57 protein-coding genes (2 of these 57 only partly in view) are annotated in these 57,337 nt (G+C 40.6%); 34 read left to right on the top strand and 23 right to left on the bottom strand.

The window, feature by feature from the left end:
- Window positions 1-173, top strand: partial view of a LytR/AlgR family response regulator transcription factor gene (locus tag CLV32_RS00570; RefSeq protein WP_133551386.1) — the final stretch only. Its footprint begins 508 nt before the window's first position; only the last 173 of its 681 coding nucleotides appear in the window; the start codon falls outside the window, past its left edge; it ends in the stop codon at window positions 171-173.
- Window positions 174-198: 25 nt separating this feature from the next.
- Here CLV32_RS00570 and CLV32_RS00565 read toward each other — a convergent pair whose 3' ends face one another.
- A complete protein-coding gene (locus tag CLV32_RS00565; RefSeq protein WP_208110929.1) occupies window positions 199-780 on the bottom strand; it encodes an LOG family protein in 582 nt (193 codons plus the stop codon).
- 199 nt (window positions 781-979) lie between these two features.
- Between CLV32_RS00565 and CLV32_RS00560 the strand changes: the two genes are divergently transcribed.
- Window positions 980-1,480, top strand: a complete 501-nt coding sequence (locus tag CLV32_RS00560; protein ID WP_133551384.1) for a GNAT family N-acetyltransferase — start codon at window positions 980-982, stop codon at window positions 1,478-1,480.
- Between the two features lie 9 nt (window positions 1,481-1,489).
- Complete coding sequence (locus CLV32_RS00555; protein ID WP_133551383.1) at window positions 1,490-1,972, top strand: MarR family winged helix-turn-helix transcriptional regulator; 483 nt, start codon at window positions 1,490-1,492, stop codon at window positions 1,970-1,972.
- A 23-nt stretch (window positions 1,973-1,995) separates the two neighbouring features.
- Here the strand turns inward: CLV32_RS00555 and CLV32_RS00550 are convergent, their stop codons facing one another.
- Window positions 1,996-2,400 (bottom strand): winged helix-turn-helix transcriptional regulator, encoded by a 405-nt coding sequence (locus CLV32_RS00550; protein WP_133551382.1) that lies wholly within the window; start codon window positions 2,398-2,400, stop codon window positions 1,996-1,998.
- Between the two features lie 69 nt (window positions 2,401-2,469).
- On the opposite strand from CLV32_RS00550, the gene CLV32_RS00545 reads away from it, so the two are divergent.
- Window positions 2,470-3,285, top strand: coding sequence for an SDR family oxidoreductase (locus tag CLV32_RS00545; RefSeq protein WP_133551381.1), 816 nt, complete (start codon window positions 2,470-2,472; stop codon window positions 3,283-3,285).
- A gap of 10 nt (window positions 3,286-3,295) precedes the next feature.
- On the opposite strand, the gene CLV32_RS00540 is transcribed toward CLV32_RS00545, so the two are convergent.
- On the bottom strand, window positions 3,296-4,699 hold the full coding sequence (locus tag CLV32_RS00540) for a serine hydrolase (protein ID WP_133551380.1): 1,404 nt from the start codon (window positions 4,697-4,699) through the stop codon (window positions 3,296-3,298).
- A 446-nt stretch (window positions 4,700-5,145) separates the two neighbouring features.
- Window positions 5,146-6,303 (bottom strand): hypothetical protein, encoded by a 1,158-nt coding sequence (locus CLV32_RS00535; protein ID WP_133551379.1) that lies wholly within the window; start codon window positions 6,301-6,303, stop codon window positions 5,146-5,148.
- 541 nt (window positions 6,304-6,844) lie between these two features.
- Here CLV32_RS00535 and CLV32_RS00530 point away from each other — a divergent pair.
- From CLV32_RS00530 to CLV32_RS00515, 4 genes are all read left to right on the top strand, one after another.
- Window positions 6,845-9,901, top strand: coding sequence for a SusC/RagA family TonB-linked outer membrane protein (locus CLV32_RS00530; RefSeq protein WP_133551378.1), 3,057 nt, complete (start codon window positions 6,845-6,847; stop codon window positions 9,899-9,901).
- Window positions 9,902-9,917: 16 nt separating this feature from the next.
- Window positions 9,918-11,699, top strand: a complete 1,782-nt coding sequence (locus CLV32_RS00525) for a RagB/SusD family nutrient uptake outer membrane protein (RefSeq protein ID WP_133551377.1) — start codon at window positions 9,918-9,920, stop codon at window positions 11,697-11,699.
- 111 nt (window positions 11,700-11,810) lie between these two features.
- Window positions 11,811-13,052 (top strand): C4-dicarboxylate transporter DctA, encoded by a 1,242-nt coding sequence (gene dctA / locus CLV32_RS00520; protein ID WP_133551376.1) that lies wholly within the window; start codon window positions 11,811-11,813, stop codon window positions 13,050-13,052.
- Between the two features lie 70 nt (window positions 13,053-13,122).
- A complete protein-coding gene (locus CLV32_RS00515; protein ID WP_133551375.1) occupies window positions 13,123-14,049 on the top strand; it encodes an alpha/beta hydrolase in 927 nt (308 codons plus the stop codon).
- 80 nt (window positions 14,050-14,129) lie between these two features.
- Here CLV32_RS00515 and CLV32_RS00510 read toward each other — a convergent pair whose 3' ends face one another.
- Entirely contained in the window at window positions 14,130-16,556 is a 2,427-nt protein-coding gene (locus CLV32_RS00510) for a TonB-dependent receptor (protein WP_133551374.1), read from the bottom strand.
- Between the two features lie 169 nt (window positions 16,557-16,725).
- Here CLV32_RS00510 and CLV32_RS00505 point away from each other — a divergent pair, with 169 nt between their 5' ends.
- From CLV32_RS00505 to CLV32_RS00495, 3 genes are all read left to right on the top strand, one after another.
- Window positions 16,726-17,916, top strand: a complete 1,191-nt coding sequence (locus CLV32_RS00505; protein ID WP_133551373.1) for a hypothetical protein — start codon at window positions 16,726-16,728, stop codon at window positions 17,914-17,916.
- 156 nt (window positions 17,917-18,072) lie between these two features.
- Complete coding sequence (locus CLV32_RS00500) at window positions 18,073-18,870, top strand: SDR family oxidoreductase (protein ID WP_133551372.1); 798 nt, start codon at window positions 18,073-18,075, stop codon at window positions 18,868-18,870.
- Between the two features lie 79 nt (window positions 18,871-18,949).
- Window positions 18,950-19,864, top strand: coding sequence for a helix-turn-helix domain-containing protein (locus CLV32_RS00495; protein WP_133551371.1), 915 nt, complete (start codon window positions 18,950-18,952; stop codon window positions 19,862-19,864).
- A 105-nt stretch (window positions 19,865-19,969) separates the two neighbouring features.
- Here the strand turns inward: CLV32_RS00495 and CLV32_RS00490 are convergent, their stop codons facing one another.
- Both CLV32_RS00490 and CLV32_RS00485 read right to left on the bottom strand, forming a co-directional pair.
- Window positions 19,970-20,173, bottom strand: coding sequence for a hypothetical protein (locus CLV32_RS00490; RefSeq protein WP_133551370.1), 204 nt, complete (start codon window positions 20,171-20,173; stop codon window positions 19,970-19,972).
- A 28-nt stretch (window positions 20,174-20,201) separates the two neighbouring features.
- Window positions 20,202-21,209 carry an SDR family oxidoreductase gene (locus tag CLV32_RS00485; RefSeq protein WP_133551369.1) on the bottom strand — a complete coding sequence of 336 codons (1,008 nt, stop codon included), beginning with the start codon at window positions 21,207-21,209 and terminating at the stop codon, window positions 20,202-20,204.
- A gap of 319 nt (window positions 21,210-21,528) precedes the next feature.
- Here CLV32_RS00485 and CLV32_RS00480 point away from each other — a divergent pair, with 319 nt between their 5' ends.
- Window positions 21,529-22,689 (top strand): peroxiredoxin family protein, encoded by a 1,161-nt coding sequence (locus CLV32_RS00480; RefSeq protein WP_166641847.1) that lies wholly within the window; start codon window positions 21,529-21,531, stop codon window positions 22,687-22,689.
- 47 nt (window positions 22,690-22,736) lie between these two features.
- Here CLV32_RS00480 and CLV32_RS00475 read toward each other — a convergent pair whose 3' ends face one another.
- Window positions 22,737-23,438, bottom strand: coding sequence for a DUF3667 domain-containing protein (locus CLV32_RS00475; RefSeq protein ID WP_166641846.1), 702 nt, complete (start codon window positions 23,436-23,438; stop codon window positions 22,737-22,739).
- 367 nt (window positions 23,439-23,805) lie between these two features.
- Between CLV32_RS00475 and CLV32_RS00470 the strand changes: the two genes are divergently transcribed.
- From CLV32_RS00470 to CLV32_RS00450, 5 genes are all read left to right on the top strand, one after another.
- The gene (locus tag CLV32_RS00470; RefSeq protein ID WP_133551366.1) at window positions 23,806-24,612 is read left to right on the top strand and encodes an SDR family oxidoreductase; all 807 of its coding nucleotides are present in this window, start codon (window positions 23,806-23,808) and stop codon (window positions 24,610-24,612) included.
- A gap of 75 nt (window positions 24,613-24,687) precedes the next feature.
- Window positions 24,688-25,599 (top strand): helix-turn-helix domain-containing protein, encoded by a 912-nt coding sequence (locus tag CLV32_RS00465; protein ID WP_133551365.1) that lies wholly within the window; start codon window positions 24,688-24,690, stop codon window positions 25,597-25,599.
- Window positions 25,600-25,646: 47 nt separating this feature from the next.
- Window positions 25,647-25,985: a nuclear transport factor 2 family protein gene (locus CLV32_RS00460; protein ID WP_133551364.1), complete on the top strand. Its 339-nt coding sequence runs from the start codon at window positions 25,647-25,649 to the stop codon at window positions 25,983-25,985.
- 12 nt (window positions 25,986-25,997) lie between these two features.
- Window positions 25,998-26,318, top strand: a complete 321-nt coding sequence (locus CLV32_RS00455) for a nucleoside triphosphate pyrophosphohydrolase family protein (protein ID WP_133551363.1) — start codon at window positions 25,998-26,000, stop codon at window positions 26,316-26,318.
- Window positions 26,319-26,479: 161 nt separating this feature from the next.
- Entirely contained in the window at window positions 26,480-28,222 is a 1,743-nt protein-coding gene (locus CLV32_RS00450; RefSeq protein WP_133551362.1) for an ABC transporter ATP-binding protein, read from the top strand.
- A 29-nt stretch (window positions 28,223-28,251) separates the two neighbouring features.
- Here CLV32_RS00450 and CLV32_RS00445 read toward each other — a convergent pair whose 3' ends face one another.
- Window positions 28,252-29,193 carry a helix-turn-helix transcriptional regulator gene (locus tag CLV32_RS00445; protein WP_133551361.1) on the bottom strand — a complete coding sequence of 314 codons (942 nt, stop codon included), beginning with the start codon at window positions 29,191-29,193 and terminating at the stop codon, window positions 28,252-28,254.
- 79 nt (window positions 29,194-29,272) lie between these two features.
- Between CLV32_RS00445 and CLV32_RS00440 the strand changes: the two genes are divergently transcribed.
- Window positions 29,273-30,397 carry an FAD-dependent oxidoreductase gene (locus CLV32_RS00440; protein ID WP_133551360.1) on the top strand — a complete coding sequence of 375 codons (1,125 nt, stop codon included), beginning with the start codon at window positions 29,273-29,275 and terminating at the stop codon, window positions 30,395-30,397.
- Between the two features lie 7 nt (window positions 30,398-30,404).
- Here the strand turns inward: CLV32_RS00440 and CLV32_RS00435 are convergent, their stop codons facing one another.
- Window positions 30,405-31,103: a DUF1826 domain-containing protein gene (locus tag CLV32_RS00435; RefSeq protein WP_133551359.1), complete on the bottom strand. Its 699-nt coding sequence runs from the start codon at window positions 31,101-31,103 to the stop codon at window positions 30,405-30,407.
- On the bottom strand, window positions 31,093-31,989 hold the full coding sequence (locus CLV32_RS00430; RefSeq protein WP_133551358.1) for a winged helix-turn-helix domain-containing protein: 897 nt from the start codon (window positions 31,987-31,989) through the stop codon (window positions 31,093-31,095). The genes CLV32_RS00435 and CLV32_RS00430 overlap by 11 nt, the downstream gene beginning before the upstream one ends.
- Window positions 31,990-32,161: 172 nt before the next feature.
- On the opposite strand from CLV32_RS00430, the gene CLV32_RS00425 reads away from it, so the two are divergent.
- The 3 genes from CLV32_RS00425 (at window position 32,162) to CLV32_RS00415 (ending at window position 34,308) form a co-directional block, all read left to right on the top strand.
- A complete protein-coding gene (locus tag CLV32_RS00425; protein ID WP_133551357.1) occupies window positions 32,162-33,169 on the top strand; it encodes a ligand-binding sensor domain-containing protein in 1,008 nt (335 codons plus the stop codon).
- 196 nt (window positions 33,170-33,365) lie between these two features.
- Window positions 33,366-33,716, top strand: a complete 351-nt coding sequence (locus CLV32_RS00420) for a DUF1330 domain-containing protein (protein ID WP_133551356.1) — start codon at window positions 33,366-33,368, stop codon at window positions 33,714-33,716.
- A gap of 16 nt (window positions 33,717-33,732) precedes the next feature.
- Window positions 33,733-34,308 (top strand): Crp/Fnr family transcriptional regulator, encoded by a 576-nt coding sequence (locus tag CLV32_RS00415; protein ID WP_133551355.1) that lies wholly within the window; start codon window positions 33,733-33,735, stop codon window positions 34,306-34,308.
- Here the strand turns inward: CLV32_RS00415 and arsB are convergent.
- Genes arsB through CLV32_RS00395 form a run of 4 tightly spaced genes read right to left on the bottom strand, consistent with a single transcriptional unit; the run spans window position 34,305 to window position 36,758 of the window.
- A complete protein-coding gene (gene arsB, locus CLV32_RS00410) occupies window positions 34,305-35,387 on the bottom strand; it encodes an ACR3 family arsenite efflux transporter (RefSeq protein WP_133551354.1) in 1,083 nt (360 codons plus the stop codon). The two genes, CLV32_RS00415 and arsB, sit on opposite strands and share 4 nt — an antisense overlap.
- The gene (locus tag CLV32_RS00405; protein WP_133551353.1) at window positions 35,384-35,806 is read right to left on the bottom strand and encodes an arsenate reductase ArsC; all 423 of its coding nucleotides are present in this window, start codon (window positions 35,804-35,806) and stop codon (window positions 35,384-35,386) included. The genes arsB and CLV32_RS00405 overlap by 4 nt, the downstream gene beginning before the upstream one ends.
- Window positions 35,807-35,823: 17 nt before the next feature.
- Complete coding sequence (locus tag CLV32_RS00400) at window positions 35,824-36,393, bottom strand: DUF6428 family protein (protein WP_133551352.1); 570 nt, start codon at window positions 36,391-36,393, stop codon at window positions 35,824-35,826.
- A 35-nt stretch (window positions 36,394-36,428) separates the two neighbouring features.
- Entirely contained in the window at window positions 36,429-36,758 is a 330-nt protein-coding gene (locus CLV32_RS00395) for an ArsR/SmtB family transcription factor (RefSeq protein WP_133551351.1), read from the bottom strand.
- 267 nt (window positions 36,759-37,025) lie between these two features.
- Here CLV32_RS00395 and CLV32_RS00390 point away from each other — a divergent pair, with 267 nt between their 5' ends.
- From CLV32_RS00390 to CLV32_RS00360, 7 genes are all read left to right on the top strand, one after another.
- The gene (locus CLV32_RS00390) at window positions 37,026-37,772 is read left to right on the top strand and encodes a DUF6630 family protein (RefSeq protein ID WP_133551350.1); all 747 of its coding nucleotides are present in this window, start codon (window positions 37,026-37,028) and stop codon (window positions 37,770-37,772) included.
- A gap of 4 nt (window positions 37,773-37,776) precedes the next feature.
- Complete coding sequence (locus CLV32_RS00385) at window positions 37,777-38,433, top strand: hypothetical protein (protein ID WP_133551349.1); 657 nt, start codon at window positions 37,777-37,779, stop codon at window positions 38,431-38,433.
- Window positions 38,434-38,647: 214 nt separating this feature from the next.
- Window positions 38,648-39,274: a DUF2306 domain-containing protein gene (locus CLV32_RS00380; protein ID WP_133551348.1), complete on the top strand. Its 627-nt coding sequence runs from the start codon at window positions 38,648-38,650 to the stop codon at window positions 39,272-39,274.
- A gap of 60 nt (window positions 39,275-39,334) precedes the next feature.
- Window positions 39,335-39,715 carry a DoxX-like family protein gene (locus CLV32_RS00375; protein ID WP_133551347.1) on the top strand — a complete coding sequence of 127 codons (381 nt, stop codon included), beginning with the start codon at window positions 39,335-39,337 and terminating at the stop codon, window positions 39,713-39,715.
- Between the two features lie 8 nt (window positions 39,716-39,723).
- Window positions 39,724-40,458: a DUF2071 domain-containing protein gene (locus CLV32_RS00370; protein WP_133551346.1), complete on the top strand. Its 735-nt coding sequence runs from the start codon at window positions 39,724-39,726 to the stop codon at window positions 40,456-40,458.
- On the top strand, window positions 40,449-41,210 hold the full coding sequence (locus tag CLV32_RS00365) for a class I SAM-dependent methyltransferase (RefSeq protein WP_133551345.1): 762 nt from the start codon (window positions 40,449-40,451) through the stop codon (window positions 41,208-41,210). The genes CLV32_RS00370 and CLV32_RS00365 overlap by 10 nt, the downstream gene beginning before the upstream one ends.
- 11 nt (window positions 41,211-41,221) lie before the next feature.
- Window positions 41,222-41,617 carry a hypothetical protein gene (locus CLV32_RS00360; protein WP_133551344.1) on the top strand — a complete coding sequence of 132 codons (396 nt, stop codon included), beginning with the start codon at window positions 41,222-41,224 and terminating at the stop codon, window positions 41,615-41,617.
- A 3-nt stretch (window positions 41,618-41,620) separates the two neighbouring features.
- Here the strand turns inward: CLV32_RS00360 and CLV32_RS00355 are convergent, their stop codons facing one another.
- The 5 genes from CLV32_RS00355 to CLV32_RS00335 all read right to left on the bottom strand — a co-directional run bounded on the left by CLV32_RS00355 (window position 41,621) and on the right by CLV32_RS00335 (window position 46,768).
- Complete coding sequence (locus tag CLV32_RS00355) at window positions 41,621-42,913, bottom strand: DKNYY domain-containing protein (protein ID WP_166641845.1); 1,293 nt, start codon at window positions 42,911-42,913, stop codon at window positions 41,621-41,623.
- Between the two features lie 47 nt (window positions 42,914-42,960).
- Window positions 42,961-43,740 carry a hypothetical protein gene (locus tag CLV32_RS00350; RefSeq protein WP_133551342.1) on the bottom strand — a complete coding sequence of 260 codons (780 nt, stop codon included), beginning with the start codon at window positions 43,738-43,740 and terminating at the stop codon, window positions 42,961-42,963.
- Between the two features lie 237 nt (window positions 43,741-43,977).
- Window positions 43,978-44,904 (bottom strand): helix-turn-helix domain-containing protein, encoded by a 927-nt coding sequence (locus tag CLV32_RS00345; protein ID WP_133551341.1) that lies wholly within the window; start codon window positions 44,902-44,904, stop codon window positions 43,978-43,980.
- A gap of 8 nt (window positions 44,905-44,912) precedes the next feature.
- Window positions 44,913-45,836, bottom strand: coding sequence for an SDR family oxidoreductase (locus tag CLV32_RS00340; protein ID WP_133551340.1), 924 nt, complete (start codon window positions 45,834-45,836; stop codon window positions 44,913-44,915).
- A gap of 128 nt (window positions 45,837-45,964) precedes the next feature.
- Window positions 45,965-46,768, bottom strand: a complete 804-nt coding sequence (locus CLV32_RS00335) for a hypothetical protein (protein WP_133551339.1) — start codon at window positions 46,766-46,768, stop codon at window positions 45,965-45,967.
- A gap of 221 nt (window positions 46,769-46,989) precedes the next feature.
- On the opposite strand from CLV32_RS00335, the gene CLV32_RS00330 reads away from it, so the two are divergent.
- Complete coding sequence (locus tag CLV32_RS00330) at window positions 46,990-47,373, top strand: hypothetical protein (RefSeq protein WP_208110928.1); 384 nt, start codon at window positions 46,990-46,992, stop codon at window positions 47,371-47,373.
- 79 nt (window positions 47,374-47,452) lie between these two features.
- Here the strand turns inward: CLV32_RS00330 and CLV32_RS00325 are convergent, their stop codons facing one another.
- On the bottom strand, window positions 47,453-48,784 hold the full coding sequence (locus CLV32_RS00325; RefSeq protein WP_133551337.1) for a Gfo/Idh/MocA family protein: 1,332 nt from the start codon (window positions 48,782-48,784) through the stop codon (window positions 47,453-47,455).
- Between the two features lie 281 nt (window positions 48,785-49,065).
- Between CLV32_RS00325 and CLV32_RS00320 the strand changes: the two genes are divergently transcribed.
- The 5 genes from CLV32_RS00320 to CLV32_RS00295 all read left to right on the top strand — a co-directional run bounded on the left by CLV32_RS00320 (window position 49,066) and on the right by CLV32_RS00295 (window position 56,022).
- Window positions 49,066-49,428 (top strand): BlaI/MecI/CopY family transcriptional regulator, encoded by a 363-nt coding sequence (locus CLV32_RS00320; protein ID WP_133551336.1) that lies wholly within the window; start codon window positions 49,066-49,068, stop codon window positions 49,426-49,428.
- 1 nt (window position 49,429) lies between these two features.
- A complete protein-coding gene (locus CLV32_RS00315; RefSeq protein ID WP_133551335.1) occupies window positions 49,430-50,869 on the top strand; it encodes an N-acetylmuramoyl-L-alanine amidase in 1,440 nt (479 codons plus the stop codon).
- A gap of 32 nt (window positions 50,870-50,901) precedes the next feature.
- The gene (locus tag CLV32_RS00310) at window positions 50,902-53,277 is read left to right on the top strand and encodes an outer membrane beta-barrel family protein (protein ID WP_133551334.1); all 2,376 of its coding nucleotides are present in this window, start codon (window positions 50,902-50,904) and stop codon (window positions 53,275-53,277) included.
- Between the two features lie 671 nt (window positions 53,278-53,948).
- Window positions 53,949-54,581, top strand: a complete 633-nt coding sequence (locus CLV32_RS00300) for a TetR/AcrR family transcriptional regulator (protein WP_133551332.1) — start codon at window positions 53,949-53,951, stop codon at window positions 54,579-54,581.
- 394 nt (window positions 54,582-54,975) lie between these two features.
- Window positions 54,976-56,022 (top strand): hypothetical protein, encoded by a 1,047-nt coding sequence (locus CLV32_RS00295; RefSeq protein WP_133551331.1) that lies wholly within the window; start codon window positions 54,976-54,978, stop codon window positions 56,020-56,022.
- A gap of 52 nt (window positions 56,023-56,074) precedes the next feature.
- On the opposite strand, the gene CLV32_RS00290 is transcribed toward CLV32_RS00295, so the two are convergent.
- Together CLV32_RS00290 and CLV32_RS00285 are read right to left on the bottom strand one after the other, a co-directional pair.
- Complete coding sequence (locus CLV32_RS00290) at window positions 56,075-56,788, bottom strand: class I SAM-dependent methyltransferase (RefSeq protein ID WP_133551330.1); 714 nt, start codon at window positions 56,786-56,788, stop codon at window positions 56,075-56,077.
- Between the two features lie 82 nt (window positions 56,789-56,870).
- Window positions 56,871-57,337, bottom strand: partial view of a YceI family protein gene (locus tag CLV32_RS00285; RefSeq protein WP_133551329.1) — the 3' portion only. It continues 190 nt past the right edge of the window; only the last 467 of its 657 coding nucleotides appear in the window; its start codon lies beyond the right edge, outside the window; its stop codon occupies window positions 56,871-56,873.

The raw sequence follows: 57,337 nt of genomic DNA, 5'->3' as shown, positions 1-57,337 counted from the left end.
TTACGATCAACGAAATGGTAGACCTCCTGCCAAGCTGGCAATTTGTGCGCACACACCGGGCATTTATCATATCAAAAGATAAGATCAGCAAGTATGATCGGGTACAGGTGTGGATTGGTAATCAGGTTATCCCAATCGGTAGCACGTACAGTGATTGCTTGAAAGAATTGTGATCGCCGTCTGGTAAAACGCTTAACACTATACCTCTTCCTTTGATATCCATTTCCCAACTGCCGGGGCTATGTAATTGCTCATTTTAGCAAGTAATTCGTCAATGTTATCACTAACTAACACCATATCCTTGTTGACTAACTTCAAGAAACCTTTGGACACCATTGTATCTAGTAAGGCCAGCATTTCATCATAAAACCCGCCAATGTTTAAAATTCCAATTGGCTTTTTATGCAGGCCTAGCTGAGCCCAGGTCAGCATTTCAAAAAACTCTTCCAACGTTCCGAATCCTCCCGGTAAAGTAATTACGCCATCGGTAAGGTCGTTCATTTTGGTTTTTCGCTCATGCATGGTTTCCACCAAAATCAGCTCAGTTAATCCGTTATGGGCTATCTCTTTGTTTTGTAAAAAATGAGGCAGCACGCCAATTACTTCTCCGTTATTTTCTATCGCGCCATTTGCAACAGCACCCATCAGTCCAACATTTGCACCACCGTATACTAAACCAATAGCTCTTTCGGCTAAGGTTTTGCCTAATAAGTAGGCCTGCTCTTCATATTCCTTTTCGGTTCCAAAGCTAGAGCCACAAAATATTGTTATCCGTTTCATTAATCTTAAAATTTATCCGCTCAATGAGTTGTTTCATCATTCAACCCATACTCATGCCCCCAAATCTACACATTTATTTTTTTGCGGTATTTTCCGTCATTCCGATCAATTTACAAGTGAGATTATTTTTTAAAAATGGTTTTTTATTATTATATATGTAGTCAACTACGTATATTTGAACATAAATTAGATCACCTTTATGGAACCTATAAATTTAACTATCAAGCCAATATTTAACGACGATTGCCAACACGTAATTGATCTGGTATTACCAATTCAACAAATTGAATTTAACGTCCCCGTAACCATTGAGGATCAACCCGATCTGCTTGATATTGAAACTTATTATCAGAAGGAGGGTGGCAATTTTTGGGGTGCTAAGATTAATGGTGAATTGGTGGGTACAATCGCTCTGCTAAATATCGGACACAATGCAGGAGCCCTCCGAAAGATGTTTGTCAAGAAAGAATTCAGGGGCAGGGATTATGGTATAGCACAACAACTGCTGAAGACTTTGATCGCTTACTGTAATTCAGAAAATATAACTGACATTTATCTAGGTACGGTGGATGTGCTGAAAGCGGCGCATCGGTTTTATGAAAAAAACGCCTTTAACCCTGTAGCAGTTGCTAACCTCCCGGCTTATTTTCCAAGGATGACGGCCGACAATAGATTTTATCACTTACATTTAGATGTTTAAAGAAACGCTATGAATGTAATTGATGAATCGGGCATCCTGGCAATTTCTACGAGGTTACAGCGTTTGAGCGAACAGATCCGGAAAGATGGTTTTCTGGTTTACAAGGCCAATGGAATCAACTTTGAGCCAAAGTGGTTCCCTGTGATTTACACCTTGCACCTGAAACCCGTATTAAGCGTGGTTGAGCTTGCTGTGGAAATCGGATATACACATCCTTCAACCATTACTTTATTAAAGGAACTGGAAAAGGAGAAGCTGATCCGGTCGAAAAAGGATAAACATGATGAACGTAAGCGATTGCTGCAACTGTCGGATAAAGGGAAAAAGCTGGTTGAACAAATGCAGCCGGTTTGGGCTATAATTATGGAGGCAATTACCGAGCTTACCGATACTCAAAATAACCTGATGAAGGCTGTTGTTGAAGTTGAGCAACAGTTAGCGCAAAAGAGTTTTTTTGAAAGGGCTAAAGCAATCATGACGAAAACCGCTTAGTCTGAATAGCATAATCTAATGCGTTAAGAAGTTTCGTCAATCTGTATAGATTTTTCAGTTCGTGTCTTGATTATCTCTTCTCTATGTCCTTTTCCCCATTTGATCATTTCCAGGATGATATTCCCGAATGTCTTACAGTAGGAGGTCGAATTATATTCTACTAATACTGGTGGTCCCTCAAAAACGGTGCGTTTAATCAATCTATTCAATTCAAGATCTTTTAGCTCCCTAGATAGCATACGGGTAGTTATCCCAGGGATGCTGCGTTCTATCTCACGGAATCTTTTGTTTCCGTTACAAATAGAATTGATGATTGGCAGACGCCATTTGCCACCTACTACATAAATGCAGTCTTGTAGCGCCTGTATTTCTTCGGCCTGGTTACGTGGGTTAGAGAGTATGCTCGCTGCTTTTTTCACTGGTATCATCTGTTATACTGGTTACAAAGTTATATCATTTAATCTTTAGTTTTGCTTCATAATTTAAAATTTCAAGAAATGAAAAAGACAATATTTATTACAGGTACAAGCTCTGGGCTTGGAAAACTTACCGCTAAATATTTTGCTGAGCAAGGATGGAATGTAGCTGCGACCATGCGTAGCCCAGAGAGAGAAACAGAACTGAATGCTTACGAGAATATCAAAATATTTAAGCTAGATGTCACGAAGAAAGATGAGGTAGAAACAGCAATAGCGGACGCGCTGAAAACGTTTGATAAGATCGATGTTGTAGTTAATAACGCTGGAATGGGAACTTACGGAGCACTTGAACTGGCCAATGAGGATGATATTGACTGGCAGTTTGCTGTAAATGTCCGCGGACCGATCAATGTAATACGGGCAATCTTGCCGCACTTTCGCGAGATTGGTGGAGGTAAGATCATCAATATCAGTTCATGGATGGGACTTACAACAGCCGTTCCTGTCGGATCGCTCTATAACATGTCGAAATTCGCATTAGAAGGGTTAACAGAAGGTCTTTATTATGAACTCAAACCATTAAACATTGATCTGCATCTGATAGAGCAGGGGGGATCTTCCGATAACAACTTTCAACATAATATAACCTGGAACACCAATCCGTCAATTAACGCTTATGATGCCATCGTTAACAAGGTTAAAGAGGTGTTTGCCAATTCGGATCGCGGTTTGGATGACCCTATGGATATCGTCAGCGTGATTTACAGCCTGGCTACCGGCGAAAACAAGAAGTTCAGAAACGTCATCGGGAAAATGGGCAATGATCTGCTCGCCATGCGCAGCGCTTTACCAATTGAGCAGTATTTGGAAAATATCGCTTCTAACTATGGTTAATCATAGGCTATTATTGCAAAAACTTCAGGATTGCACTCCCAACTTTATCGGGGCCGTTTTCCGATGCCGAATTTGTTAATACCACGACACCGATTTTTTTATCTTTAAGGTAACCTATATAACTGGTAAAGCCACCTGTACCGCCATTGTGCCAAACCAATGTGTCTCCATTTTTGGTAGTTGGCATAAACCAATTAAGGCCAGTTATTTCATTAGCTTCTTTAAAAGTTTCCCTGTGTGATAAAGCTATTGCAGGTAAAACTTCCCTTATGTTGGCGGTCAGATACGCTACCATATCATTCAGGGTAGATCTGATCCCGCCAGCCGGGCTAGAGCTTGCAAGATTCCAATGTGGAGCTTCGGCTCCATTATTGTAACCCGTGGCAAAATTAGTCAGCTGTTTTTCCGGTATTTCTATATAGGTATTGCTCATTTTTAGCGGAGCTGTTATGTATTTTTTCAACAGTTGGGTGTAAGTCTGTCCATATACCTTTTCTAAAATAATGCCCAGCACGGCAACACCTGTATTGCTGTATTCCTGAATTTTGCCGGGAACAGATGCTAGTTTTACCCGCGCCAGATAGTCATAGTACATTTCTTTGCTATAGTGTTTGTAGGGATCTTTTTCATTATAGCCAGGCGTTGAGCGTAAATCATCAGGTAATCTCGGTAATCCTGAAGTATGGTTAGAAAGTTGTTTGACAAGAATAGGCTTACCTTCAAGCTGTAAACCTGAGCACTTAGCTGGAAGGTACTTACGGATATCGTCGTCTAATTTTATTTTACCGTCTAAAACTGCCTGTGCCAATATGATACCTGTGAAAGTTTTAGATATAGATCCAATTTCAAAAATAGTTTTGTTATCGGGTAACTTCGCGGATTGTTTGTCAGTTTCTCCATAATGGTAGTAATAAACTTCAGCACCTTTAATAACCGCCACAACAGTTCCCGCGATATCTGGATCGCTCATCAATCCGCTGACGGCTTTATCAACCTCTTGATCTAACTCAGTGCCTTTTTTATTATCGTTTGCCACAGGAACTGATCGCAGCGCTTTGGCTTTAAACGGCCTGAAGGCAAAACCATCTATCTGTGATTTTTCGTTACATGCTATAAGCATACTCAATATGCCTTTTTCGAAAGTAGTTTTATAAACCTTGAAACCGTCACTATCCCCAGTATATTTGGTTAATGTGATGTTTCCAAGAGCAGCTGTACGAGCCAGGAAAGCGGTAAAGTCTTTTTGATTGATATTAGTCTTAAATTCAGGAGAGAGGAGGTTGTAAACAGAAGTATAATCGGCACTATTAAATCCCTTAGTCAAGTCAGAAATAACATGCTCATATATAGATTTGTCTTGTGCCTTAGCAGTTAACGTTGCAAAGAATAAAAAGAAGCATATATATGTTTTCATGTGCAAAGACGTATTTATCTATAAATGTATACAATTTGCTTTGTAATAGAAATAATCATTGTCACATCTATAATTTTTAGCCCATTAAGAATTTTTAAAGGTCTGAAAGCGGACATTTTTAGACGACTTTCGGCCATTTCCGTACAACTTCAGGTCGTTATTCGTCATTGATATGCGGTATCTATATATTTAATTCATGAGATAAAATAACCGATAAATAGATTAGATTAATCATAGCAACAACACCGAAAAAATTATGGAATAGGGTCAAAATTGGATCTAAAATCAGATGTTCACATGATAGCCACCTGATGCCGGTCTTGTCCGCACATCGTTCGGCCAGATCCGAAAAAATCACCAAGAAAGTGGTCTGGAAACTGAGCACCTAATTACTAAGTAAATTAAGTGTTTTGGGCTGAAAGTTATTTAGTCAGGACGGTCACGCACTAGTTAAACAACACGATTGTGGAATCTGGATTCCTTAAAAGAATGCTTTTCTCATCCAGAAGCTTTCGCAGTTTTTGATCAGGTAACGAATCCAAAAGCACGTTTTTGAGGTAGTATTTTTTGTTCCTTGCACCCTGCATCAGGTTTACAATTTTACATTTGCAACTGCTGTTTTCAATTGTGTTCAGCACTTCTTTGGTTTCTGCCTGGTCGGCTATTTTCATGTAGACTTCCCTGATACCGATCACATCGTTGTATTCGCCGGTATCAAAGTTCCATGATGCAGAAATCACACTAGTATACTTGTTGTCCGAATTTAACCGCATCAACGAAAGCCTTGGAGATTCGATCTCATCTCTTTCATTGCTCACATAAGAATGGATAGATACAACATCCCTATTTTCATACTGCATGAAACCTTCATGGTTGAAATTTGCCCCATACCGCTTAAATAGGAAATAACCGTCTTTGAAACGAACATCAATAATATTGGTAACAATCTGATGGTACCTGTTTTTCTCCGACCGGCGGGCCTGTGGACTCCCAATATACACAAGCCATGTCCCTACCAGTTTATTAATCTCTGGCGGAGTTGGTTTATATACTCCAATTTTCATATCATGCGTTAGCACCTCTATTTTATTACTGATTTTATAACTGTAATAAGATAACGTTATACAGCATATCAACAATAAGAGGGTTGCAATCCTCCAGAATTTAGGTTTGAAATAGAATGAGGTGTGCGTAGGTGCTGGTTCGTTACACTGTGCCTCAACCAGCGCTTGATCGACAGGCTGCTGCTCAAATGCTTTTCTCCCTATCCCATATAAATAGATATAACAAGCGTCTACCAGAAATGGACGCGGATTAGACACCATTCCATTCCAGGCGTCTTTGATCTGCCCACCCGTAATGTCATACTTCAAGTTTGGGTAGGTCGAATTTTTTGAATGGCGGTCAGGAGAATAAGGATCATGTCCCAACGTCTCTGAAGTTTCAGGCAGGCGGTTACTAATCTCGCTAAGTACCCTGGCGAGCTCCTCGTAATTTTTGCGGTTGGTATTCCGTTTCACTTCAATACCAGTAAGTTTTTCATACTTTGCAAAAACTTGAGTAAGCAGGTATACGATCTCTTCTTTGCCTGTCTTAAGACTCATTTCTAAAATTCATTGAATTGTCCAATATCAAAGTTAATAAACATTAGCAAAAAGAAGTTTTTTAGCAGATATTTCTAGAGATACGCCTTGGCAATAATTTTATCTGTTTTTGATTTATATGATAAACGTAAAATCTTGATATTTATATTTTTATATATTTTTCGGAAATATGTGTTTAATTTCAGAAATCACATTTCACATTTCTAAATCTGGATTTGTAGCTAATTGTAAAAAATCCCTCTTTAATTAGTAAACCAAATTAACAGAGACTCGCAGTGCCGGTCAAAGACCTTGAGATTAAGAAATTTCAACCTATCGATGCAGCGTGACATCCATTAATTGGCAATAACCAAAATATAAACTTATTGATTTTTGTATGAGCAGAATTAATTCCAGCTAGGCTGATGCGTTCCCGATCGGGTTGAAGTCCTGACGAACCTTAAGCCCCCAATCTATCAAATCAGCTTTAACAATTGGAGAACGCGTTCGAGCATTCCCAACAATGGAGTACGATCTAATACCTAACCATTTATAACCAAATATGAACAAACCATACTTTTTTAAAAAGATGTATTCGGGTTTTTTGAGTAGCCACAGGTATCTCATACTCGTTTTACTCGTATTAATAACTCTCGTTACCCGGGCTTCAGCACAACAAGCAGTCACGGGTACCGTCAGGGACTTTACCACTAAAGAACCCCTTAGTGGAGTAGTTGTGAAAATTAAAGGGAACAGCAAGGCCTCCGTGACTAATAACGACGGCAAATTCAGTATCGTGGCACAGCCCTCCGAAACACTTGTTTTCTCCTATATCGGCTATACCCAAAAGGAAATCACTGTCGGACAGGATAGAATCATAAACGTGATGATTGAATCCAATACTGCTACGCTAAATGATGTTGTGGTAGTTGGTTATGGAACTCAGCGGAAATCTGACCTCACCGGAGCAGTTTCTAAGATTGATATGAAAGTCTTAGATGAGCGTCCACAAACAAACATCGTCAATGCCTTACAGGGCGCAGTGCCGGGACTTAATATTGCAATTACAGGTTCAAATGCTGAAGGAAGTTCCTCCACCACAAGAATCAGGGGAGACAAATCAATTACGGCAGATGCAAGGCCGTTGATCATATTAGATGGAATTCCATTTGACGGTGCATTTTCTGAACTCAATCCAAATGATATCCAGTCCATAGAAATATTGAAAGACGCTTCTTCTTCAGCTATCTACGGTGCAAGAGGTGCAAACGGGGTAATCATTATTACCACAAAAAAGGGAAGTGAAGGAAAACTAAGCATTACCTATGATGGCTTTGTATCTTTTGACAGAACTATAAATATTCCTTCTTTGATGGATGGCGAAACGTTCTGGAAATATAAGATCGAAGCTTTAAAGGCTGCCAATACGACTACGCCAACAACAGCAAATCCAGAACCATGGCTGGGAACCATTACCCCAACTGAGTTAAGAATGCATAATGCAGGACAATCTACAAATTGGATTGATGTAGCCACACAAGATGGATTAAAACAACAACATAATCTCTCTTTTAGCGGTGGAAGTAAAGGAACTAAATATTTCGTGTCATTCAACCACTCAAATATTGAGGGTATCGCATTGAATGATGAATTTACGAGAGACAATTTCCGGGTTAATTTAGACCAGGCACTAACATCATGGCTCAAGTTTTCTACCAATACACAGATGGGGAGATACGTAAGGGATGGCTTTCCGCCTGAGTTTGGAAGGGCCTTCAGAATGAATCCACTCTCTGAAGCATACGATGCCAGCGGTAAAATCAGGCTTTCTTCCTGGGAAGATTCCAGTGTAGCATTTGCGAAGAACCCTTTAAGTGCTATTAACGAGGTGAATAGCGATAAAACGATTAAGGTAATTACGAATAACTCATTGGATGTAACGCTTCCATTTATCCCTGGATTAAGTTATAAATTAAATACCGGATTCACTTTCCAAACCAACAATTACAAGAATTATCGGGGCAGGAATACCTATGAGGGAGCCCAGTCGAACGGAGAACTGAATACAAGCAACTCGGAGAACAACGATTGGATTCTTGAGAATATCTTAACCTATAAACGTGATTTCGGCAAGCATCGTGTTTTTATTACTGGTTTGTATTCATCTCAAAGTAAAACAAATGACAATAACGCCGTTACGGGTAAGGACTTTCCTAATGACGTACTTACATACTACCAGGCATCTAAAGCTGGCACACTTGCAGGAACTTCCAGCTATTCAAAGCTAAATCACGAATCTCAAATGTTAAGGGCTAACTATTCCTACGATAGCAGATACCTGCTTACAGCTACCGTTCGTCGCGATGGGTTTTCAGCATTTGGCTCAAATACCAAGTTCGGAACTTTTCCATCCGTAGCCCTGGGGTGGAATGTCTCTAACGAAGGTTTCTTCAAAAACTCTGCTGTTTCTAATGTGCTTTCCAACTTGAAATATCGGTTATCCTGGGGTAAAAATGGTAATGAGGCCGTAAATGCCTACGTTACCTTGCCTAATCTCGCCACGTTTAACTATTTAAGTGATGATCACAAAGCTTTATATGGTTTCTACCCTTCACAACTAGCGTCACCAAACCTCGGTTGGGAAACTACAACTTCAACGAACACAGGACTGGATTTCGAACTGCTGAAGGGTAAAATTACAGGTACCGTTGATGCCTACTGGTCAAATACATCAGACCTGCTGCTGAGCAGAACAATTCCTTCCATCAATGGAACCAGTTCAATTACCGAAAACATTGGCAAAACTTCAAATTCGGGATATGAAGTTCAGTTGACTTTCAATATCATGCAGAGAAAAGACTTTACGTGGTCATCAACTTTGAACTATTCACACTACAATACCAAAATTAAAGATGTAGGGATCTATGACCAAAATGGAAACCCTGTTGATGATGTTGGTTCGAGATGGTTTATCGGGCAGCCGATCAGTGTTAACTATGATTATGTATTTGATGGCATTTGGCAGATTACCAATGCTGCAAACCCGACCGGGCAGCAGGATCCGCGTTATATCTATTCGATTCCTGGGAATGTGAAATATTTAGATGTGGATGGTGTGAATGGAATTACTACTGCCGACAGGCAGATCATAGGCCGAACAATTCCTGATTTCACCATGAGTATGCTCAACTTTTTTACTTATAAAGACTTTTCCCTGAGCTTTTTCCTTAATGGTGCTAAAGGTATTACTGCACGTGATGTTCTGTTAAACGAGAATGATATGTCTTATCGGCAAAATGTATTGAACAGGGAATTCTGGACACCTGGCAATCCGATCAATACTTACCCGAAAAATGACCTGAATGGTGCCGTTAATCCACTAAAATCAGGCTACTATCGTAAAACGGACTATATCAGGTTACAGGATATCACTTTTGGCTATAAACTACCCGCTAAGCTAATCAGTAAAATACATTTCGATCGGTTAAGTGTGTTTGCGAACATTAAAAATTTGGCAACCTGGACAAGCTGGAAGGGCTTGGATCCTGAATTTATTGGCAATCAACTTGCTGCCCCGCAGACAAGATCGTATGTGCTTGGGGTGAAAATTGGATTATAATTTAAAACACAAAAACATGAAAAAGCTTATATATATATTGCTTACGCTCTTACTTGTCGTTTCATCAGAGGGGTGTAAAAAAGATTTTTTGGAGGAACAACCTCGTGACAACACCTATGCAGAAAACCTGTTGGTAGATTACACCGGTTTTAAAACTATGGTAGTAGCCTTGCAGGGTATGATGCGCCATGAATACCGCCGTGTAGATGCCTTCGGCGGCTTTGGCAGTCTGCCACTCGTGCAACAAAGTATGTGGAGTTGTGGTGTAGATAATTCCTGGAGCAACAACTCACACAGTTCTTTCAAGTTCATGTACTATCCGAAAAACATCGACCAGACCGATGCCGAGCCTTTTAAGGCGACGTTCGAATGGTTGTACAGAATGGTTACCACATCAAATATGATTATCACCCGGGCAGAATCGCCGTCTGTTAACTGGGCAGGTGGCAGCAAGGATGAAATTGTAGCTACGGCCAGGTTTTTCAGAGCCTGGGCTTACAGACACCTTACACTCTCATTTGGAGCGGTTCCTTTGGCTACAGAGGAAATTAACGGTGTAAACTACCGGAAGGACTGGGACAGGAATTCTGTAGCAGAAATCCGTGCGGTGATGGAGCAGGATCTTAAATTTGCTGCTGAAAAATTACCGCTCCGCGCAAGTTCAAACACCAGTGTTTCTGGTGCCTTGGCAAGACACTACCTTGGCGAACTTTATCTGGCAATGGATAAACCACAACAAGCGAAAGATGCTATGCAGCCCCTGGTTGAAGGATCGGCTTACCGCTTGATGACAACACGTTTTGGCACCAACGCATCAAAACCAGGTTGTGCTTTTATCGATGTATTCCGCTCGCCGTTTTTCTCTCAGGGGAATCAGGAAGTGCTATATGCTTTTGTAAATACAGAACCTGAAATTGAATCGCACGGAACCTCTGCTATCTATATCAGGAGCACCTATAAGAATTATTATTCAAACGATGTGGTAATCAGGAGTGCTAATTTAAAGGCACCAGAATATGTAAATGGCACAGTAACCCTTCCACAAATGTTCTGGCTGGTTAACGGCGGAAAAGGAGCGGGACGCTGCGTACCGTCATTAGGTGCCATCCGTCTCTATAACTATAAAAATCAGGGTACCGTAGATGACCGTGCTTCAGACTACAGTATGGTATGGAAAATCTACGAAAAAAATGCCAGTGGCAATATTGTGGAGTTCTTATCGAATGGAAAAACACCGATCGATACAACATTGACCAGCACGATGACGGATGACAACCGTACTACCATTCAGAATTACAAATGGCCCACAACCCGTAAATGGGAGTATACACAGACTATTGCCTCCAGAGGGGATGCTGACGAATCTTATAACGATGTATCTTATTTGAGGCTTGCAGACACGTACTTGTTATATGCCGAGGCTTTGTTCAAACTATCAGACGTTGGCAATGCGATCAGCTGGATCAATAAGGTTAGAAATCGCTCAAACGCGGTATCCATCACAGCAGGGGATTTGACTGCAGGTGGAATGGATTTTATTCTGGACGAAAGAAGTCGTGAATTGCTTTCTGAGGAAGAACGCCGGCATACATTAATGCGCGTAAGTCAGGAAAAAGGCGGCGATGAACGTGCTGTAGACAATTTTTTCAAACGTCGGATGCGGAAATACAATGAGATTGCGGGGCGCAATGCAAGAGGGATGAACGATTACGAAACACCAGTATTATTTCCACTCCCACAAGATTTTATGGACTCCAATACCGGACGAAAACTTAAACAGAATCCAGGTTATCATTAGGAAGATATAAACATCGGGAATGGTTTATTGATCATTCCCGACAAGCATAATTAGCGGTTCTGGAGATCATATTTGCTAAAGCCGAGAAAGACACATATTAAATTTAGTTAAGTGAAGTATTTAAAAACACTATATATACAGGTATTAATTGCCATTTTACTCGGAATCCTGACCGGCTATTTATTTCCAGGATTTTCGCCTACAGCAAAACTGATTAGCGACACCTTTATTAATGGGATCAAAATGATCATTGCCCCGGTCATTTTTCTGAGTATTGTAATCGGCATTGCCAAGGCCGGAGACATCAAGATGGTTGGTAAGATGGGGTTAAAGGCGATTATATACTTTGAGATTGTTACTACCATAGCCATTGTCATCGGCTTGGTTACAGCAAATGTGATCAAACCTGGAGTAGGGATAGCGCAGCCTACGGTGTCAGCCGTACAGGCAGTGCCTGCTACTGAAATCGATTGGAAAGAATTTATCGCCCACATTGTTCCCGGTAATATTGTAGAGGCATTTGCGAAGGGCGAAATTGTCCAGGTCTTATTTTTTGGGATTCTGTTCGCCATTGCTTTGAGCAAAATGAAGGGCGAGGGGCTGAGCATCATCGCCGGATTTGAAAAGATCAATAAAGTGCTCTTTAACATCCTGCACATAGTAATCAAAGCGAGTCCGATAGGTGCATTTGGCGGAATGGCTTACACGATTGGTAAATTCGGGTTTGGTACATTGGCTATATTGGGGAAGCTGCTCATCACGTTTTATGTAACCGGGTTGGCTTTTATTTTCATTATCTTATATCTGATCCTGAAATTAAATGGATTCAGTTTATGGAAGTTACTTACTTATATCAAATCAGAACTACTGATTGTATTGGGATCGAGCAGTAGCGAAGCTGTTCTTCCAAATATTATGGAGAAACTGGAAGCCGCTGGTTGTGACAAGAGTGTGGTTGGTCTGGTTGTGCCGGCTGGATATAGTTTTAATTTGGACGGAACAAGTATTTATCTCAGTTTAGCTGTAGTGTTCCTTGCCCAACTGTTTAACGTAAACCTATCCCTTTGGCAGGAAATTACCATCATCGGTATACTGATGTTAACGAGTAAGGGGGCTGCCGGCGTTACCGGAAGTGGTTTTTTAGTATTGACTTCTACTTTGACGGCGTTAAAGATTATTCCCTTGGAAGGACTTGCGCTGTTAGTGGGTGTAGACCGTTTCATGAGCGAGGGGCGGGCGCTGATCAATGTTATTGGTAATACAACAGCTACGTTAGTGATTGCCAAAAGTGAAAAATTGATTGATGTAAAAAAATATCTAGCGCTTGTAGAACCGGGTAACAAGCAATCCTAAGTATTTTTACGAGCATTACAGGCGCTGTTTTAAAAGTTAGAATTTTTTAAATTAAAATTATTTGAAGAATATGAGTGTGAAAAAGTATATGGTTATTATGGGTGTTTGCCTGTCCTTGAATGCCAGCGCACAGCAGGAATTTAATTTGTACACGGGTAAAATTCCCAATTCTAATGGCTGTGCGATCAAGGAGGAGTGGAGTGAACCAGCACAAGGGCGTGGGACAGTTAAAAAGGTAACCGTGCCTACCTTAAAAGTTTTTATACCTGAAGGTAACGGAAAAAAACGCCCCGCAGTTATTATTTGTCCTGGAGGCGGCTATCAGAACCTCAGTATTTTTGATGGGGGGTACGAAACGGCAAAAGAACTAAACAAAGCCGGTATCGTAGCATTTGTACTTAAATACCGTCTATCCGACTCTTTGTGTAACACCAATAATGGCATAGTGGCGCTTCAAGATGCGCAACAAGCGATGTATACCATAAGGAAAGATGCGGAAAAATGGAATGTCGATCCCGATAAAATTGGATACGTAGGCTTTTCAGCAGGGGGCCATCTGACTTTGATGGCAGCAACGCATTATATGGATAGCCAAATTAACAATGCGGGGATAAGTTTACGTCCGGATTTCACTGTTGTAGCGTACCCTGTAATCAGCTTTACAGATTCATTAACCTCAGCAAAGTCAAAGACAAAATCCAATCTGCTTGGTGAACAAGTATCCAAGGCACAAATCAAATGGTATTCGCCAGAATTGAATGTGAATAGTAAAACGCCGCCTTGCTTTTTGATCCATGCATCTGATGATGAGACTGCCTTAGTAGAAAACAGTTTGGTTTATTATCAGGCTTTGCACCGCAATCATGTAGCAGCTAGTATGAAGATCTACCAAAAAGGGGGGCATGGTTTTGCAAACTATAATAAAATGGAGAACGATCATTGGATTCCACAAGCAATTAGTTGGCTGGGGTTGAACAATTTTCTTGTTAAAAATTAATTAAAAAAGCATCAGGGCAATAGCCCTGATACTTAACATTTTCAGTTGTTTTAAGTTGCTACAACTTAAGCAGGAGCGGTTTAGTAATTAATTGTGTAGGTTATATTATACGTACGGCCTCTGCCAGCATAATAAAATGTTTCCTTTTTAGCTAAAGCTGCATAGAGATATTGTGAACGCTGACTCCAGATCGTTTGGTAATCTTTATTCAGGAGGTTTTGAACACCGAACGATAAACTTCCGGTAAATAGTTTTGCAGAGGCTAACAGATCTAGTGTCGTATATCCTTTTAATTGATGTTCAATTAATTTGCTGTCAATTCCTTTAGAATCAAACGAGTGGAAAGCCTGTGCTTTTAAACCGAATACTTTATCTGTGTAACCGATATATCCTGCCATTTTTGATGGGCTGGCAACAGACACATCCTGCAGAGACCAGCTACCATCGGTATTTTCTTTTTGCGTTTTGATATACAATCCGTTTACACCTGCTTCAAAACCGCTTTTTAAGTTTAATGATAGTGAACCCTCAATTCCTATATTTCTTACATTCTCATCAAATACTTCAATATTGAAGGTGCTATTTGTTTTTACGTTTTTATCTGATAAAGCATAAAATCCAGCAACCTGAGCATTGAAGATTCCTTTACGGTACCGATATCCTGCTTCATACTGTTCTGTCTTGATTCCTGTTAACGGGTTGTTGTCAACATTAATGGAATTGACCAAATTATAGTTTGTTCCTGCCAAAGTATAAGTTCCTTGTCCGTAATACTTTGCCGGATCTGCGAGGTTAAATCCTTGAGAGAAGTTAAACCAAATCTGTTGCGGCTCACTGATTTTAAGTACTAAACCACCGTTAAGCAGGTTCACATCATAGTGGTTTTCGCCGCCTGGTATTGCGGTTGCTGATCTGCCGACACCATAAGCGATGGGCACAGCTGCATTAACACCAACAAAATCGTTTACTTTAACAAACATCCTTTGTTGACGAACACCGCCTGATAATGTCAGGAAATCAGTTACCTTAACCTGAGCTTGTGCAAAGCCGGATAATCCGTTTACTCTGAAGTTGGGATAACGGCCTATGGTAGCCACCTTGGTATTGTTTAAACCTCCAGAACTGAAAGCTTTTGTTCTGTCAAACAACACTTGTTGCGCATCAAAACTCTCGTTATCGGCATCTATACCATAAGTTAAGTTTAGTCTGTCCCAGTCTTTGTTCAGCACTAACTTTAAAGCTTTGTAATTGGTGTTCTGGACAGAAGAACCGCTGTATAAAACACCGGGTATTGCAGCCTGCCCTGGGAATGCGTGAAAGCTAAACTGCTCGTTGCGTGCAGCTGCCTGAACGTATAGGGTTTGACCACCTAAAATCTCACTTGCCTGGTAATTCACATTAATATTTGCCCTGCTTGTTTTTGGGTTGACATCAGATGTGTAGCCGTTTCTCATTTCTAAGAGAGTGGGATTAGACAGCAAACCACCATAATTTGCACCTAAAAAGAGATCTTTGTCGCCACGGAACCCAGAATTGAAATACTGCGCATTAACAGTTAATTTTTGAAAATCTGTTAATTTAAACTCGGAACTTCCAAAGAGGTCAAATGATTGGTTGTATTGTAGGTCGGTCTGAGTGATGTCAGTAAAAATCTGTTTTCCATCTGCACCGTACGCCGCATTATTTTTCTGGAAAGCCATGCCAATTCTTCCATTCCAATCTTTATTTCCACCGGAAATAGATTGCGCTACACGAACATCATGGTCGCTATTTTCCTTTAAACCACTGCGAACACCCATTTGTGTGGTGAAGCTTGGTTGGCTATTTTGTCCTTTTTTTGTGATGATGTTGATGATACCGCCAGTTGCCCCACCACCGTAAACTGCGCTGGCACCGGATAGAACCTCAATACGCTCAATATTAAATGGATCTATGGATTCGAATTGCCGACTAACTCCACGTGTACTGTTTAGCGATACACCATCAATCATTACTAAGGCATCCCTACCACGTTGGTTTTGACCATAGTTCGTACGACCTTCAGGACCTGCATCTAAACTCGGGATTAGTTGTGCTAATGCTTGCTTAAAAGGAACTCCTGCTCTGGCCTGTTCCTGAATTTTAGCTCCATCTACTACCCAGACGGTTCCAGGTATTTCGCTGATTTTTGTCGGTTTACGTGATGAAACAACAACAACCTCCTGCATATTTGCAGTAGGACTTAAATTGATTGTTAGGTTAACTGTTTGGTTTTCTACCAGGTTTACCTTTTGTGTTGTGGTAATGTAGCCCACATAACTTACCTGTAACTGATAAGTCCCTGCCGCTAATTTAAGTTCAAAACTACCGTCTGATGCTGCGGTAGTGCCGTCACTTTTACCTTCGACTTTAATATTCGCACCAGCTAAAGGTGCAGTTTCACCGATTACCTTTCCGGTAATTGTTTGGGATCTGCTTGTCAGGCTAAATCCACAGATTAGAATAGCAATTAAGTATAGATTTTTCATTAAAAAATATTATTTACGCAAAGCAATACTTTATTTAGATTAATTACAAATAAAAACCGCAATTTCTTTTTATTAATGATAACATATTGTTTTTGTGATAAATGATATATATCTACATTAGGATGCAACTACTTTTGTCAAAAAGCATCTGTTACTGAAATTCAAAATCATGTGGAAAATCAAAATTTTTATCGTTATTATCCTTTGTGACATTACTGCTTATTGTCAGGAAAATCCGATAAAAGATGCCACTTACCATTTTACGATACAGAATGAGGTATTTATTGGCAATGGTGCAGACACACTAAAAAAATATATTCAGAATGCTCAGTTTTTCCTCCTCGGCGAAGAACACAATATGAAAGAGCTTCAAGATTTCACAATATCTGTGATTCCATTTTTGAAGACTAGCGGATATGATAACCTGGCGCTTGAGATCGGTCCTATAGCGGCGAGGAAACTACATTCTTTATATCTTAATAAACAAGGTCTTATTGATTTCAACAGCAAATATTTCAAACATGTCCAGGGCGCGCCATTTGGTTTTTTCAATGGTAAGGAAGAAGAGCGATTTTCTAATAAGGCCTTCGAAGAAGGTTTCAATATATGGGGAATAGATTTTGAAAATTATAATTCATCTCTTTTCATCCTTGATGAACTTTTTGACCAATCAAAAAAAAGTACCGAATTGGATGATCTGTACAAAAAGTGCCAGCAGGTTATTGTAGATAGTTATAAAAAGGATAAGGCGGATAATACACACATTTTAGCTACAACGCTTATCAACTCAGAACCGATCAAAGCTTTTTTTAAGAAAGTAAATACGGGTCCAAAAATTGCCGAAATCATTAGGCAACAGGTTCTTTCCTGGGAAATATATGAACAGGAAAGTAAGAACAACTGGTACCCAAGGGTTGCGAATATGAAAGAAAATTTCGCTGCGAACTATAAGAAGCTGCTAACAAAACGAACGCAACCAAAGGTGTTCGTCAAGCTGGGTGCAGTTCATATTGCCCGTGGCACGAGTTCAAGTGGATTTCAGGAATTAGGAAATATGGTGTATGAACTCTCTAACTTTAATGGTACGAAAACCTTTTCTGTAATCTCGTTCGCCAGGTACCGCATTAATTCTAAAGGAGAAATATTGGATCTGCTCGAAAAAGATGATGCGGAACTCCTGGAATTTACATCAAATGACTCCTGGAGTGTTATCGACCTGGCCAGACTTAAGAAAGAGATGGAGCAGGGGAAGATAAAGCTTTCTATAGAAATGATATCCTATGCTCAAAAGTTTGATATGATGCTCATCCCCCCAGCAACAAAATATATGGAGCCAAATTTCAACGTCAGCGATAAATAGATCATGTTAAGCTTGCCATTTTTTAGTTAACAGCACTCAAAATAGACATATAAAGTCAGCTGTCGGCTTATCAGTTTGGCTACAACATGCGCCGGTTTCGCTACATATTCTTCATTGAACGTGCAGACATTTGTATCTAAATATTTAAGAGACAAAATGAAAAAGACAATTTTTATAACGGGTGCATCTGCAGGAATAGGAAAGGCGACAGCAAAACTGTTTGCAGAAAAGGGATGGAACGTGATTGCGACCATGCGTAAGCCAGAAAACGAAAAAGAACTGAACTTGCTTGACAATGTAACCCTACTTCCACTTGACGTTACGAATGTAGATCAGATTAAAGAAACTGCACAAAAAGCACTTACATTGGGTGATATAGATGTGGTGTTTAATAATGCCGGTTATGCATTACTTGGCGTTCTGGAAGCCATTACAGACGATCAGTTAGTTGCGCAAATGGAAACCAATTTCTTTGGTGTAGTGCGGGTAACACAGGCTTTTATCCCTTACTTTCGTAAGCGGGGTTCCGGGATTTTCATCACCACTGGATCGTCTGCCGGCTTAATGGGATTCCCGATGAGCTCGATGTATGATGCAAGTAAGTTTGCACTAGAGGGATGGAGCGAGAGCCTTTCTTATGAGTTAAATGAAGTTGGTATTTCAATTAAAACCATTGAGCCGGGCTTGGTTGCAACGGATATAGGAGATAGGTCTGTGTTTGTTTCCCATCCGGCTTACGAAAGTTTGATGGGCAAATTTATGGCGCTTATTGCACACGGAGAGGATGTAACTACAGCAGCGGAGATCGCAGAGGTAGTTTATGGAGCTGCAACAGATGGTAAAAACACCTTGCGCTATGTATGTGGAGAGGATGCTAAGGCTTTGTATGGACAACGCCTGGCTGAAGGCGACGAGGCTTTCAGGGATAGTATTAAGAAAATGATGTCTATCTAATCAATTGTGGGTTAATAGAAATGACATTGCCGGTAGATATTTATTGTGATATTTACCGGCAGTATCAAGAGGTTTGATCATGGAACAGAGAAATAAAATAAGGGTCTTTCACGCTATAACAGAAATGCAGCGCGTTTTTGGGTTGCCGGAGCCTATGCATCCGCTGATTAGCCTGCTTGATTACGGCAAAGTAGAGATTACGAGAGAAATGTTGGCAGAACCTTTTGTGATGGACTTTTACAACATCACGTACAATAGATCTGCAGGCTGCAGAATGAGGTATGGACAAACTACGTATGACTTTCAAGAAGGGGGGATGTTTTTTACTTCGCCCGGTCAGCCTTTAACAGGTATAGAAACTGCTGCGGCTAGTTCTGGTTTTACGCTGCTGGTCCATCCCGATTTTTTACGCAATTATACGCTTGACACAAAAATAAAAAACTACGGGTTTTTCTCATATGCAGTAAATGAATCGCTTCACCTTTCCACGAAAGAACAAGCAATTATCAGTGCGATAGGGAAAAGTATAGATGAAGAACTGGAAACAGCTATAGACGACATTACACAGGATGTACTAATCTCCCAGATAGAGTTGCTACTCAACTACAGTCAGCGGTTCTACAAACGTCAATTCATTACCCGCAAGCCGATCAATAGCGCCTTACTCGAAAAACTGGATGGGATCCTGGATGCTTATTTTACAGAAAAAACGGCTTTGATGCAGGGGCTGCCTACCGTTCAGTTTCTTGCCGATGAACTGAACATCTCGCCAAAATATTTAGGTGACATGTTGCGTGCGCTTACTGGCCAGAATACCCAGCAGCATATTCACCATAAGCTACTGGAGAAAGCTAAAGAAGTATTGACTATCAGCAACCTGACCGTAGGTGAAATTGCTTTTCAACTAGGGTTCGAGCATCCGCAGTCCTTCAGTAAATTTTTCAAGTCAAAGACTAACTTTTCCCCACTGGAATTCAGGGCGAGTTACAATTAGATGCAATTGTGTATTAAAATATAAAATGAGATTGTAAGCACCGCAGGTGAGTACAACCTGCGGTGATACTATGAACTGAAATGGGCATTGAATAAATCCATCAGGTTATTGCTCATCAGCATCCTCATTTCCTGAAGCATTACCTGCTAAATCGCCGGAAATCTCTTCAGGATCATCTGTTTTTTCTGTGTTTTGCAAATCAGAGGTTCCTTTTCCTTCTGATTCACTCACGGGACCGTCGGATGGCAAAGATGTATGATTCTGTTCATCCCAGCGATTAGACTCTTGTTTCTTTTGCTCGTGTTCCATAATTATCAGTTTTATGATGAATAAAAAATTAAGGCTGCCCACCACCGCCTGCAGATCCGTAAATCTGACCAGTTGCGTAGCTGGCGTCGCTCGCGGCGAGTTGTACGTAGATGGACGCTAGCTCCGCAGGCTGACCAGGTCGGCCAAATGGAGTGTCGCCGCCAAAGTTTTTAAGTTTTTCCATCGTTGCTCCACCGCTTACTTGTAATGCTGTCCATATAGGACCTGGAGCAACTCCGTTCACGCGAATTCCTTTAGGTGCAAGTTGCTTGGACAGCGACCGCACAAATGCTGTATTTGCGGCCTTGGTTTGGGAGTAATCAAATAGTTCGGCAGAGGGGTCGGTTGCCTGTACAGAGGTAGTCGAGATGATTACCGAGCCCGGTTTTAAATGAGGTAACGCAGCTTTGGTAATCCAAAATGGTGCATAGATATTAGTCTTCATTGTGGCATCAAAATCTTCAGCACTGATATCAAGGATAGACGGCTTTGTTTGCTGCCGACCTGCATTGTTTACCAGGATATCCAATCCACCAAGACCTTTTACGGCATCTTCTACGAGTTTTTTACAGAAATCTTCACTACGCAGATCACCGGGAATTGCAACGGCTTTACGACCGGCCTTTCTAATTAGGTCAACAACTTCCCTTGCATCTGGTTCTTCAGCAGGCAGGTAATTGATGGCCACGTCAGCACCCTCTCTAGCATAAGCGATTGCAGCAGCTCTTCCCATTCCAGAGTCGCCCCCAGTAATCAGTGCTTTGCGACCAGTAAGTCTCCCTGATCCTTTATAGGACGACTCACCGTGATCTGGCCTCGGATCCATTTTACTGACCAGTCCAGGCCATGGCTGAGATTGCTCTTTGAAAGGTGGCTTTGGATATTTCATAGTGGGATCTTCCAGCGGTAGATGCATGGCATCTTCAGGAGAGATGGCCGAATAGCCAAGCACAGGGGATACCGCCATCGCGGCAATTCCTGCTCCCAATCCGCCGATTACCGTTCGGCGACTGATTTTGTTTACTTCGCTATTCATAGGATAGATTTGTTTAAAAATTATTATTGTTATGATAGTTGTAGTTAGATTTTCTGTTAAATCCAATGCATCAATATGCCCGGTTACTTCAGCAGATAATTCCTTATTCTTATCTTTTTCATACGCTGCGGCTTTATTATGAAAATCTGAAATGCGGAAATTTGTTTTACAAAAATGATTTACAAGTAAAAATACCGACCTAACGTATAAATAACTGAGCGTGACGTAATATTGAATTTAAAACAGTGATAATGCAAGGGGTGGGGCACAGTTAAACTGATATATTTTCGTTATTTTTATGGTAAAAAATTGCGAAACATTGAATACTACAATTAAATTATTGCTATGCATTGTTCTTTGTCAGTGCAGTTTAACTGCAACTGCTCAAATTAATATTCTTCAAAATTCGATTGACAAGCTCGCTGGCTATACTAATTTTAGTTACGACTATGTTTACAAGCAGAAGGAGGCATTTGGTGATACGTTGATCCTAAATCAACGATTTGAGTTATTAAAGAAACCGGAAGATAAAGAAATAGGTTATTTTTTCAGGCAAGAGCTAAAATATGGTGGTATGAAAATCCCTACTGTATCGCTTTATAATGGGAAAAACCTAACTACATTAACACCAGATAGCACTTACTCTAGCCAGGGATCACAAAAAACCACTTTTAATGAATCATTGCTCGCTGAACTAAGTTGGATAAAAACATTTGCAGAAAAACAACCATCAAAGTTTATACAATCAGGCGACACCGTCATTAATTCAATTAAAAGTTATCATTTAATTCTTTCTACGCGAGATACAGTTGTAAACAACGCGCATGTTTATACACGAATACATCTGTTTATAAACAAAATTACAGGCCTGCCTGCCGGAAAACTGATTCGCTCAAGAAGCGCTGATTTTGGAAAGGAAATTACGGACTACTATGTAGAATTTAGCTATTTCAACTTCAAGACAGATTTGAATACGATCAACACAGCTTATTTTGCTATGCCGGAGGGATATCATGTTGCCAAGAAAAAATCCCCTGAGGAAACAGCGCCATTGCAACAAGGCACGAAAGCACCAGATTGGACATTATCTGATTCTGATGGTAACAAGGTCTCGCTATCGCAGCTCAGAGGTAAAGTTGTATTATTGGATTTTTTCTTTGTTGGCTGTGTTCCGTGTTTGAAAACACTGGCCCCTTTGGATAAACTTTATGAAAAGTATTCGAAGGGTAAACTGGCGATATTAAGCATCAGCATCAGAGACAGCAAGAAGTTAGTCGCAGAATATAAAGCAACTCAGCGTATAAAAAACCAGGTGTTTCCTGATGGCGGAAACGTGGCGAAATTGTACCATGTAAATTCATTTCCAACAGTTTATATTGTTGATAGAGACGGAAAGATTACAAATGTAGTGAGTTACTCCTCGGACGACTTTGAAAAAAAGATGTCTGGTATAATCGATGGGTTAATCAAGAAATCATAGGTCCGGGAGATGAAAACAATATCTTTTAAGCGGGCTAAGCAGAATTATCAGTGAACTTTCAATAGGTGGAAAACATACGCTAATAAGGTTAATATCAGCTGAAAAGACAAAGCTCCGAGTACGCAGCATATTATTGCTTTACCGTAATTGATTAATTTTTTTTCGCCAAAGAATTGTCCGATTGACCAGAAAATGTAAAAGTACGATGCGAAAATCCCAATTGAAATTATCAGTTTAGCTTTAAGCAATACTGAAATCAAAGTAAATAAACTAATGATCAAAAGTCCCTGACCGACCGAGTAGCATAATAGGACTGTGATTTCATAGACGTTGTATCTATGCTTTTTAAAGAATAATGTGGTCCATAACGCAATAAAAAAACCAGTAATAAGGGAAGTATAGGCAATATGACTGTTTGTCCAGTCGCTAATGGCTTTCTTGTCTAAAAATTCGTCAACGCCATCAAGTTTTTGCTTTACTGAGAAGAAGACATATTCAATGTGAAAAAAATGAAAAACGAGCGTGAATATTGTTCCCGAAAGTATTAAGAAGATCAGCGGTTTTGTAACTTTGGTTCTGTCGTCCAGAATAAAATTTCTCACCAATTTTCCTGGCCTTAAAAACAGTTGTTTTACAGTGAATAAAAAGCCACTTTCAATATGTAAAAGATGTGTTAGTTCGTGAATAATATACGATGAATTAATACGTTTCGGCTTGTTGGTCTCGTTTAGATGATCGACTTCTTTCATTTTAATTTTCAGTCTGCGTTTTTTTTTTTCATAATTTCTGCTGGCTTCAAAATACATGCAATCTAATCCATCGAGTGTTGGTTGCTGTTTATCAAAGACTTATTTGCATTACATAATAATAGTATATTTTTCGTGACTTATATTGGCGCTTAACCCTACGTAAACGCTTAAAATGCTTAGAATTTCGAATCGGGTATACTGCATAAAATTAGTGCAGCAAGATATAAATTTTATTGAGAGAATACATTATCCGCAGACCAACAATTCGTTGTACGGCTCGTAGTTTTGGCTACTATTTTTACCATTTCAGTTAATCTTGCCGCTGAGCGAAACCTGACTTTTGTATCGAACAATTAGATATAAAACTATGCAAAAGACAATTTTTATCACGGGAGCTTCGTCAGGATTAGGTAAAGCAACAGCAAAATTATTTCATGCCAGCGGCTGGAAAGTAATCGCTACTATGCGAAATCCAGATCGAGAAACAGCGCTTACTGAGCTGGCCAATGTAATGGTATTACCGCTCGATGTAACCGATACACAACAAATTCGAAAAACAGTGGCTGAGATTTTAAAAAACTATTCGGTGGATGTCGTATTGAATAATGCCGGTTATGGTTTGATTGGGCCATTGGAATCATTTACCGACGAGCAGATCCAAATGCAGATCCAAACTAATTTATTCGGGGTTATCAACGTTACCAGGGCGTTTTTACCGGATTTCAGGGAAAAGCAGCATGGGATGTTTATAAATATTACGTCCACTTTTGGATTGCTCGGATATCCTACCTGCTCAATTTACAACGCAACCAAATTTGGCGTTGACGGCTTTTCCGAAGGTCTGGCTACTGAGCTGGCGCAATTTGGGGTCAAGGTGAAGGTGGTTGCCCCTGGTGGAATGCAGACTGACTTTGCTGGCAGGTCTATGCAAGGAGGGATGCACGATGGGTATCAGCAACTTGTAGCCAGGGTAAGTGAAGGATACAGCGCTGAGCGGGTCTCAAACTATACAAAGGCAGAAGATGTGGCCAAGATCATTTATGAGGCAGCAACAGACAAAAAAGATCAATTAAGGTATATTGCAGGAAAGGATGCCATCGCGCTATATAATGAACGCCTTGAACTGACACCAGAAAAACAATTTCAAAAAATAAGTGCACAATTCCTTTTTTAATTGCGGTTGATTCTTGTCAACTTCTCGGGTTCCCGACTTGAATTACTCTTTATAAATTGGTTAAATTTGTTGATAATGAAAAGGCAACCGGTTATCTTTAATTCCTTATCCCAATTGCATAAAGCTATGGGGCAGAAGGCTCCATTGCATCCCTTAATTAGTATAATGAACTACGGGGAGGCAAACTTTGATCCAGCGGATTTCGAACACGGTATCATTCTGAATTTTTATAAAATCTCCTTTAAAACCAGTTTTTCCGGAAAATTGAAATATGGACAGGGGTTTTACGACTTTGAGGAGGGAGGTATGTCTTTTATAGCTCCCGGCCAGTTACTCAGGATGCAGGATGAGGAGGCTGATTATAGCGGTATGACGCTTCATATCCATGCCGATTTTCTGCGACCTTATCCGTTGAACTCAACCATCAAACAATATGGATTTTTTAGTTATTCAGCTGCCGAGGCACTTTATCTTTCGGAAAAGGAAAAGGCTACAGTACTGAGCATCTACCAATTTATTCAAGATGAGCTTAATCAACGGATTGATAAATTTAGTCAGGATGTAATCATTTCACAGGTTGAACTATTGCTTAACTATGCAAATAGATTTTACGATCGCCAGTTTATTACCAGGAAAGCAATCAACAATGATGTTCTGGTAAACATGGAACAGGAACTGGAGTCTTATTTTAGTGAAGATAAGTCATTAATGAATGGGTTACCAACGGTTAACGCTATAGCGGAAAAACTGAACGTTACACCACGTTACTTAAGTGATCTATTGAGAAATCTTGTAGGGCTGAATACGCAGCAGGTTATACATGAGAAAGTAATTGAAAAAATAAAGGAATACCTGGCAAAAGATGAATTGACGGTTGCCGAAATCGCCTATCATTTAGGTTTTGAGCACCCGCAATCACTTAATAAATTATTTAAGCGTAAAACATCGTTGTCTCCATTGGACTATAAAAAAAGCTTAATGAGTTAGTACGGGAAGAATCCCTTCAAATGCATCAGCTGTTAACACATTAACAAATGAATATTCAAAATTTTATAACTGAATGGATTGCTGCAAGCAACGCGTTCCATACTGAAAAATATCTAGACTTCTATTTACCCAACGCGATCTTAGATGATCCGTCTGTAGGTATGAAGTTCAACGGCCGTCAGGGTATTAAGAAATATTTCGATAATTACTTTATTGGTTACAATACCCACACAGAACAAGTTAATATCATCATCAATGATCAGCAAAATATTCATCTGGAGGTAATATTTACGGGTGACTTCCCAGAGGGAAAAGTTGGTGGAACCTTTGATTTCAACTTTCGAAATGGCAAAATAGCTTTTGCCAAAGCAAACCTAATTCATTAATACATAAACAAAATGAGTAAAAACGATTTTGATACCATCATTCGCCGGGCTACAGACCTCAGAGCGAAATACCGAAACCTTGAATTACAACATCACGGCACTGAATGGACTGTGGAAGAAGATGCATTGGCCTATTTGACTGATGCAGGATTAGTTGGTCGCAATGTTATGGCGCAGCAAGAACGTTGGCCTAAAGCTAATGCTAAGGCAGATTTAGAGCATAAGTTAGGAGAAAATATTTGGTGGCTGATCGTGCTGGCCAACAGGTCAGGCATTGATATCAAGGAGGCGGTCGATAATTTTCTGAATAAGACCGAAAAGTTATTGGTTTAGAATGAGTTGGTTAATCTCTGAAGCCATAGATTGTCTATTAATCATCTCCGTCTCTCAAAAACGTTGAGCGTTTTTAATTTACACTTTCTTTGTGATTTAAATTGCACTATTCGAACCATTGTTCAAGGCCTGTGTTGTTAGCTGTGTAGATCTAATCCAATATGAAGATACTTTTCAGATACCTCAAGCCATATCAGTGGTTGATTGTTGCGTCGCTTGGCCTTGCCGCGTCGTCACAACTACTTAGTTTGCTTGATCCGGTAATTTTCGGGAAAATAATAGATGACTATTCAACGAACAAATTTGGATTAAGTCAACAGCAACTGATTTCAGAGGTAGTTTACTGGTTGTTAATTGCCCTTGGCATAGCGCTGGTGGCAAGGCTTTGTAAATCTGTGCAGGAATTTATCACCAGAAAGGCTGTTGCCGGTTTTGGCATGAGTATATTCAATGATGGATTGAAACAGACCCTTAGGCTAACGTTTCAGGAGTTCGAAGAAAATAGAAGTGGAACCACACTTTCGGTTCTGCAAAAGGTAAAAACTGACGCTGAAAGGTTCATCAATGCATTTATAAATATCTTGTTCTCTTCGTTAGTAGGTGTTGCTTTTTTACTTTGGTATAGCATCAACAAGAACTGGTTATTGGTTCCGGTTTTTTTTATTGGAGTTCTGGTATTAGGATCCCTCACTGGACTGGTCTCCAAAAGGATAAAATTTATTCAACGCTCGATAAACCGTCAGGCCGACAAACAAGCGGGGATTATCACCGAAAGTCTTCGGAATATTGAATTGGTCAAGAGCCTCGGGCTGACCTTCGCTGAGATTCGAAGACTTAATGAACAGACGAAAAAGATCTTCGACTTAGAAATGTTGAAGGCCAAGAAAGTCAGTTCACTTTCTTTCCTACAGGGTGGCCTGTTGATCTTACTCAAGCAATCAGTATTGTTTATCCTACTTTGGTTAATTTTTAGAGAGATCCTGAGCACCGGAGAGCTTATCGCGATGCAGTTTATTTCTACTGCGATATTTACACCCCTTCAAGACCTTGGCAACATGATTATCCTATATCGTGAAGCAGATGCATCTTTAAACACCTTTGATACATTAATGCGCAAGCCGATTGAGACACGTCCTGAAAATTCTATTGAGGTTGCGGATCTGGAAACATTAGAATTTAAAAATGTTGTCTTCCGGCACAAAACTGCTGGCTATAATGCAATTGATAATCTTTCGTTTAGTATCAGTAATGGGCAAACGGCTGCATTTGTTGGTCCATCAGGATCTGGCAAATCCACTTTGGTTAAACTCCTTGTAGGTCTTTATTTGCCCATTGAAGGCGAAATCTATTTCAATGGGATTTCCTCAAGTCTGGTCAGGTATAATCCCCTTCGCAGACAGATTGGATTTGTTACCCAGGAAACTCAACTGTATGCCGGCTCGATCAGGGATAATATGCGTTTCGTTAATCCTTCTGCAAGCGAGCAGGATATTGTGGAGGCACTTCAAAAGGCATCTGCGGCTGGTCTCATTGCAAAAGCGGCAAAAGGCATTGATACGGTATTGGGTGAAAGCGGAATGAAACTCTCTGGTGGTGAAAAACAACGTATCTCTATTGCCAGGGCGCTCCTTAGAAAACCAAGGCTTCTTATTTTTGATGAAGCTACTTCTGCACTGGATTCCATTACCGAGGAGGAAATCTCCAAGACGATACGTGATATTTCGGATAGGAGAGAACAGATGACAATTCTGATTGCCCATCGGCTTTCTACGATCATGCACGCGGATACTATTTATGTGCTGGAAAAGGGAAAGGTATCAGAGGTGGGAAGCCATGATTCCTTGCTGGAAAAAAAAGGTTTGTATTACTCCATGTGGAGGCAGCAAATAGGAGAGCGCAGATAGAGGAACAATAAGTTAGCTGCTAATAAGCTTCAGGCCCGACTATATTTCTTCGGCTTCATGCCTATATGCGCCTCAAAAAGTTTTGAAAAATGGCTGAGGTTGGTAAACCCAAGATGATACCCAACTGCTGCAACAGATAGCTTTTCAGTTTTCAGAAGTCGTGCGGCTTCTTTCATCCGGAATTGCTGGTAATAATTGAAAATGCTAGTACCAAATATCTGCCGAAATAACCTTTTCAACTTCGTTGGGCTCATCGCGGCCTGCATTGCTAAGTCTGCGATTACCGGAGCGGCCTGGATATTAGCCAAAAGCTGATCCCTTATTTGATAAATAACATGGATGTCTCTGTCATGTATTGGATAAAGTTCTTTTTCCTCTCGCTTGTCTAGCTCCATTAGCAGTCGGCAAATCAATTCTTCGGCCTTTACCCTTAAAAAAAATAAACGAAACGTACTATTACCTGCTGGTGTCAGGATTTCTTCAACCACTTTCAGCAAGGCTGGATAAATAAGTTGTTCAAAAAATAACGGCACAGACTCCTGCAATAAACTTTGTAGCACATGCGATCTTTCAGCGGGTTGTAAAAGTTCATTCAGGTAATGGATATCAACTTCTATATTAATTGTTTCGGTATTGCTATGGATTGTAAAAGCTTCTCCAGCAGCAATCCTTCTCGTAGCAATTAAAACTGAAGGTGTTTGCGACGGCTCACCTATTACCTTTGGAAAAATATTTTGAAATTTAAAAAAAAGCAGCTTTCCTGTGGCGAGTTCCTCTGGCTGTTCAAGCATTAAGTCTTCTTTCAGTTCGTAATCGCTGATCAGCAATCTGATATGCTCATTAAATACATAGCCAGCGCAATACCCTTTGCCGAATATATCAGGGATATCCAGCCTATTGTTTGTTAGATTTATCCCCAATGAATCTGCAAACTTGATCAGTACATTTGGAATGCTTTGCTGTTGTGTCATCACTATATTCAGTCTGATACGACTATTTTTGGGTCAAATCTGGTTATTTTATCTGTAAGTTCCTATTTAATTTTGTGGCATGTTACTTAAAGATAAGCAAGTAGCCATTATAGGTGCGGGACCTGTTGGCCTCACCATGGCAAAATTATTACAACAAAAAGGAATAGACGTTACGGTTTATGAGCGGGATGAAGGCCCTGAGTCGAGGATCTGGGGTGGTACATTGGATTTGCATCGCGATTCCGGTAAAATCGCATTGAAAGCTGCTGGTTTGCTAGCGCAGTATTACGCTAAAGCCCTGCCCATGGGCGTTATTCAGGCTGACAGGGAAGGAAGAACTTTATCTATTACTGATCTAACTGAAGAACAGGAGCTCGACAATCCGGAAATTAACAGGAATGATCTTCGGAAGGTGTTGCTTGACAGTCTGCAAACAGATACCGTTATATGGGATCATAAATTTGCCGGCCTGGAAGCACAGGACGGGGAATGGCTACTGCATTTCGATCATCAAGAAACTGCCGTGGCTGATCTTGTGATCGGTGCAAATGGAGGAATGTCGGCGGTGAGAAGTTACGTGACGGATACCGCTGTAGAAGAAACAGGAACTTTTATTATACAGGGTGATGTACCAAGACCTGAAATCAACTGTGCGGAATTTTACCGTTGGTGCGACGGTCACAGGTTAATGGCAGCTCATGGAGGCAACCTGATTGTAGCGAATCCATTTAACGGAGCTTCATTAAGCTACGGTGTGATCTTTGAGAAGCCAGCAAATTGGAAAGGAATGGATTTCGGCGATACAGCGTCTGTTGCGGCATTCCTTTCTAATAGGTTTGATGGGTGGAACGGGATTTACCACCAGCTCTTCAATTCTACCTCTTTTTTTGTTGGGTTAACTACCAAAATACTCCCGGTTGATCAACCATGGAAAGATGGCCGACCGTTGCCTATCACATTGATAGGAGATGCTGCCCATCTAATGCCACCATTTGCCGGGCAAGGCGTAAATACCGGACTGATAGATGCTACTGTATTAGCCTCAAATCTTACAAACGGAGTGTTTGCAACGATATCCGCTGCGATTAGCGATTATGAAAAGCAAATGTTCGTTTATGCGTCAAAAGCACAAAAGGAATCAAGAGCAAATGAACTGGTGATGCGGCAATCAGACTTTTCTTTTGCCCGTTTTATGAATCGTTAGCATTCGATCAACAAATGAGTAGTAACCGGTATTCACCATCATTTTCTTTTGGCGCCCGGTGAATACAAGGCAGGGTCTCTTGGCCTGGGTGATCAACTGTTAATCTCCACAGATGACCTAAGCCCAAATTTACCGGATGAGCACCAGGTTTAGGTTGATAGTGCAGGTCGAAGTAATTTTCGATCAAAAAATTGTTGAATTCTGATTCTGAACCCTCATTTAATTCCTGAAGCTTTTTTCGGATTTCCGGGATTAAAATTTTTTGCTCCGCCTGATCATTTGCCAATATATCACTTGATGTACCGTAATACGTGCATAGAAAAGTATCTGTTGCGATTGGTGAGCGATCTACATGATAAGAATATACGTCTGTTGAAATAAAATCCAGTTCCTCATCCCGTTGATAACTTCTTATGAGATTGAGTGACGGCGAGGCGCCAAAATCTTTTAGTAGTTGAAAATCATTTAAAATAATAGCTCTTGCAATACTTCCTTCTTCTGACAGGCTGAGCGCCAAGAGATTTTCAGTATCTACCTCTGTAATGTCTTGTTCTAACCGAAGTTTAGATACAATTTCTTCAAAATCGCCATCCAAATCTCTGTACCAGCAACTCGCATTCAAAGCGCCCTCGAAGTGGGTATTAACAAGTTCGTGAAATGTATTGGCAACTCTAATTTGATTGCTTTCAGAAAAATTATCGACCATTATTAACTTCAAGCTTATATCCTTTGCCTCGTACAACCACGATTTTGACGGTTGGATCAGATTCTATTTTTTTTCTAAGTTTTGAAATGAACATATCCAGGCTGCGTCCAACAATAACACCTTCATCCTCCCATATTTCCTTTTGCAGTCGGCTTCGTTCTATGGTCTCGTTGGGCGTCGATGCAAAAATTAGCAGTATCCGCGTTTCCGTGCCGGTTAGGTCGGTGATATTTCCATTTATATTGATTTTCCTGTTCTTGGCATCAAACAATATCGATCCTAAAGTAAATACGCTGTCAAATTGAGGTCCAGGTAAAGCTCTTCCGGGTTTAACAGATTTCAAAAAGATGAAACCCACAAAAGCTAAAAACGGCAGACTACCCAGAAGGTAACCACTTTTTGCCTTACTTATTCCCGTTGGTTTGAATTTAACATTGATTAAGTAACGTGCTGTAGGCTGCTCTCTTCCTGTACAGGACACGATGTCATCTTTCTCATTTTTGGATATCGCATATCCATAAGCAACGCCCGGATTTCCATAATTAAGTACGTTAACAACATAATCGAGCGCAAGGGGGTCTTTCACTAACAAACGCTGGGTTATCTCCACCAGGGAATCAGTTTGAAAAGTAAGTTCATGCTCAAAACTTATCTGGTACTCATTTTCCCCGATCTTTTTTAACGGGAGCACCCTTGATATACTGTCTCCAGATTTAAGGAGGAGCTCATGTCCAATTCTGCGGAGCAAAACTTCCCTTCTCGCCATAGCAAAATCATCACTATCGTTCATACTGAAAGAAGCGCAAACTATAGAAATTGATACCAGGAGGATCAATCCAAAAAGATACTTGGCTTTCCCGGACAGGAGATTTCGGCTATTGAGCATTTGTCAAGTTGTTAATTTACAAAGTTTACATTTTTATTTACAATCCCTATTATCCAGACTGAAAGATATCAAAGTAATTTCGCTGAACCAATGGTAATCAGACAGAAAGGATGCTTGATTGTCTTTGCCATAGACCTTAAGCAAATATCCATATTAAATAAATAAATAAATTATGAAATACATACACCTATATGCTTTGTTCCTGATGTTTCTCTTTTGCGCTTCCTGTAAAGGACAGGCAAAAACAGGCGTCCTAAATGACACGGTCAGTTCTCAGGGACCTGACAAAATGGTTCGAAATGTAAAAAAGGGCAAAGACGGCAGTATTTTAATTGCCGCGTCACTTGCTGGTATTTTTCGATATGATGGACGGTCATTTACCAATCTCACAAGTAACATAGGGGCGCGTAGATTTTGGAATGTATTGGAAGACCGGCAGGGTAATGTATGGTGCGCGACCACTGAGTCAGGAGTTTATTGTTATAATGGAGCATCCGTTCGGCATTTTACGACCAAAGAGGGACTACCCAATAATTCTGTTATGTCTATCTATGAAGATAGAGCTGGCACTATTTGGTTTGGGACTAGAGGAGGCGCAAGCCGTTATGATGGTAAATCTTTTCAAAATTTAACAACTAAGGAAGGCCTTTCCAACAATGGTGTCCATACGATCCTTGAAGATAAAAATGGGAAATTTTGGTTCGGCACAGGCGGAGCAGCTTGTTCCTATGATGGAAAGACCTTTACTGTTTTCAGAAATAATGAAGGTAAAACCTTTAACAACGTTTGGTCGATCATCGAAGATAGAAAAGGTAATATTTGGTTCGGCGCCTCGATTACAGATTATAAAACAGGTGATACTTTATTCATATCACCTGGGCTTTGGCGTTATGACGGTAATCGCTTTACAAAGGTAACAGAGCGGGCTGCTTCTGCGATCATGGAAGATACGAAGGGAAACATCTGGACTACTGGCTCAGTAAGTCCAAATGGGGTTGGAGATTGGATACTCTCACGGTACGATCAGAGCACTCTATATGATGAAAAGCCGGCTGTAACTAAGATAACTTCAATAAAAAAGATGCTTTGTGGTATTTTGGAAGCGAACGACGGAAGTATCTGGTTTGGATCTATCAATGGGGTATATCGTTATGATGGGAAAACAATTGTAAGAAAATAATGGTGATTTCTAAACCGTCTGGATCACATTTGTGACAAAACAGACATATTTAATTGATTGAATTTTCGGAAAGCGCTATAAAACACTTCAACTACCTGAACTTTTTTCTGACACAGGCTAACCATCTTTGTATAACGAAAAAAAGGGCATGCCAGGAAACTAGCAGCACGTAAACTAAAATGACAAACAAAAGATTATGATCACATTTCCCAAATTTGAATCAGGTCAGGGACCTGTGTTGATGTTAAACTTAATAAAGTTCAAAGACAAGAAGATCTATTTTGAGCAATACATACCGGCATTTGGCCAGGTGGTGAACCAGTTAGGCATTGAGGGTGTGAACGTACAATTAGTTGGAGAAGTAATTGCAAATATCATAGCTGATGAAAATGACCAGTGGGACGAGATCGTGCTCGTGGAATATCCGAGTGCCGAAGCATTCATGACCATCGCGCAGAGTGAGCTTTACCAGCAGTTAGCCGATCCGCTTCGCGTTGCCGGAACAGCAGAGCTTAAATTGATCATGACGCGCAAAATTGACTTTTAAAAGTTATAATTGCAGTATGTCAGAACTTATCCTGTCTAATTTTGCGATGCACATAGCACTTGCGCCAGACGAACAGGAGCATGTGCTTAACTTAATGCAGCAAAAAACTGTCGCCAAGCGCAGTTATTTGCTGCATCCTGGTGAGGTAGATCGTCATATTTATTTTGTTAACGAGGGTTGCTTACGCATGTTCCATACTGATCTGGAAGGGCAGGAGCACAACCTTTGCTTTTATCCCGAGAACTGGTGGGCCTGCGACATCGTGAGCTTTTTTAAAGCTAAGGCTGCAACGAATACAATCCAGGCGTTGGTAGATTCAAAGCTGTACTACTTTACGCTACCTGATCTGGAGCGACTTTTTACTGAGATTCCTAAATTTGAACGTTTTTTCAGGATCCTCACCCAAAATGGGTTCGACATGTTCCAGCGAAGGGTGATGTCCAACTTGTCGAAAAATGCCGAACAACGGTACCGCGAATTCCGCAGGCATTACCCTGGTCTTGAGCAACGGATATCCCAAAAGCACATTGCCAGCTACCTGGGTATAACCGCTGCGTTTCTCAGCATGATGCGCAAAGAAAAGGATCTTTAATTTTCTGACATAGAATTTTCAGAATAAAACTTTTTCCTGAACCAAAATGCAAGATTTACTAAAGCGATCAGTGCAGGAACTTCAACAAGTGGGCCGACTACACCGGCAAACGCCTGACCGGAATTAATCCCGAAAACTCCAATTGATACAGCAATTGCAAGTTCAAAGTTATTTCCCGTAGCTGTAAAGGCTATAGATGTACTTCTGGAATAGTCTGCCCCAAAATATCGTCCGGCAAAAAAACTTATTACAAACATGATAGCGAAATAAATTGCTAATGGGACTGCGATGCGAACTACATCCATCGGGATTTGAACGATCAGCCTGCCTTTTAAGCTAAACATAATGACTATCGTGAATAGCAATGCAATTAACGTAACAGGTGATATTAACGGTATAAATTTGTTTTGAAACCAGTGTTCGCCCTTTAGTTTGATTAAAGCATATCTGCTGATGATCCCCATGGCGAATGGTAAGCCTAAATAGATCCCTACAGATTTAGCAATCTCGCCAATAGTAATATTAATTTCAAGGCTTTTTAACCCGAAATAAGGCGGTAAAACAGTTATGAAAATATAGGCAAAAATGCTGTACAATAACACCTGAAAGATACTGTTTAGCGCAATTAAACCAGCAGCATACTCCCTATTACCTTCTGCCAGTTCATTCCAAACAACTACCATGGCAATGCAACGGGCAAGGCCAATCAATATTAACCCCACCATGTATTCCGGGTAATCCCTTAAAAAAGTAATGGCCAGAAGGAACATGAATAGCGGGCCTATTACCCAATTCAATATCAATGAAACAGTGAGGACTCTAGTATCTTTAAATACTTCTCCCATTTTTTCGTATTTCACTTTAGCTAATGGCGGGTACATCATTAATATCAATCCAATCGCAAGCGGAATATTTGTTGTTCCACTCGAAAAGGAATTTATAGCGCCGGTGGATGAGGGTATGAAATAGCCAACACCTACACCAATTGCCATAGCAATGAATATCCATAGGGTAAGATATCTGTCTAAAAAACCAAGTCTTTTGCGCTCTGCAGCGGGCGCACAGCTGTTAGCACTCATTTTTGTTGTATATATTGATTTACGAAATCTGCTGAATATGCTTTTATCAGTTCCCGTACCTGTCTAAATTCAGCCATAACTTCTTTTTCGGTGCCTATTGCTTTTGCGGGGTCAGGAAAATTGTGGTGAAAGCGGTCTACTTTGCCAGGAAAAAAAGGGCAGGCTTCGTTCGCATTGTCACATACAGTAATCACTGCATCAAAGGAAATATTTGAGTATTCATCCACATGATTTGAGGTATGCGCCGAAATATCGATGTGATCTTCCGACATAATTTGTATGGCTCTGGGGTTAACACCGTGTGTTTCTATCCCTGCACTATAAATCTCGGCCTTACCTGCTGCAAAATGTCTTAAATAGCCTTCTGCAAGTTGACTCCTGCAACTATTACCAGTGCAAAGCACTAATATTTTTTTCATATATTTTCTATTATTGATCAGCAACAACCTGAACCAGGTTCACAAGATGTGCCGGTATTAGCAAGGTTTACCATTTCTAGTTTCGGTTTTTCTGTTTTTGACACAGGTGCACAACACTCTTCCCCAGAATCCGTTGTTTCGCAACTATCGCCTCTTGAAATTGCCTTGCATTGTGTGAAATCAGGGATCAAGTTTACGATAAGGTTATTACCTGTTATAATAAATTGCCCGGGATACATCTGTCTGGTATCAAACTGCGAATTGCCGAACTCTATTTTTACCGTTCCTAATGGATTTAAAGTCAGTGATTTTTCTACCAGGTTCACTATTGATAACGCTTTGCTTACCTGCATTGCTCTTTCATTGTCTTGTACTGAAGGTTCCCAAAGCTGTACGATGATCTCTGTCCACGTATTCATTTTCCCACCACAATCAACAGATACAATCGGCGCCTGTTTAATTTCCGTAATATGGTAAGATGCGTCGACCCATTTTTCTTCTGCATACTGGAATTGCAATGCCAAGTCTTGGTGTTGCGCTAACTTGGTTTTAAATGTTTGCCAGTTCATTAATTCTGTAGTATTCATATATTGCAATTTTACGATTGATTAAATCAAATTTTTTAACAGCAGCTATCGACAGACTGATAGGATCCTAAAAATCGGCCAAATTGTTTTTCCAATAGCTTCCATGTTTTAGGGTTGATACAATAGCAGACTTTAACCCCTTCAATAGTGCCTTGTATGATTTCTGCGTTTTTAAGTTCCTTTAAATGTTGAGATATGGTGGCTTGTGCCAAACCCAGTTCATCTACAAGGTCTCCACAAATGCATGCTTTTGCAGCGATAATTTGTTGGAGAATCGCAATGCGCGCTGGATGGGCCAAGGCTTTTAGTAGCATGGATAATTGATTTTGTTCCTCGGTAAATATTTCTGTCTTCGTAAGTCCCATAATTATATATCGCAATATTACGATTGTAATGTAACAATGCAAAGTTTTTTTTAAGAAAGATTTAATTCTCGCAAAATATGAACAGAATCGAACTCCTGAAAACTAGCTTTTTGCTATTCCAACTTTGAATTTTAGGGTTATCCAATAAAGAGAATTAGATATTGTCTAAAAAAAGCTTTCTACTTATGTATTATCGGATAATTTAACTCAACAGCTGAGATTTGGACTGTTTTTTGAACAGTTATATTAGAAGCTAATAAAAGGCATATGATTACCGAAGCCCTACAGGCCTTTGCCAAAACATTAATGGATCCTGAGCGGTACGAAGCGTTGCTGGTATTTATGAAGGATAGGGATGAGCTGCCCCAAGATCAATTTTTGAGCAACAACAAACGGATATTAGAGCCTGTTATTGATGTGGATAGTTACATTGGTGATCCGGAAATCATTGATGAACAGGTCATCTTATTGGCGTTTGCAGTTCATCACAAATACGTCTATTCTGTTGACTGGAGCGGCGAAGAGCATCCCGGGCAGGTCAAACGAGCTGTTGGCAATATGCTTAAACTTCATTTTAACGTCGAAACCTATCAATGGAAAAAGTTAAACATTGACTTACAACATACTAAAAGGGGAGACTATCTACCTTTACTGTTTAGCCTATTGAACGATGATCTGGAAAATCATGGCTTCTCTATTGGATTTTTCGATACGGGTGATGATGAATATCATTATTTTGTGATGGAAAAAATTAAGTTTCAGCGCCTTTTGGAACTTCAGGACTCGGCACTGAATGTAATAGATACCAAAACTTACCAACTTTACCTAATTGGTGGATATACAGCCAAGATTATCCTCTATCTAAAAAACAAGTTTGCCATACCACTAAACGAGATTAAAACATTTATCGCCAACGGCGATGTGCTAGTTGAAACTGGTAACCGGAATTTCATAGCCTACCATCAGAAGCTCATCGGTGAGCTGGGTGGAGAAAGCCGCATTCAAACATTATAACCTCATGGAAACAACACAACCTTTTTGCGTGAAATACATTTATATATCCTTTGCACTTGTTTTTACTTTAGTGCAGATCAACGTGCTCGCTCAAAAAACTAAGACCAAAGACAATTTTAATTATCTGGTAAGAGAGGAAGAAGGCGACTTAAATAAAGATGGGAAAATGGATAGAGTTACAGTCCATATGGACACAACAAATAAAACCAGCCCGTTAAGATTACAGATTATGCTGTCGCAACCGAACGGAAAATTGGCTTTAGCAGTCTCTTCAACTCAAATTATTGAACCTCAATATCCCGCCGACAAGCACGGAGCATATAATGGATACCAAATTCCGGATTTTAGAATTGAGAACGGAAATTTATTGATGTGGAGTGAAATTAAAGGAGGAAATATTACATACCAATTTAGATATCGCAACGGGAATTTCGAGTTAATTACAATAGATAAATTAACTAACAATTCAACGAAAGGATATATTGACGAAAACACCATATTCACAGAGACTAAATTCAATTTAGTTACCGGAATCAGGATCGAAACTGATGATACGAATTCAACGAAAATATTGAAGAATAATAAAAGAAAAAAAACAGTTTTGATTAGGCCTTTACCTAAAATACAGAACTTTAAATTTTCTGATAAGGATCGATATTAACAGTGAGTTGGGGTATTGAGCCGGAATGGTTAACCACAATCCTGATTGTTAAAAAAGACATTGACCTCAGGTAGCTTCGATAGTTCGCAGCTTGATATATTTCAAAAAAAAAAACTTTTCATCTCATGTAACGCTGCAGGCGTTGCATGCGTCAAAGAGTTGTATTTATGTGTTGCGAATGAAGCTCACCAATTAATACTACTCCCTTATTAAAATGAAAAAAAAGATCTTGTGGTTCCTGTTTGCTTTGTTTGCGATACTTATCGGATTATATCCATCGATCTATTTTTTTATGGATGGAAAAACCGGCTTATTAAGCAGTAAACCGGATTGGATTTTAAATAGCACAGTTTGGCATATTTCCTTCTACACCCATATCCTATTGGGCGGATTGGCATTACTGATTGGCTGGCTCCAGTTTAATAACAAAATAAGAATCAACAAGCCACAGGTACACAGGAATATCGGGAAGATATACATTGTATCGGTCTTGGTAAGTGCTATCGCGGGCTTTTACATTGCCTTGTTTGCAGAACAAGGACTGTGGGCTTCACTCGGCTTTGTATGTTTAGCCATCATCTGGTTTACAACAACCTTGATGGGGTACATCACAATCCGGAATAAGCAAATCATAAACCATCAGATATTCATGATCTACAGCTATGCAGCATGTTTTGCTGCAGTAACCTTAAGAATTTGGCTACCTCTTTTAATTATGTCTACTGGAAATTTCGGTAAATCGTATATCATAGTAGCCTGGCTTTGCTGGATTCCCAATCTGCTTGTTGCGCATTTAATCGTTAGAAAGTTGGCCACTCAAAAAACGCGCGTAGCCTTTTAAAACTAAAACAAATCCATCATCTTTCTGTTAGTCACATCATTAAGCTCACGATCAGAAAAGATGAAGAAATCGACCATACACAGCCTGCTCACTTATGGAATTTCTGCCATCTGGATGATCAACGGTCTGTTTTGTAAGGTATTCAATCTCGTTCCCAGGCACCAGCTTATCGTTTCAACTATCTTAGGGAATGCATATGCCAGACCACTCACCATAGCAATTGGAATTTCCGAAGTTGTCATGGCAATCTGGATTTTAAGCAGATTCCAAAGCAGGCTAAATGCCGTACTTCAGATCATTGTGATTGCCGTGATGAATACCATGGAGTTCATTTTGGTACCTGAACTGCTATTGTGGGGGCACCTCAATGCGGTATTTGCTGGAATGCTGATTGTCACTGTGTATTACAACGAGTTTATCCTTAACATTAGAAATATTTAAACGGCCTCATGCTATCATTCTTAAAAGACCATCCATTTGCTGTAGAAGCTTTCTTTAAAAGCTCGCTCGTGCTAACTTTCGCGGTTCCAAAAGATCAGTTGAAAGACCTTATTCCTGAATGTTTACAGCTAGACACCTTCAATGATGAGTGGGCATTTGTGGCAGTAGCAATGGTGCAGACCGAGTCATTGCGCCCCAAAGGATTTCCTAAATTTATGGGTAACGACTTCTTTTTAATCGGCTACCGTGTATTTGTGCGTTATACCACAAATGCAGGAAAGAACTTACGTGGACTCTATATATTAAAATCTGAGACCGATAAAAAGAAAATGGAAGTGATGGGGAATATGTTCACCCATTATAACTATACAACAACTGATATCCAGCAAAATAGTCAGGGGAACACCCGCGAAATCACATCAAATCAATCCAGGTTTAACCTTAAGGTGGAGATGGGCGAAGAAATTCCTTTACCCGAGGGTTCTCCGTTCGCAGATTGGAAGGAGGCAAGACGATTTGCCGGCCCATTGCCATTTACTTTTACCTACAATAAAGAAACAAAAGAAGTACTCATCATTGAGGGGGTTAGAGAAAACTGGACGCCAAAACCAGTAAACGTAATCAAGTATGATTTTGACTTCTTACGCTCGCTAAAACTAGTCGATCCAGTGCTGGCGAATGCATTCATCATTGAAAATATCCCATATTATTGGAAAAAAGGAAGAATAGAAAAATGGAAGTAGCAAGAAGAAAATTTCAGGGTGTATTGAACATTTTAAGTTTCAACAGGCATTTTTATGTATACGGACTTGGCGTTCTAGCACTGATTATTATCAGTCACGCTGTGTTCAGCTATTCCGATTTACTGTTGTGGCTGATCATTATAGCTTTCGTTTATGGGCTAATCATCCCTTTAATTGTATCAGCCTATGTATATGATTTTTCAGGTTATTATAATTTTAAATGGCTCAAAGATTCCGCAGTAGATTTTAAGGCGAAGCAGATCGTAAATATTAACGCAGGCTTTGATGAAACGAGCTTTATATTAGAAAGTAATTTCCCTGAGGCTGAACTCAAAGTCTTTGATTTTTACGACCCCAAGCGCCATACCGAGCCTGCGATTGTGAGGGCCAGAAAAGTGAGTCTTACCTATCCAAATACGGTCGTGATCAAATCAACTCACATTCCTTTGGATAAACAGTCTGTAGATTTGGTATTCCTGTTATCGGCAGCCCATGAAATCAGAGACTACAAAGAAAAGGTAGCTTTTTTAAAAGAATGTTACCGTATTTGTAAGCCGGGCGGCAGGGTAGTGTTGGTTGAACACCTGCGAGACTTCCCAAATTTTCTTGCCTTTACAGTTGGCTTCACGCATTTTTTCTCTGCCAGAGTTTGGAAGAATGCATTTACAGATGCAGGTTTTGCCACCATTAAGGAAAAGAAATTCACTCCATTTATGTCGGTATTTACGGTTGCTCCGCAAAGCATCAAATAAGCTATACTTAAATGGAAATTCATTTTACCATCATCGGGATAGTATTGATTCCCCTTTCAATTGTGCACGTAATCTTTCCCCGGTATTTTGATTGGGGAAGAGAGTTGAAATCGCTAAGCCTGATCAACAGGCAAATGATCTATGTGCATACTTTTTTTGTAGCATTAATGGTTCTGTTGATCGGGATTTTGTGCCTTACCTCAGCCCGGGAGCTGATCCACACTGATCTGGGTAAGAAAATATGTTTGGGGCTAGGTATATTCTGGACGCTCAGATTGATTATTCAGTTTTTTGGATACTCCTCATTGCTGTGGAAAGGCAAAGCATTTGAAACAACAGTTCATATAAGCTTTGCACTGCTTTGGGCGTACATGAGCATTGTGTTTTTAATGGCATATGCTTATTGAGATTTACAACTCTTGTTCGCCGTAGGCTGGGTTCCACAAACGCTTGTAAAATTCAATACTAAATATGGAGGGGCCATCATAGTCGTCGATAGTTTTTGAAAATGCGTTATCTATTGGAAGCTCACTGGTCCTGCCGTCAGTTCCAAGCAGCATTAAAGCCTGATGATAGTTCCCGTTACCTTTGTATCTAGGATGAAAATAGCGTTGCTTTCCACACTGATAAACTGTTCCTTCAATTCTTTCTAACGTTAGGAAGGTTCCTAATCGTTTAAAGTCTGTTACAGTTGCGCCTTCCACGGCGCAAATACCTGTAGTATGTCCGGTATACCTGGGCATGCGTCCGCCTGCTTTGTTCCATTTACCAAACGTAAAGTAAACATTTTTTATATCAGTATAGATGCCATTATCCAGCATCCTGAGCTCCAGACTATTATCCCGTTTCCCTAAAGCTACCAATTCATGGCGCTCTGCATCATAGCAATACACCTTAGCGCCTTGATAAAAAATCGGGTGCCAGCTAAAATCCCTATCCAGTGTAAGTAACTTGAGGTTGCCACTGTTCCGTCGGTCGTCTGCTACAACGATCTTATATTGGTCATTAAAATAGCTTTTGCCATCAAATGCATATTGTGTGCCTAACTGGTCGCCAGAACCGTTAAGTACGGTAAATTTTGAGGGGTTTGCCCCATCTATTTTCATCCCCTTAAAATAAACATGTTTGTTGTCGGCAATATATGCGTCGGCATGTGCTATGCCTTCCTGACTGTATTTAACATGGTGCAGCGATTTCACATCTGCACCGGCCATGCTGTGTTGTTTGTAGTACAGGTTATTTTTATCGAAAGCATAATAACCTCCCAGTCGGGTAAAAGTTGCAGCATCAGCATTTGAAATCAATTTATCTGCATAAAACACCTTGCTTCCGTCCTTACAGAAGTTATTGCCCAAATAGGTTGTCGTTGCAGGATTTAGGCCAGCTACGAGCTCTTCTTTAAAAAAGACATGCCTTATATCTTTGGCCATTGTTCCCTGGTAAGCCGGATCCTTGAGCGGCTGAAAAGTAGCTGGATCTGCGTTCTTTAGCAGAAAGTAACCAGCTCCAGGTTCGTTAAAATAAATCTGTTTTTCGGTGATTGAATATCTGCTGTTTGGATAGGTGATCTGTTCAGTTGTCAGGTTGATGCCAGAACGCTTATTTTCATATTGGAACTTTCTAAATATTATGATACCACCCACTAAAGAAATTAAGAGAATAAGTACGGTGAGGACTTTAGCTGGCTTAATCACACTATTCATGTCTAACATAGTTACAAAATACTTTGGTAAAAGTTTAACAATAGCACTTAGCCCTCGAAAGCAAACCGCTCTGGGATAGCGTAGCCATTTCTATAGGGGATGACTACGCTATCTACCTTTACAGAATTATCATTTAGGCAGTTAAATCTTTCAAGGATAAGCTCAAAGTATTTTTTGCCGGGCATTTTTCTGAAATGGTATTGATTTTCGTCGCAGACCTTGAGTTTATAATCGTCGCCAGCGCCTTCTCCATAATCGGAACGGGTGGGGAAGCTAAAGGTAGTGCCAAGTTTTCCTTTGGTCAGTTCAACCATGGTAAGATTAAAGTTATTTCCCATGTGCGTTTGTCCACCAGAAATCACGATGGCTTTACTCTCCTCACCAATTTGTTCAAATTTCTCAAAGCTACCCGGGTTTCCATACATACCACCACCGCCGGCTTGCAGCCTAAAATCGTTTAGTTTCCATAAACCGTCCAATCTTTTAAAGATAAAAAGGTCGCACCAGCCCAGTGAAACCCCATACATCGGTCCACGGTTTTCTACAACGTACACGTAATATTGACCAGAATGATCTTTGAAGTACTTTAAACTGGCGTCATCACGCGTAATGGTGTCTTCCATACTATCCGTTTGAGGCGAGTTGTCTACCGTGTCATAAATGTGCTGGACCAGCATTTCTGCATCGGCAATACGGAGCGAATCTTTATCAAAAATGGGTATTGTTGTCGCGGCTTTCTCGCCTTGCGCAGTTATTGTAGAATCCTGAATTGGAATATGAGGTTTTTCTTTAGTTGTACAGCTTGATAGGCAAGTTACTACTGCCATTTGGCAAATAATAATAAGGCTAAACTTCCAGGACACAGTACAGACAGTCAGAAACGCTTTATGTACATCTCCGCAACTTAAAACAACATCGGGTTTAGTATGGCCAGAAAAAGTAGAGCTGCTACTAGTCATATAGTTAATAAACTAAATTTGCGGTATAAAAGTTTGTATGAAGCGCGATTAACTCATTCCATCAATAGGCTCTGCATCATGTTTGAATAGCGCGCTTTGAAACAGTCAATTAAATTTAGCACGGAACGCTAATGGCGAAAGGTCTGTTTTCGCTTTGAATAGCTTACTAAAAGACTGTGAATGCTCAAATCCAAGTTGGTAAGCAATTTCTGACACAGATAAGTTTGTAGAAGAAAGCTGTTGTTTAGCTTTTTCAATTAGTTTTTCGTGAATATGTTGCTGGGTGGTCATTCCGGTCAGTGATTTAAGCAGACCACTCAAATAATCAGGTGAAACGTGAAGTTGTTCAGCAAGATAGCTTACCGGCGGCAGCCCATTACGTTTCGCATTTACGTCGTTAAAATAGCCGGTAAGTTCTTCATTTAACCGATCCAATAGCTGGTGGTTAGTTTTTCGCCTGGTTAAAAACTGACGCTGGTAAAACCGATCCGAATAGCTGAGCAAGGATTCGAGCTGAGTGATTATGATATCATGACTAAACTTATCCATGTTATTATGGTACTCTTGCCTGATGTTTGTTAGAAGCTGCAATAGTGTGGCCTCTTCTTTTTCCGAAAGGAACAATGCCTCATTAACCGCATAATCAAAATAACCGTATTGAGCGATCTTTTTAGTCAGGGCTGTATTCCACAGAAAATCCGGATGAACCAGGAGGAGCCAACCCGACTGATCTGGGCTGGCGTATTTCTGTGGATCGAAAATGCTTATCTGTCCTGGAGACATAAAACTCAGTACTCCTTCATCAAAATCATACGCCTGCTGACCGTATTTGAACTTTGCGGGTGACTTAAACCCTCTTTTGAGGGAAATATTGTAAAAGCCATACACGATAGTGCCCGGTACGCCTGCTGGTATTTGATCAAAAGGTTTGATGTCTATAACGCTGATCAATGGATGCTCGGGAGCGGGTGCGCCAAGCAGTTTGTGAAAATCACTGATCGTTTTAATCTCGTAGGGCGTGCTCTTCTCCATTGTGCAAATTAATTATTATTTTGATAAACTGTTAAGGCCCGCGCTACCGCTTGTTTGTAGGTTAAAGGTTTGCGTGGCAATAGTTTTCTGATTGGCGAGGGGTCGCCAACAAGATCTGAGCCTAAGCCACCCAATGCCCCCTTAATTGCTCCTTTAGGTGATTTTGCTATGCGTTCAATCAATGGCGCAGCGAATTGTAAAAGACCTAAGGGGATATGAAGCTTCTTGGGATGCGCATGGCCAACTACGTCTGCAGCTTCATCGATTAACTGGTCCCCAGTCAATATATCATCACTACCCACCTCAAAGCACTTTCCGAAGGCCTCAGGCTGATTCAAAACACCAATCATGTTATAGACCAGATCGTCAACTGCAATGGTGCGAAATTTATTATGGCCGTTACCTATCACAACAGCGACGTTCTTTTTTGCATTTGCCAGCACCATATTAAATCCTTGTCCGCCAATGCCAACGATCATTCCGGGTTGAATCACAGTAACGTCCAGACCACTTTGTAATAGATACTGTTGCGTTTTCCATCGTCCACCCGTCCAGGCATTTGTGGCATCTGCTGAAATGCCGAGCGAGGTGACATAAATCAGACGGGTAACCTGATTTAGTTTGCAGCCTGCGACAATATTTTGTAGCGCATTCATTTCTATATCCATGAAACCAAGTGTTGATGTAGCTTTTTGTTGCGGAGCAAGGGTATGAATAGAAACGTAAACCGCATCTATTGATTCGAGTGCTTGCTCAACTGATTTGGAATCGATGAAATCACCCTTCACAATTTCGCAGCCGCGTTTAGCTAATTCCTCCAGTTTGTCTGGGCTGCGCGCAAGGCAGCGAACGGTAAAACCCTCTTCCAATAATTGGTTGGTTAAATACCCGCCAATAAATCCCGATGCACCAATGACTAAGATCTTTTTCATAATTGCTTTGTTTTATGGTGTAAAGATCTGCGCAAAATGGGTCTGGAATGTGACCAAATCAGGTAGAGTTGTAGCCAAAATCCTCAGTGGCGTGTAATCAAGAATGCCAGATTAACTAAATACATGGGTTATAATATCTCGTACAAGCCAAAATCCGGAGAATAGAGGTATTCCTTTTTACCAATTCCAATTGTTTTTGGAAAGGTCATATCCTCACATTTAAACCTGAGCTTATCAATTTGATAATAAGCGAGATAAACAGGGGTAGCTATTCTGCCATTCCTCCAGTCAATTAAAACATCTTTGTCGAACTTCGGGATATCTTTTTTAGGCTTCGCGAAATCAATTTTAAATAGCTCGCTCTGCCTAACGATTAACGCATTGTTTTTAAGTTCGAAAACATCACAATTTTCTGCTTTCAACAGCGCATTTTCGCAGGGTACTAAACCATATGGCTTTAACAGATTGACTTCATATTTGTCAACCGCCACTGCCCGAAGACTATCACTAAGGTCATTAAAACTGGCTAGCTTATTTTCGATACTATCCCTAAAAACAACCGTTTTGAACTCCTGCACATTTGCATAGGAAGGATAGACGTATTTTTTGCGATTGAAATACATATTGCCCTGCTGATCAATATAGAAAGGTAGCTTCCAGTCATATTGAGCGTTAAAAATCAGCTTATTTGTAGCATCAATTATTTTAAACTCAAACTCGCTTTTATTGGGTTTAAGCAGAATACGGTCGTCTTTCAAAACGATGATTTCACTTAAATCAGTCATATCACTTACCTTCCTGAACTTTGTCTTGTCCTTTAGCAAATCATTGATCATTGGCACCTCCGGATGCGCATCTTTTTTGGGGAAAGGATTGCATCCCAACAAAACCAGTAGGTATGCATATAGTAAGAATGGTAGCTTGTTGTTCATATATACCGTAAGGTAGAAAATCCAATTAGCTGAACAAAATTGCACGATGAATCTCATAAGTTCCAAGCATGAATCTTTATCAACATGCGATTTAAACAAACATTTATCTAAATTGTATGATGTCTAGCTAGTAGTAAGACGTTTAAATCACTTAACTATAAATGAATATAGCAGAAATACTTAAAACACTAAATAACGGCACGCGACAGCAACTAGAACTGATGGCCAGAACCATTCTTACCCGTGGGAGATCACATGCAGACATGAAGGAGTTAAGTCGGCATGCAAGCGAATTCAATGATAAGCTACTGAGGATTGAAAATAAAGATCAAGACTATCTTGCATTATTATTTATCCTCGCTCAGCATTTGAATGAAATAAACCTCGGCAGCTGTGCTTGTTCTATAGTTGAAAAGCCTATGTATAACAGCCCGGAAAGACTGGAAGGGATATTAGAAATACTTAGTGAAACATTCAACGAAAAAGAATATGCGGTGTGCATACATTCCAGGTGCTTAGCATGTGGAAAAGAGTATGAATCTAAGATGGTGGATAGTGGCTTTGGGCAAAAGGTAATCTGGAAAGAAAAGGTTCAAAGATCATGATTATAAACCTGATTGGCGGATAAATCAATAAAAATATCGTCACCCATTATTTTACTATCTATAGGTGATCAGTTTTACATTAGACTTTAGGTAAGCTGTAACCGTTGTGATATTGGGCCAGGAGATATTTATCGTTGATCTGCCGGTCTGTGAACTGGTGTTTTGCATTGTCCCATGATAATTTTTGTCCGCTTCTGAACGCCAGGTTTCCCATTTGGGCAACGGTAGCTACATGTGCAGCATCCTGGATAGAGCAGTTCAGTTCCTCTTTTTTTCTGGATCTGACCACATTAAAGAAATTCACCATATGGTTGTTCAGGCCATTATCTGAAGATTTAACAAAGGGCTTGCTAACTTTATTACCACTTTGCCGCTCTTCAATCACTTCCCAACCGTCGCGACTGAGGATCAGCGTACCGTTGTTACCGATGTAGGCAATGCCATGGTTGCGGTTATAAGATCCGTTATCGATGCCCATGGCAGAATCCCATACCATGTTAAACTTGTCAAACTCATATAAGGTAGTCAGCGTATCCGGAGTTTCTTCATACAGATCGGGATAGGCAAAGCGGCCACCCAATGCAGAGATGGTTTTTGGTACAGGCGAGTTCATACCCAACAAGCCGTAATCCAATAAATGTACTCCCCAGTCGGTCATTAACCCACCGGCATAATCCCAGAACCATCGGAAATTGAAGTGATATCTACTGGCGTTGAATGCTCTTTTATTTGCCGGTCCAAGCCACATGGCATAATCAACACCTGCAGGGGGTAGCGTATCCGGAACAATAGGAGCAGGTTTCATCCAACCCTGGTAACACCATACTTTTACAGTTCTGATATTTCCCAGTTGCCCGCTTTTTACAAAATCAACAGCATCTTTAAAATGTTGCTGACTGCGTTGCCATTGACCTGCCTGGACAACCTTATTGTATTTTTCCTGCGCTTTGACCATGGTGCTACACTCGACAATAGAGTTGCCAACTGGCTTTTCAACGTATACGTCTTTACCCGCCTGTACTGCATGAATCATCATCAGGGCATGCCAGTGATCGGGCGTTCCTATAATTACTGCATCAACATCTTTATTATCCAGCAGCGCACGATAATCTTTATATCTTGTTACTTTCGCGGCGTCAACGTTCATCGTCTTTAATTCGGCCATTCTTTCGTCAAGCACATTGGCATCACTGTCGCACAACGCGGTTAGGTTCACTCCCGGTACTTTGAGTGCCGCTTTGAGGTCAGACCATCCCATGCCTTTAATTCCTATTACACCAATATTGATTTGATCATTAACGCCAATAGTCTTACTGAACAGGGCGTAGGCAGGATTATCTAAGGCAGAAAGCACGGCAGTGGTTCCCACTGCGGTAGCAGTGTAATTGAGGAAATTTCTACGGTTTAACATTTAATTTGGTTTACAGGTTCATACTGGATGTAAAATACGAAATAACAAATCCGAAACCAAGGTATTTAAGGTGTCTATTATTCAGATAGGCGATTATTGTAATAATCCCAATTACTGTAAACATGGATGTCCAATTTGTTGTACTGTTTGTTCGGTCATTAAACCCAAAAGGCGAGCGTACAAAACATGCTTTCTCCGCTGTCATATTTTAATACAACTAATTTTTAGTTATACAACTAAAAATTAGTTGTATACTTGGAATCTATATTTTATATTTGGATATGGAAGAACTTAGCCGTAATGAAGAACGCATCATGCAGATCCTCTGGAAACTGGAGAAGGCATTTGTTAAAGACATTCTGGATCACATAGAAGAGGTACCCAAACCACCATATAATACAGTGTCCTCGATTGTCCGGCTGCTGGAAAAAAAAGGGTATGTTTCCTATAGGGCTTATGGAAAGACCTATGAATATTATCCGTCGCTATCAAAAGAGGAATATACGAAAACCAGCTTCGCCAAACTGATTTCGGGTTATTTTGAGAGTTCGCCGAAAAGGCTTTTATCGTATATTTTGAGGGAGGAGCGCCTGAGCGATGAAGATATCATAGAAATGAAACGCATGATAGAAGAGAAAGACTGATATGGGCATACTGATCTATCTAGCACAGGTATCACTCTGTTCAGCACTGCTGTATCTGTTTTACCATTTCTTACTCAAGCGTACCAGCTTCTTTCAAGAAAATAGGTTTTTTTTAATCCTGGCGCTGGCCTTCAGTTTTATTGTACCCGCAATTGACATCACTTTCGAAAAGGCTGCACTGGTCAACAGTATTCAGGGTGGACCCGAAACCGAGCAACATGCTTTTGGGAAAATTGATACGGGTTCAGGTGTTGCCCTAGAAAGTACGTTCGATCTAATACATACTTTGGTTCTGGGCTATTGGCTCATCGCAGCGCTGATTTTTCTAAGGGGTCTTTTTGCTGTCGCGGTGGTTTTGATAAAGGCGAGGGGGGAAGCTGAACAGCATGGAAGGTTGAAGGTCTTTTACGGGTTAAAGGGCATGGGGAACAGTTCTTTTTTTAACTTAGTATTCCTGGAAAACGCTCAGCTTTCTGACCTGCAGAAAAAGGTAGTCCTGACTCATGAACGGATCCATGCTGAGCAGCGCCACTCATTAGATAAATTGCTGATGCTGCTCTGCAGGTCGATACTTTGGGCTAATCCTGCAATCTATATCTATGAACAGGAGCTGGAAAAGCTGCACGAGTTTCAGGCGGATATACTTTCGGCAGCGCAGTTAGGGCAGAAGGCGTATGCGCGTAGCCTGGTTGATCTGGCAAAGGAAAGTCAAAGCAACTACCCTTTACATGCCTTAAGCACCCATCCGCTAAAGTCAAGGCTTTCCATGTTGTTCGCTCCGACAACAATCCATAGCCTGCGCTGGCGCTATCTATTTTCCGTTCCGCTAGCAATAGGACTTATGATGGTTTTTTCTTTGAAGTTCGTATATGCTGTACCCGCAGGTACCGGTTTTGTCCTAGTGGTAGATGCCGGGCATGGTGGCAAGGATGCGGGGACCACCTGGGGAAATGTTAAAGAAAAAGAACTGGTACTGGATATCGCCAGGCGAATCAGTGAGCATGGGAGCGTGGCAGGCATCAAGGTGCTGCTTACTAGGAATGATGACAGTAAATCGACGCTGAAAGAGCGGGCTAATAACAGGGGTAACCTGTTCATTTCGCTGCACACAGATTCCCTGGCCCCTCAAGTAAACGGAATTCGGATACTGGTGGGCGACAAATCAGCGGTGGTGGAAAAAAAAGAACAGCTATTCACAACACTACTACAAAAACAATTTTCTTTAGATCAGGGCGGACTTAAGGTTGGCAATACTATAGTGCGCACACCCCAGTTATATCTGCTGCGGCAGTACACATTACCATCGGTGGTTTTGGAACTGGGCAACCTGAACAACGATGCGGACCGGACGTTCCTTTTGTCCGCTTCGGGAAGGGAGGCGATAGCTGAAAATATTATGGGCTCGGTAGAAAACTACAGGAGGCAGACCAAGGATAATTAACGAATTATTATTTAAGACAACAACGATAAAAAATGAAAAAAATCTTATCGTCGGGGCTGCTTATGCTCTGCGCATGCCTGTGCTATGCCCAGATCAGGGTAAGCGGAAAGGTAACTGACTCCCTGGGAAACCCCCTTTCTGGCGCCTCAATTTCGATTGCTGCGGGAGCAAGCTTAGCACTTTCTACCAGGCCCAACGCCGAGGGAATCTTCTATTTTGCCGGACTGCATAAAGGGAGCTATCTGCTTAAGATCTCTGAAATGGGATTTGTACCGAAACAGATCGAACTCAGGCTGGAAAGGGACACCAGCGTGGTCATCCAGATGCAATACCAAACAAATCAGCTTGAGAGCGTAGACGTGCAGTTCAAAAGAGCGCTCATTGAAACCCTTACCGATCGCAGGGTTTTCAATGCCGAGGGCAGTGCAGCTGCCATTGGCACAGATTTGCTGGAGCTGCTGGCAAAAATCCCTGGCATCCAGGTTAAAAACGGCGTTGTTTCCCTATTGGGCAGAGGCGCAGCGGGCATCCTGGTGGATGGAAGACAGATCTCGCTTACCGGAGATGATCTGGCTGAATATCTACGAAGCTTGTCGGCCTCAGCGATTGCAAAAGTAGAAATGATCTCAAACCCTCCAGCCGGTTTTGATGCTCAGGGAAGTTCAGGGCTGGTTAATATCATTTTAACGAAAAAATCAGATGAAGGCCTTAAAAGTTCTGTTAACAGCACTTTTTCAAAAGCCACATTTACAACCTTAGCCCTGGGTGGCAACCTGAATTACAAAAAGGGTAAAATGAGCATAAACGCCAGTGTGAATTTTAGAAAAGGCTCACTAGTTCCGGTATCAGAGTCCACAGTGTTTTATAAAAGTTCGAGTTGGAATACAATCGATCGGGATAGGAATTACAGAACGGTGCCTTCCGGACTGGTAGATTTAGCTTATAGTGTATCCGGATCAACAGATATCGGAGCATCCCTGGGCAGGGGTAGTACAGATTTTCATTCTACCGAAGTAATTCGTTCCCGCTCAACGTTAACATCAGGCGTGATAGATCAACTGATCAATTCAGATGCCCAAGCAAAAATGAATTCCAGCTACTACGCGGCGGGTCTTTTTTTTAAGCACAGGTTTAAAACAAAAGGAAATCAAATCGGCTTTAACGCCGATTATTTCAGCTTTAACGACGATAAAAAGCGAAATTTTGACAACACTACATTTGATCCAGTTAATGGTTCAGTGCCGCTGGATTATGCGAACTTTCTTTCGGGTAGTGGGCAGCAGATTGATCTTTATACGTTAAGGGCAGATGTAGAACAGGCGCTTCCACTTGTTCGACTTTCCTATGGAGGGAAGCTTAGTTTGATTAGAAATAACAGTAGCATGTCATTCCTTACGCTGTTGAAGGGCACTTTCAGTCCTGAACCAGATCAGTTTAATACTTTCTCCTACAAGGAAAACACCAGCGCAGTTTATGCCAGCGCTACTGCCAGTGTAGGGGATTGGGATCTACAGATGGGACTGCGGGCAGAGTATACGGCTAACGAAGGCATTTCGGCAGGCAATATCACTAAAACGGATTACATTCAGTTTTTTCCTACCCTGTATCTCAACAGGCCAACCTGGACAGACAGTAAAATAACTTTTTCCTACGGCAGAAGAATAGAACGCCCTCCTTACAGAAAACTCAATCCCTTTAGGTGGTACACCAATCAATTTAGCTTTACAGAGGGAAACACTTTTCTATCGCCCTTTTACACCAACAATCTGGAATTTTCCCATAACTACAAAGGTTTATGGAACGTAGGTCTTTCACTCAGCTCATCTGATGATGCATATGGTGACGTTAATTTCACGCAGGAGGGCTCAATACTACAAGTGATCAGGCCCATGAATTTTATCGGAAGAAAGCTATATCTGATCTCCAACAGTATAACCTTAAAACCAGTATCCTGGTTAGAATCGATCAATCAGGTTGATGTTTTTTACAACCGCTCAACCTCGTCTTTGCAACAGGTCGCAGATAGAAGCGGCTCAGGCGCCTACCTGTCCAGTTCGAACCAACTTACCTTAACGGCAAAAAAAACATGGCTTGCCGACCTGAGCCTGGACTATTATTCTCCAACCAGCAATGTGCTCGGTAGAACAAAGGGCAGGGGTGGAATTGATCTCGGTGTGAGAACTTTTTTAGCGGATAAAAAAATTCAGGTTGCGTTATTGGCTTCAGACGTTCTTAAGACAAGAGCAGAAAAAAGAGAGGTTGTAATCAATGAGATTTTACAGCGCTACTATAATTATAACGATAGTCGACAGATCAGATTAAATGTGAGGTACAATTTTGGAAACCAACAGATTAAGGCTCAGGATCGCAAGGGCGGAAATGAAGAAGAGCGCAGGCGGAGCAATTGAGCAGAAGAAGAATCCTCATCGTAGACATCTATACATGCTTCCTTGCAGAATTGGCATCTTAAATCTGGTGATGGTTCAATATCTTCAGATTCGTTTCCCGTAGGTGGTTCATGATCATATTTCGCCCTTTGTCAGGCCCATACATGTGTCGTTTTCATCATTCCATAAATTTTTTCTGATCCCGGGTTAGCTGGGTTCTTTTGCTTTTATGTCGGAGCTCAAAGCTTTCAATCGTAGGTAGATTGGGAGAAAACTTATCAAAATAGTAATCGAGGGAATAAACAACGCAATGTTACCTTTTTTGTAATAAAAATAAATGGCGGCAGCGAATATAAATGGCCAAAGGATACAGACACCAATGAGGATGCCTTTAAAAAAATCTCTTTGTCTGATTAGTGTTTTGAGATCTTGCTGTGGGGATGGGGTTTTTGTTACCATATTGTTTTTTGCTGTTTATGTTTGGATATCAATAGCGGATAGCAACGCTGTCCCATTGCTGGGCAAGGGCAAAACTAACAAATATTAGTTATATCACAAATATGTGATATAACTAATAAAATGTTTTTAGTTAGCAATGGGCTGATTTGTTTCAAATAGGAAAGCTGTCTGACTGCTCAGCGAATCTTTGACGGTGACATAAAAAAATGCAAATTGCACCAAAGTTGATTCAAATGGCAAGGAAAGTTACAGATGGTCCGGTTAGAAACAAGGAACGTACTAAGTCGAACCTGATAACCTCTTTGGGGGAAATCCTGAAAAAAGATGGTTTTTCCGGACTCAGTATCAGTAGGGTTGCTGATGTGGCCAAGGTAGACAGGAGGCTGATTTATGACTATTTCGGTAGCCTTGAAGGTTTAGTTAAGGAATATCTCAATACAAATGACTATTGGAAGATCAGTCCAGAGGAAATCGGTGATATTGTACTGTCTAGCGAGGGGGATGCTGGAAAGACACTTGCATACAATGTACTGGAGAACCAGTTTGACAGTCTGATTAAGAATGAGGAAATGCGCCGGATCATTACCTGGGGTCTTAGCGAGAAATTGCCGATTTTAAAGGAGCTCGATTTGAAACGTGAAAACATAGGTAATCAGGTTTTGAGTGCGGTCTTCGACAAACACTTTGAAGGTAGTGATAAAAACTTCAGGGCGATGTATGCGTTGTTGATGGGAGGGGTCTATTATCTTACCCTCCATGCCAAGATGCAGGAGAATCCTTTTTGCGGAGTGGACCTGCAACAGCCTTCCGGTCAGGAAGAGATCAAAAAAGCGCTCAAGCAGCTTATTGACCTTGCCTACGCTTAATCGCTGATCCAATTACACTCAATTTGAAATCGCAGCACTAATCTTGAAGTACCGTAGTTGGCTTACAATCTTGTTCACCCAATTCAAATATGATTTTATCACGTAATTGTGATTTATTGTTTATAGATTTGAATTCTTTTTAAGGAAAGGGAGATTTTATGCAGATGCAATACTTTAATGCAACAACGTTGACAGTCTTAGCAAAGCTTATGATCTAAACTCACTTAAAGAATATCTGAATATAATGACTACAATGCATTATGAGATGAACAAAGTTCGCTATCAGGGTATGGGTATTTCCAGACCGAACTTATACTAATTCATTGCGAATTTGTGAATGAGCGATGATGGTCATGGTGCTGCTCAAATTTTGAGGAAATAGAAAATGAAAAAAATGTGGATATGGATTTGTATAGTGTTACTAAATGCCGTTTTAATATATGTTTTTTTTCCAGCCGAAAAACTTGTTGTAGAAAGGAATAAGGAACCTTTGGCTGCCATTTATTCTGGCTTTCAAGAAATCAATGCGGATTACAAATCGGATGTTTTCGAAGTAAGTTTGGTTGCGCGGGTAGTGGTTTCAAGCGCTGCATCTCCAAATCCTATTCGTATTTTTTCCTCAGTTAACAACCAACTGATTTTAGACTGCGATGCAAACGTTAATGAAGAAACAAAATTTGATACCCGTTATTACAAGATAGATAAAATAGGTACAGTTACTGACTCCCTTTATGTTGCTTACCATGGTTATTCGGAACAGTTTATTGACGACTTTATGGTTTACACAAGTGCCAAGGATGCGTACTACACCACCTGGCCCCTTAACGGTGACACCACCAGGCGTCAGCTAGCTGAGCTGAATGGTGATTTCAGCTGGGAGGATGAAAGGCTGGAAGCCAAGCTTAAAGCAATAAAGGCAACTGCGAAATATTATTTTATCACCGCAGTACTAAATGATGATGTTTGGTACAGACAAGTTTACTTTTATGCTGATCAAAAATGGTACTTGCTATGGCAAAAAATGAAAGGTTACACTGATGTGCCCGACGAGGATAGCGGTCGCAGATACCGTAATGTTGTTTTTCGCAGTGGAGAAGTAAGTTTTGAAATTCCTAAAAATGTAAAGCTCTTGCATTTTCATCCGCAAGAAAAAATTAAATATTATCACGTTATCGGCGGTGGAGCTGGTGGTTTCAGTGTTTACAATTGGCGAGGACAGGGATTTTTTGAAACCAGTATTGCAGGCAGGAATTTTGAATTTATGGTTCCTAAACTGGTAGTGGAAAAAGAGAAGCACAACGAGTTTAAACCAAGCCTATATACTGTTACTGAACCCGGCTCTTCCACTGAACTTTATAATCCTGCCTTTTATCATTCATCAAATGGTTTTTCATTTTATGCTCCAGCGGGAAAGGAATTGTTTTTGATTAAGGTAAAATGATCTACCATTTCACCCGACTATTCTGTAATGTGTTAATCTGATAGCTTTATATTTAATTCCCCGTTTTCTGAAAAAGCAGGAAATGTTGCAGCGGTAAAAATGTGCCGTTTTTGACCAGCTTAAAGCCATTGGCTGCAAGTTCTTTTTTTACCTGCTTTACGCTCATCTTATGTTCAGGTTTGATGGCTACCGTGGGATCCTCTTCTTTGTATTCAAGCAGCAGCAACTGACCATCGGGCTTAAGTGCCGCTCTAAGCGCCGCCAGATAAGCATCTGGGTATTGCAATTCGTGGTATACGTCGACCATGAAAGCCAGATCGATAGAGTTGGCCGGTAAATTGGGTGCTTTTTCAGTTCCCTTAACGACTTCCACATTGATCAGGCGGTCGTCTTGTGCCTTTTTCTTCAGGTAAGCAATGGCGTCGTCCTGGATCTCAACTGCGTATACTTTGCCTTTTGGAATGCGCTGTGCAACCCGAAAAGTGTAAAATCCGGAGCCCGCACCAATATCTGCTACTACACTATTGCTTTTTAGCGGTAGGGACGCCAAGGCCAGCGTGGTGTTTTCTTCTTGCGTTCTGTTATTACGTTCCAGCCATTCAACGCCTTCAAAACTCATCACCTGTGCAATCTCCCTGCCCATGTAAAGCTTACCCGTACCATTGGATGATGGCTTTTTGAAAGTGTAGGGTGATTGATTTTGGGCAGAGGCCGTTTGAAGACCTATCAAAAAGAAAATGGTAACTATCAGGTGTGATACTTTCATAATGATTTGATTTATAGGAGCAACGAAATCGACGGATAAATGTTTGTGATAGTTGTTTTTTTGCAAATAAAAATGAACCAACCTATTTTTTTGCTACGATTTGAATATCGAATTCTATAGAATCTGACATAGTTTGATTGGCTAAATTAGCATAGAATTTTGCTGATTTGTAACGAACATCCCATTTTGTTCGATCAATGACCAGTTTGGCATTCGCTTTTATAGTTTCGTCCGTAATCTCCGTTTTGGTTTGAAAAGCTACAGGCTTAGTAATTCCTTTAATAGTTAAGTTCGCAGTAACCTGTTTATGGTCACTATTTACTGAATTAACCCTGGTAATAGAAATGGTGGAAAAGGGAAATCGCTTAACTTCAAAAAAATCAGGATCTTTTAAGTGGTTAACAAGTTTATTATCACGCCCATGATTTTTATCTTCAATGGTATTCATGTCAACTTCAACAGTACCACCCACGAGCTGACCGTTTTCAATCCTCAATTCTCCTTTTGATAGATAAATATATCCTGCTTGAGCGTTTAAACCATTTAAGC

It is taken from the genome of Pedobacter duraquae (assembly GCF_004362245.1).
GTDB classification, from domain to species: domain Bacteria; phylum Bacteroidota; class Bacteroidia; order Sphingobacteriales; family Sphingobacteriaceae; genus Pedobacter; species Pedobacter duraquae.
This window is presented reverse-complemented; position numbering and strand designations above follow the sequence as displayed.

What these genes read in the sequence shown, in the direction of transcription:
- CLV32_RS00565 (WP_208110929.1), bottom strand. Translation starts at nt 780, where the DNA reads ATGAAACGGATAACAATATTTTGTGGCTCTAGCTTTGGAACCGAAAAG.
- CLV32_RS00560 (WP_133551384.1), top strand. Translation starts at nt 980, where the DNA reads ATGGAACCTATAAATTTAACTATCAAGCCAATATTTAACGACGATTGC.
- CLV32_RS00555 (WP_133551383.1), top strand. Translation starts at nt 1,490, where the DNA reads ATGAATGTAATTGATGAATCGGGCATCCTGGCAATTTCTACGAGGTTA.
- CLV32_RS00550 (WP_133551382.1), bottom strand. Translation starts at nt 2,400, where the DNA reads ATGATACCAGTGAAAAAAGCAGCGAGCATACTCTCTAACCCACGTAAC.
- CLV32_RS00545 (WP_133551381.1), top strand. Translation starts at nt 2,470, where the DNA reads ATGAAAAAGACAATATTTATTACAGGTACAAGCTCTGGGCTTGGAAAA.
- CLV32_RS00540 (WP_133551380.1), bottom strand. Translation starts at nt 4,699, where the DNA reads ATGAAAACATATATATGCTTCTTTTTATTCTTTGCAACGTTAACTGCT.
- CLV32_RS00535 (WP_133551379.1), bottom strand. Translation starts at nt 6,303, where the DNA reads ATGAGTCTTAAGACAGGCAAAGAAGAGATCGTATACCTGCTTACTCAA.
- CLV32_RS00530 (WP_133551378.1), top strand. Translation starts at nt 6,845, where the DNA reads ATGAACAAACCATACTTTTTTAAAAAGATGTATTCGGGTTTTTTGAGT.
- CLV32_RS00525 (WP_133551377.1), top strand. Translation starts at nt 9,918, where the DNA reads ATGAAAAAGCTTATATATATATTGCTTACGCTCTTACTTGTCGTTTCA.
- CLV32_RS00515 (WP_133551375.1), top strand. Translation starts at nt 13,123, where the DNA reads ATGAGTGTGAAAAAGTATATGGTTATTATGGGTGTTTGCCTGTCCTTG.
- CLV32_RS00510 (WP_133551374.1), bottom strand. Translation starts at nt 16,556, where the DNA reads ATGAAAAATCTATACTTAATTGCTATTCTAATCTGTGGATTTAGCCTG.
- CLV32_RS00505 (WP_133551373.1), top strand. Translation starts at nt 16,726, where the DNA reads ATGTGGAAAATCAAAATTTTTATCGTTATTATCCTTTGTGACATTACT.
- CLV32_RS00500 (WP_133551372.1), top strand. Translation starts at nt 18,073, where the DNA reads ATGAAAAAGACAATTTTTATAACGGGTGCATCTGCAGGAATAGGAAAG.
- CLV32_RS00495 (WP_133551371.1), top strand. Translation starts at nt 18,950, where the DNA reads ATGGAACAGAGAAATAAAATAAGGGTCTTTCACGCTATAACAGAAATG.
- CLV32_RS00490 (WP_133551370.1), bottom strand. Translation starts at nt 20,173, where the DNA reads ATGGAACACGAGCAAAAGAAACAAGAGTCTAATCGCTGGGATGAACAG.
- CLV32_RS00485 (WP_133551369.1), bottom strand. Translation starts at nt 21,209, where the DNA reads ATGAATAGCGAAGTAAACAAAATCAGTCGCCGAACGGTAATCGGCGGA.
- CLV32_RS00475 (WP_166641846.1), bottom strand. Translation starts at nt 23,438, where the DNA reads ATGAAAGAAGTCGATCATCTAAACGAGACCAACAAGCCGAAACGTATT.
- CLV32_RS00470 (WP_133551366.1), top strand. Translation starts at nt 23,806, where the DNA reads ATGCAAAAGACAATTTTTATCACGGGAGCTTCGTCAGGATTAGGTAAA.
- CLV32_RS00465 (WP_133551365.1), top strand. Translation starts at nt 24,688, where the DNA reads ATGAAAAGGCAACCGGTTATCTTTAATTCCTTATCCCAATTGCATAAA.
- CLV32_RS00460 (WP_133551364.1), top strand. Translation starts at nt 25,647, where the DNA reads ATGAATATTCAAAATTTTATAACTGAATGGATTGCTGCAAGCAACGCG.
- CLV32_RS00455 (WP_133551363.1), top strand. Translation starts at nt 25,998, where the DNA reads ATGAGTAAAAACGATTTTGATACCATCATTCGCCGGGCTACAGACCTC.
- CLV32_RS00450 (WP_133551362.1), top strand. Translation starts at nt 26,480, where the DNA reads ATGAAGATACTTTTCAGATACCTCAAGCCATATCAGTGGTTGATTGTT.
- CLV32_RS00445 (WP_133551361.1), bottom strand. Translation starts at nt 29,193, where the DNA reads ATGACACAACAGCAAAGCATTCCAAATGTACTGATCAAGTTTGCAGAT.
- CLV32_RS00440 (WP_133551360.1), top strand. Translation starts at nt 29,273, where the DNA reads ATGTTACTTAAAGATAAGCAAGTAGCCATTATAGGTGCGGGACCTGTT.
- CLV32_RS00435 (WP_133551359.1), bottom strand. Translation starts at nt 31,103, where the DNA reads ATGGTCGATAATTTTTCTGAAAGCAATCAAATTAGAGTTGCCAATACA.
- CLV32_RS00430 (WP_133551358.1), bottom strand. Translation starts at nt 31,989, where the DNA reads ATGCTCAATAGCCGAAATCTCCTGTCCGGGAAAGCCAAGTATCTTTTT.
- CLV32_RS00425 (WP_133551357.1), top strand. Translation starts at nt 32,162, where the DNA reads ATGAAATACATACACCTATATGCTTTGTTCCTGATGTTTCTCTTTTGC.
- CLV32_RS00420 (WP_133551356.1), top strand. Translation starts at nt 33,366, where the DNA reads ATGATCACATTTCCCAAATTTGAATCAGGTCAGGGACCTGTGTTGATG.
- CLV32_RS00415 (WP_133551355.1), top strand. Translation starts at nt 33,733, where the DNA reads ATGTCAGAACTTATCCTGTCTAATTTTGCGATGCACATAGCACTTGCG.
- arsB (WP_133551354.1), bottom strand. Translation starts at nt 35,387, where the DNA reads ATGAGTGCTAACAGCTGTGCGCCCGCTGCAGAGCGCAAAAGACTTGGT.
- CLV32_RS00405 (WP_133551353.1), bottom strand. Translation starts at nt 35,806, where the DNA reads ATGAAAAAAATATTAGTGCTTTGCACTGGTAATAGTTGCAGGAGTCAA.
- CLV32_RS00400 (WP_133551352.1), bottom strand. Translation starts at nt 36,393, where the DNA reads ATGAATACTACAGAATTAATGAACTGGCAAACATTTAAAACCAAGTTA.
- CLV32_RS00395 (WP_133551351.1), bottom strand. Translation starts at nt 36,758, where the DNA reads ATGGGACTTACGAAGACAGAAATATTTACCGAGGAACAAAATCAATTA.
- CLV32_RS00390 (WP_133551350.1), top strand. Translation starts at nt 37,026, where the DNA reads ATGATTACCGAAGCCCTACAGGCCTTTGCCAAAACATTAATGGATCCT.
- CLV32_RS00385 (WP_133551349.1), top strand. Translation starts at nt 37,777, where the DNA reads ATGGAAACAACACAACCTTTTTGCGTGAAATACATTTATATATCCTTT.
- CLV32_RS00380 (WP_133551348.1), top strand. Translation starts at nt 38,648, where the DNA reads ATGAAAAAAAAGATCTTGTGGTTCCTGTTTGCTTTGTTTGCGATACTT.
- CLV32_RS00375 (WP_133551347.1), top strand. Translation starts at nt 39,335, where the DNA reads ATGAAGAAATCGACCATACACAGCCTGCTCACTTATGGAATTTCTGCC.
- CLV32_RS00370 (WP_133551346.1), top strand. Translation starts at nt 39,724, where the DNA reads ATGCTATCATTCTTAAAAGACCATCCATTTGCTGTAGAAGCTTTCTTT.
- CLV32_RS00365 (WP_133551345.1), top strand. Translation starts at nt 40,449, where the DNA reads ATGGAAGTAGCAAGAAGAAAATTTCAGGGTGTATTGAACATTTTAAGT.
- CLV32_RS00360 (WP_133551344.1), top strand. Translation starts at nt 41,222, where the DNA reads ATGGAAATTCATTTTACCATCATCGGGATAGTATTGATTCCCCTTTCA.
- CLV32_RS00355 (WP_166641845.1), bottom strand. Translation starts at nt 42,913, where the DNA reads ATGAATAGTGTGATTAAGCCAGCTAAAGTCCTCACCGTACTTATTCTC.
- CLV32_RS00350 (WP_133551342.1), bottom strand. Translation starts at nt 43,740, where the DNA reads ATGGCAGTAGTAACTTGCCTATCAAGCTGTACAACTAAAGAAAAACCT.
- CLV32_RS00345 (WP_133551341.1), bottom strand. Translation starts at nt 44,904, where the DNA reads ATGGAGAAGAGCACGCCCTACGAGATTAAAACGATCAGTGATTTTCAC.
- CLV32_RS00340 (WP_133551340.1), bottom strand. Translation starts at nt 45,836, where the DNA reads ATGAAAAAGATCTTAGTCATTGGTGCATCGGGATTTATTGGCGGGTAT.
- CLV32_RS00335 (WP_133551339.1), bottom strand. Translation starts at nt 46,768, where the DNA reads ATGAACAACAAGCTACCATTCTTACTATATGCATACCTACTGGTTTTG.
- CLV32_RS00330 (WP_208110928.1), top strand. Translation starts at nt 46,990, where the DNA reads ATGGCCAGAACCATTCTTACCCGTGGGAGATCACATGCAGACATGAAG.
- CLV32_RS00325 (WP_133551337.1), bottom strand. Translation starts at nt 48,784, where the DNA reads ATGTTAAACCGTAGAAATTTCCTCAATTACACTGCTACCGCAGTGGGA.
- CLV32_RS00320 (WP_133551336.1), top strand. Translation starts at nt 49,066, where the DNA reads ATGGAAGAACTTAGCCGTAATGAAGAACGCATCATGCAGATCCTCTGG.
- CLV32_RS00315 (WP_133551335.1), top strand. Translation starts at nt 49,430, where the DNA reads ATGGGCATACTGATCTATCTAGCACAGGTATCACTCTGTTCAGCACTG.
- CLV32_RS00310 (WP_133551334.1), top strand. Translation starts at nt 50,902, where the DNA reads ATGAAAAAAATCTTATCGTCGGGGCTGCTTATGCTCTGCGCATGCCTG.
- CLV32_RS00300 (WP_133551332.1), top strand. Translation starts at nt 53,949, where the DNA reads ATGGCAAGGAAAGTTACAGATGGTCCGGTTAGAAACAAGGAACGTACT.
- CLV32_RS00295 (WP_133551331.1), top strand. Translation starts at nt 54,976, where the DNA reads ATGTGGATATGGATTTGTATAGTGTTACTAAATGCCGTTTTAATATAT.
- CLV32_RS00290 (WP_133551330.1), bottom strand. Translation starts at nt 56,788, where the DNA reads ATGAAAGTATCACACCTGATAGTTACCATTTTCTTTTTGATAGGTCTT.